At 70.7% G+C, this 57,077-nt stretch carries 47 protein-coding genes; 29 read left to right on the plus strand and 18 right to left on the minus strand.

Going from position 1 to position 57,077, the window contains the following annotated elements; translation table 11 throughout:
- Positions 1–213 precede the first annotated feature (213 nt).
- Positions 214–576, minus strand: a complete 363-nt coding sequence (locus tag OHA89_RS31490) for a hypothetical protein (RefSeq protein ID WP_215143591.1) — start codon at positions 574–576, stop codon at positions 214–216.
- A gap of 317 nt (positions 577–893) precedes the next feature.
- Between OHA89_RS31490 and OHA89_RS31495 the strand changes: the two genes are divergently transcribed.
- The gene (locus OHA89_RS31495) at positions 894–1,967 is read left to right on the plus strand and encodes a nitrous oxide reductase family maturation protein NosD (RefSeq protein WP_406367640.1); all 1,074 of its coding nucleotides are present in this window, start codon (positions 894–896) and stop codon (positions 1,965–1,967) included.
- 35 nt (positions 1,968–2,002) lie between these two features.
- Positions 2,003–3,097, plus strand: a complete 1,095-nt coding sequence (locus tag OHA89_RS31500) for a methyltransferase (protein ID WP_406367642.1) — start codon at positions 2,003–2,005, stop codon at positions 3,095–3,097.
- A 76-nt stretch (positions 3,098–3,173) separates the two neighbouring features.
- Here the strand turns inward: OHA89_RS31500 and OHA89_RS31505 are convergent, their stop codons facing one another.
- Both OHA89_RS31505 and OHA89_RS31510 read right to left on the minus strand, forming a co-directional pair.
- Positions 3,174–3,440: an acyl carrier protein gene (locus OHA89_RS31505; RefSeq protein WP_406367643.1), complete on the minus strand. Its 267-nt coding sequence runs from the start codon at positions 3,438–3,440 to the stop codon at positions 3,174–3,176.
- 13 nt (positions 3,441–3,453) lie between these two features.
- Positions 3,454–4,575 (minus strand): SchA/CurD-like domain-containing protein, encoded by a 1,122-nt coding sequence (locus tag OHA89_RS31510; protein WP_266611057.1) that lies wholly within the window; start codon positions 4,573–4,575, stop codon positions 3,454–3,456.
- A gap of 150 nt (positions 4,576–4,725) precedes the next feature.
- Here OHA89_RS31510 and OHA89_RS31515 point away from each other — a divergent pair, with 150 nt between their 5' ends.
- Positions 4,726–6,369, plus strand: a complete 1,644-nt coding sequence (locus OHA89_RS31515; RefSeq protein ID WP_406367645.1) for an FAD-dependent oxidoreductase — start codon at positions 4,726–4,728, stop codon at positions 6,367–6,369.
- 82 nt (positions 6,370–6,451) lie between these two features.
- On the opposite strand, the gene OHA89_RS31520 is transcribed toward OHA89_RS31515, so the two are convergent.
- On the minus strand, positions 6,452–7,009 hold the full coding sequence (locus tag OHA89_RS31520) for a type 1 glutamine amidotransferase domain-containing protein (RefSeq protein WP_257557504.1): 558 nt from the start codon (positions 7,007–7,009) through the stop codon (positions 6,452–6,454).
- A 262-nt stretch (positions 7,010–7,271) separates the two neighbouring features.
- On the opposite strand from OHA89_RS31520, the gene OHA89_RS31525 reads away from it, so the two are divergent.
- A complete protein-coding gene (locus tag OHA89_RS31525) occupies positions 7,272–9,701 on the plus strand; it encodes a SpoIIE family protein phosphatase (RefSeq protein WP_406367646.1) in 2,430 nt (809 codons plus the stop codon).
- On the opposite strand, the gene OHA89_RS31530 is transcribed toward OHA89_RS31525, so the two are convergent.
- Positions 9,698–10,309, minus strand: a complete 612-nt coding sequence (locus OHA89_RS31530; RefSeq protein ID WP_257557506.1) for a TetR/AcrR family transcriptional regulator — start codon at positions 10,307–10,309, stop codon at positions 9,698–9,700. The two genes, OHA89_RS31525 and OHA89_RS31530, sit on opposite strands and share 4 nt — an antisense overlap.
- Before the next feature lie 40 nt (positions 10,310–10,349).
- Complete coding sequence (locus OHA89_RS31535; protein WP_257557507.1) at positions 10,350–12,413, minus strand: discoidin domain-containing protein; 2,064 nt, start codon at positions 12,411–12,413, stop codon at positions 10,350–10,352.
- Between the two features lie 216 nt (positions 12,414–12,629).
- Between OHA89_RS31535 and OHA89_RS31540 the strand changes: the two genes are divergently transcribed.
- From OHA89_RS31540 to OHA89_RS31555, 4 genes are read left to right on the plus strand one after another with little or no spacing between them, the layout of a single operon-like run.
- Positions 12,630–13,871 carry an MFS transporter gene (locus tag OHA89_RS31540; protein ID WP_406367648.1) on the plus strand — a complete coding sequence of 414 codons (1,242 nt, stop codon included), beginning with the start codon at positions 12,630–12,632 and terminating at the stop codon, positions 13,869–13,871.
- The gene (locus OHA89_RS31545) at positions 13,868–14,107 is read left to right on the plus strand and encodes a hypothetical protein (RefSeq protein ID WP_215149611.1); all 240 of its coding nucleotides are present in this window, start codon (positions 13,868–13,870) and stop codon (positions 14,105–14,107) included. Before OHA89_RS31540 ends, OHA89_RS31545 begins: the two co-directional genes overlap by 4 nt.
- A gap of 12 nt (positions 14,108–14,119) precedes the next feature.
- Complete coding sequence (locus OHA89_RS31550) at positions 14,120–15,520, plus strand: NADP-dependent succinic semialdehyde dehydrogenase (RefSeq protein WP_266611063.1); 1,401 nt, start codon at positions 14,120–14,122, stop codon at positions 15,518–15,520.
- Between the two features lie 42 nt (positions 15,521–15,562).
- Positions 15,563–16,231 carry an HAD family hydrolase gene (locus OHA89_RS31555; RefSeq protein WP_406367650.1) on the plus strand — a complete coding sequence of 223 codons (669 nt, stop codon included), beginning with the start codon at positions 15,563–15,565 and terminating at the stop codon, positions 16,229–16,231.
- Between the two features lie 52 nt (positions 16,232–16,283).
- Here OHA89_RS31555 and OHA89_RS31560 read toward each other — a convergent pair whose 3' ends face one another.
- The 5 genes from OHA89_RS31560 to kdpF all read right to left on the minus strand — a co-directional run bounded on the left by OHA89_RS31560 (position 16,284) and on the right by kdpF (position 21,670).
- Positions 16,284–16,973, minus strand: coding sequence for a response regulator (locus tag OHA89_RS31560; RefSeq protein ID WP_266611067.1), 690 nt, complete (start codon positions 16,971–16,973; stop codon positions 16,284–16,286).
- Positions 16,974–17,049: 76 nt separating this feature from the next.
- A complete protein-coding gene (locus tag OHA89_RS31565) occupies positions 17,050–17,784 on the minus strand; it encodes a potassium-transporting ATPase subunit C (RefSeq protein ID WP_406367652.1) in 735 nt (244 codons plus the stop codon).
- A 21-nt stretch (positions 17,785–17,805) separates the two neighbouring features.
- Positions 17,806–19,911: a potassium-transporting ATPase subunit KdpB gene (kdpB, locus tag OHA89_RS31570; RefSeq protein WP_266611071.1), complete on the minus strand. Its 2,106-nt coding sequence runs from the start codon at positions 19,909–19,911 to the stop codon at positions 17,806–17,808.
- On the minus strand, positions 19,908–21,572 hold the full coding sequence (gene kdpA / locus OHA89_RS31575) for a potassium-transporting ATPase subunit KdpA (RefSeq protein ID WP_406367654.1): 1,665 nt from the start codon (positions 21,570–21,572) through the stop codon (positions 19,908–19,910). Before kdpA ends, kdpB begins: the two co-directional genes overlap by 4 nt.
- A gap of 8 nt (positions 21,573–21,580) precedes the next feature.
- Complete coding sequence (gene kdpF / locus OHA89_RS31580) at positions 21,581–21,670, minus strand: K(+)-transporting ATPase subunit F (RefSeq protein ID WP_215149616.1); 90 nt, start codon at positions 21,668–21,670, stop codon at positions 21,581–21,583.
- A gap of 258 nt (positions 21,671–21,928) precedes the next feature.
- Here kdpF and OHA89_RS31585 point away from each other — a divergent pair, with 258 nt between their 5' ends.
- Positions 21,929–22,288 (plus strand): zinc ribbon domain-containing protein YjdM, encoded by a 360-nt coding sequence (locus tag OHA89_RS31585; protein WP_406367656.1) that lies wholly within the window; start codon positions 21,929–21,931, stop codon positions 22,286–22,288.
- Positions 22,289–22,291: 3 nt separating this feature from the next.
- On the opposite strand, the gene OHA89_RS31590 is transcribed toward OHA89_RS31585, so the two are convergent.
- The gene (locus tag OHA89_RS31590; RefSeq protein WP_406367658.1) at positions 22,292–24,049 is read right to left on the minus strand and encodes a tetratricopeptide repeat protein; all 1,758 of its coding nucleotides are present in this window, start codon (positions 24,047–24,049) and stop codon (positions 22,292–22,294) included.
- A 148-nt stretch (positions 24,050–24,197) separates the two neighbouring features.
- Here OHA89_RS31590 and OHA89_RS31595 point away from each other — a divergent pair, with 148 nt between their 5' ends.
- On the plus strand, positions 24,198–25,139 hold the full coding sequence (locus OHA89_RS31595; protein ID WP_266611084.1) for a nucleoside hydrolase: 942 nt from the start codon (positions 24,198–24,200) through the stop codon (positions 25,137–25,139).
- Between the two features lies 1 nt (position 25,140).
- Here OHA89_RS31595 and OHA89_RS31600 read toward each other — a convergent pair whose 3' ends face one another.
- Both OHA89_RS31600 and OHA89_RS31605 read right to left on the minus strand, forming a co-directional pair.
- Complete coding sequence (locus tag OHA89_RS31600) at positions 25,141–26,844, minus strand: carbohydrate binding domain-containing protein (protein WP_406367660.1); 1,704 nt, start codon at positions 26,842–26,844, stop codon at positions 25,141–25,143.
- Between the two features lie 165 nt (positions 26,845–27,009).
- Entirely contained in the window at positions 27,010–27,978 is a 969-nt protein-coding gene (locus OHA89_RS31605; RefSeq protein ID WP_406367662.1) for a ScbA/BarX family gamma-butyrolactone biosynthesis protein, read from the minus strand.
- 104 nt (positions 27,979–28,082) lie between these two features.
- On the opposite strand from OHA89_RS31605, the gene OHA89_RS31610 reads away from it, so the two are divergent.
- From OHA89_RS31610 to OHA89_RS31620, 3 genes are all read left to right on the plus strand, one after another.
- Positions 28,083–28,748: a ScbR family autoregulator-binding transcription factor gene (locus OHA89_RS31610; protein WP_266611088.1), complete on the plus strand. Its 666-nt coding sequence runs from the start codon at positions 28,083–28,085 to the stop codon at positions 28,746–28,748.
- Positions 28,745–29,722: an NAD-dependent epimerase/dehydratase family protein gene (locus OHA89_RS31615; RefSeq protein ID WP_406367664.1), complete on the plus strand. Its 978-nt coding sequence runs from the start codon at positions 28,745–28,747 to the stop codon at positions 29,720–29,722. The genes OHA89_RS31610 and OHA89_RS31615 overlap by 4 nt, the downstream gene beginning before the upstream one ends.
- Positions 29,723–29,827: 105 nt before the next feature.
- On the plus strand, positions 29,828–31,195 hold the full coding sequence (locus OHA89_RS31620; protein ID WP_266611092.1) for a phosphomannomutase/phosphoglucomutase: 1,368 nt from the start codon (positions 29,828–29,830) through the stop codon (positions 31,193–31,195).
- A 71-nt stretch (positions 31,196–31,266) separates the two neighbouring features.
- Here the strand turns inward: OHA89_RS31620 and OHA89_RS31625 are convergent, their stop codons facing one another.
- Positions 31,267–32,550, minus strand: coding sequence for an IS701 family transposase (locus OHA89_RS31625; RefSeq protein ID WP_406367666.1), 1,284 nt, complete (start codon positions 32,548–32,550; stop codon positions 31,267–31,269).
- Between the two features lie 299 nt (positions 32,551–32,849).
- Between OHA89_RS31625 and OHA89_RS31630 the strand changes: the two genes are divergently transcribed.
- The 11 genes from OHA89_RS31630 (at position 32,850) to OHA89_RS31680 (ending at position 45,824) form a co-directional block, all read left to right on the plus strand.
- Entirely contained in the window at positions 32,850–33,437 is a 588-nt protein-coding gene (locus OHA89_RS31630; protein ID WP_266611096.1) for a TetR/AcrR family transcriptional regulator, read from the plus strand.
- A 57-nt stretch (positions 33,438–33,494) separates the two neighbouring features.
- The gene (gene galU, locus OHA89_RS31635) at positions 33,495–34,400 is read left to right on the plus strand and encodes a UTP--glucose-1-phosphate uridylyltransferase GalU (RefSeq protein ID WP_266611098.1); all 906 of its coding nucleotides are present in this window, start codon (positions 33,495–33,497) and stop codon (positions 34,398–34,400) included.
- Between the two features lie 198 nt (positions 34,401–34,598).
- Positions 34,599–35,600: a ParB N-terminal domain-containing protein gene (locus OHA89_RS31640; RefSeq protein WP_266611100.1), complete on the plus strand. Its 1,002-nt coding sequence runs from the start codon at positions 34,599–34,601 to the stop codon at positions 35,598–35,600.
- A 33-nt stretch (positions 35,601–35,633) separates the two neighbouring features.
- Positions 35,634–37,079 carry an MFS transporter gene (locus tag OHA89_RS31645; protein WP_406367667.1) on the plus strand — a complete coding sequence of 482 codons (1,446 nt, stop codon included), beginning with the start codon at positions 35,634–35,636 and terminating at the stop codon, positions 37,077–37,079.
- A 114-nt stretch (positions 37,080–37,193) separates the two neighbouring features.
- Complete coding sequence (locus OHA89_RS31650) at positions 37,194–37,979, plus strand: SDR family NAD(P)-dependent oxidoreductase (RefSeq protein ID WP_257557544.1); 786 nt, start codon at positions 37,194–37,196, stop codon at positions 37,977–37,979.
- 8 nt (positions 37,980–37,987) lie between these two features.
- A complete protein-coding gene (locus OHA89_RS31655; RefSeq protein ID WP_266611105.1) occupies positions 37,988–39,244 on the plus strand; it encodes an MFS transporter in 1,257 nt (418 codons plus the stop codon).
- A gap of 4 nt (positions 39,245–39,248) precedes the next feature.
- Entirely contained in the window at positions 39,249–40,928 is a 1,680-nt protein-coding gene (locus OHA89_RS31660) for an FAD-dependent oxidoreductase (protein WP_406367670.1), read from the plus strand.
- Between the two features lie 298 nt (positions 40,929–41,226).
- Entirely contained in the window at positions 41,227–42,423 is a 1,197-nt protein-coding gene (gene wecB / locus OHA89_RS31665; protein ID WP_257557547.1) for a non-hydrolyzing UDP-N-acetylglucosamine 2-epimerase, read from the plus strand.
- A gap of 23 nt (positions 42,424–42,446) precedes the next feature.
- Complete coding sequence (locus OHA89_RS31670; protein WP_266946834.1) at positions 42,447–43,217, plus strand: hypothetical protein; 771 nt, start codon at positions 42,447–42,449, stop codon at positions 43,215–43,217.
- On the plus strand, positions 43,217–44,479 hold the full coding sequence (locus OHA89_RS31675; protein WP_406367672.1) for an FG-GAP repeat domain-containing protein: 1,263 nt from the start codon (positions 43,217–43,219) through the stop codon (positions 44,477–44,479). The genes OHA89_RS31670 and OHA89_RS31675 overlap by 1 nt, the downstream gene beginning before the upstream one ends.
- A gap of 121 nt (positions 44,480–44,600) precedes the next feature.
- Positions 44,601–45,824 (plus strand): acyltransferase family protein, encoded by a 1,224-nt coding sequence (locus tag OHA89_RS31680; protein ID WP_406367674.1) that lies wholly within the window; start codon positions 44,601–44,603, stop codon positions 45,822–45,824.
- A 25-nt stretch (positions 45,825–45,849) separates the two neighbouring features.
- On the opposite strand, the gene OHA89_RS31685 is transcribed toward OHA89_RS31680, so the two are convergent.
- Complete coding sequence (locus tag OHA89_RS31685) at positions 45,850–46,773, minus strand: helix-turn-helix domain-containing protein (protein WP_257557552.1); 924 nt, start codon at positions 46,771–46,773, stop codon at positions 45,850–45,852.
- A 166-nt stretch (positions 46,774–46,939) separates the two neighbouring features.
- Here OHA89_RS31685 and OHA89_RS31690 point away from each other — a divergent pair, with 166 nt between their 5' ends.
- The 5 genes from OHA89_RS31690 to OHA89_RS31710 all read left to right on the plus strand — a co-directional run bounded on the left by OHA89_RS31690 (position 46,940) and on the right by OHA89_RS31710 (position 52,293).
- A complete protein-coding gene (locus OHA89_RS31690) occupies positions 46,940–48,361 on the plus strand; it encodes an MFS transporter (RefSeq protein WP_406367676.1) in 1,422 nt (473 codons plus the stop codon).
- Positions 48,362–48,433: 72 nt separating this feature from the next.
- Positions 48,434–49,309, plus strand: coding sequence for an alpha/beta hydrolase fold domain-containing protein (locus OHA89_RS31695; RefSeq protein WP_266611112.1), 876 nt, complete (start codon positions 48,434–48,436; stop codon positions 49,307–49,309).
- On the plus strand, positions 49,306–49,842 hold the full coding sequence (locus OHA89_RS31700; protein WP_257557556.1) for a hypothetical protein: 537 nt from the start codon (positions 49,306–49,308) through the stop codon (positions 49,840–49,842). The genes OHA89_RS31695 and OHA89_RS31700 overlap by 4 nt, the downstream gene beginning before the upstream one ends.
- Before the next feature lie 13 nt (positions 49,843–49,855).
- Positions 49,856–50,851 (plus strand): LLM class flavin-dependent oxidoreductase, encoded by a 996-nt coding sequence (locus OHA89_RS31705; protein ID WP_266611114.1) that lies wholly within the window; start codon positions 49,856–49,858, stop codon positions 50,849–50,851.
- Positions 50,848–52,293, plus strand: a complete 1,446-nt coding sequence (locus tag OHA89_RS31710) for a glyceraldehyde-3-phosphate dehydrogenase (RefSeq protein WP_406367678.1) — start codon at positions 50,848–50,850, stop codon at positions 52,291–52,293. The genes OHA89_RS31705 and OHA89_RS31710 overlap by 4 nt, the downstream gene beginning before the upstream one ends.
- A gap of 95 nt (positions 52,294–52,388) precedes the next feature.
- Here the strand turns inward: OHA89_RS31710 and OHA89_RS31715 are convergent, their stop codons facing one another.
- Both OHA89_RS31715 and OHA89_RS31720 read right to left on the minus strand, forming a co-directional pair.
- Positions 52,389–55,859 (minus strand): Ig-like domain-containing protein, encoded by a 3,471-nt coding sequence (locus tag OHA89_RS31715; RefSeq protein ID WP_406367679.1) that lies wholly within the window; start codon positions 55,857–55,859, stop codon positions 52,389–52,391.
- 219 nt (positions 55,860–56,078) lie between these two features.
- Positions 56,079–57,059 carry an endonuclease/exonuclease/phosphatase family protein gene (locus tag OHA89_RS31720; RefSeq protein ID WP_406367681.1) on the minus strand — a complete coding sequence of 327 codons (981 nt, stop codon included), beginning with the start codon at positions 57,057–57,059 and terminating at the stop codon, positions 56,079–56,081.
- Positions 57,060–57,077 lie beyond the last annotated feature (18 nt).

Here is a 57,077-nt window from a genome sequence, read left to right on the forward strand (position 1 = left end):
TGTCCTCGGATTCGTGCTGGTGATCGGTGTTCGGCCGGCGGTCCGGATCCCCCAAAACATCCCCCATGGCCATGCGCGCCCAGGTACCGAGATGGCGGTTCCCAGGCTACAGCGGGGGTCGGATGGACGGCCAAATCTTCGGTTTCGTATGACGAGAACAGGAACGTCCGGAGCCGACGGACGGCGGCTCCGGACGTTGTCCCCCCGAGGACGCTACGGGTTGAGGCGCACCGAGTTGACGGGCGTCAGATCGGCGTAGACACCGGTCTTGGCGGCGATGGGGTTGCCGCAGCCGGCCCCGTTGTATCCCGTGCACAGATTTGCGGTCGCACCGCCGTACTGGTTGTTCAGGACCCAGTGGTTGCCGTACTGGTTGCTGAGGTTGTGGGCCCCGTACTTGTAGAAGATGTGGGTCGGCTTGACGGCGGGGTTCTGGTTCTGGGGATAGATACAGACCGCCCCGTCCGGGCATCCGGCCCACGCGTCGGCCGGCTTGGCCTCGACCGTACCGCTGAGCGCGAGCACGGCGGCGACGGCGGTCGCGAACGCGGCGGCGCCGCGGATCATCTTGCGCATGATTTCCCCTCGTGGGTCTTGCCTGGTGCGGACGGTTCCAGCCTGTGGCCGCCGAGCCCCGGGGTCGACGGGTTTCCCGTTGCCCGTCGCGGCCGGACCGGGGAAACCCCCGGCGACCAGCCGGGTCGCGGACGGGAGGTCAACACGCCGGTCGGGACGGCCGCGAAGTCGGGCTCCCGGGCCCGGCCGGGGGCCGCCAAGGCGACGCGCGGGCGGCCACCCGTCCGGACCTGAAAATGAGGCCGTTTGCCAGCGGGAGGTATCCATCCGCTTACCCGGTGTGGCGAGCGGCCCTGATCGCCCATAACTTCGGCATCGTGACGAACCGACAGCTCACGGTCCTCGCATGCATCTCAGTCGTCATGGCCACAGGCCTCGGCGTGGCAGCGCCTTCGGCCGCCGCGGCCCGACGCACGGTGCATCCGGGAGAATCGATCCAGGAAGCGGTGGACGCCGCACGGCCGGGAGACACCATCATCGTGCTCCCCGGCACCTACCACGAGAGCGTGCACATCACGAAGTCCCTGACCCTGCGGGGTTCGGGGCCGACCACCGTGATCACGCCGCCGGCCGCGCCCGCGCCCGCGCCCGCGCGCGCCGAGAACCCCTGCGCACAGACCGGCAACGGCATCTGCGTCATAGGAGCCGCGGAGAAGACCGTCAACCGGGTGAGCATTCGCTCGCTGACGCTGACGGGCTTCAGGAAGAGCGGCATCTGGGCCTCCCGCACCGACCGGATGACCGTCGAGCAGGTGACCGCCGAGAAGAACGGCACCTGGGGCATCGCCCAGGAGAGGTCCACCCGGGGTGCGTTCCGGAACAACATCGCCCGCGACAACGCGGAGTCCGGCATCTTCGTCGCCAACACCATCGACCGCGAGGGCGGGGCCACCGACACCCTCGGCGCCGTCGTGCGCAACAACACGCTGACCGGGAACCGGATCGGAGTCACGGTCAGGCGGGTCCGGAACCTCTCCGTCAACGAGAACGTCCTCACCGGGAACTGCGGCGGGATCTTCGTCGTGGGCGACGAGGGCGAGCCGGGCGCCGGTGACATGACCATCCGCGGCAACCGGATCCACGAGAACAACAAGTTCTGCCGCGGCAACACCCGCCTCCCCGACATCCAGGGCGTCGGCATCGTCCTCACCGGCGCCGAAGAGACGCGCGTTCGTTCGAACTCGATCCGCGGCAACGTGGGCGCCTCGCCGCTGTCCGGCGGAATCCTGCTCTTCAAGAGCTTCGTGGGCGCCACGAACACCGACAACGTCATCAAGGACAACGAGGTGAGGGGCAACAAGCCGGCGGACCTGGCCAACCAGGGGACGGGAACCGGCAACAAGTTCCTCGGCAACCGGTGCGACAGCTCCCAGCCCGCGGGGATGTGCTGACCGGTGTTCCCCCTCATCAGGAGAATCGAGGCCGTATGACCACGGTAAGTCCCACCCCCACCGCCGTCACCGCTCCCACGCCCGGCCCCGCCGTCACCGTCGCCTCCGTCGACGCGGCCGCCCCCCAGTCGGCGATGCGGCTGCGCGAGCTCGTCTTCGGTGCGGCGATCGCCGCCGCCGTACGGGCGGCCGCCCGCCTCGGCGTCGCCGACGCCCTCGGGGAGTCACCCGCCACCGCGGAGGAACTCGCGGCCGAGGTGAACGCCGCGGAGCAGCCGCTGCACCGGCTGCTCCGCGCCCTCTCCTGCTACGGGATCTTCGCGGAGACCCCGGACGGAAGGTTCGTCCACACCGAGATGTCACGGCTGCTGCGCGAGGACGATCCGCACAGCCTGCGCTACATCTCCCTGTGGTGCACGGAGCCCTGGACCTGGCAGGCCTGGCCGCGGCTCGACGAGGCGGTGCGTTCCGGCGGCAGCGTGTTCCACGACCTGTACGGCAAGGGGTTCTTCGACTACCTGCACCAGGACGCGCACGAATCCGCCCACGTGTTCAACCAGGCCATGACCGCCTCCAGCACGCAGTCGGCCCTGGACGTCGCGGAACTCCTCGACCTCACCGGAGTCTCGGTGGTCGCGGACATCGGCGGCGGCCAGGGGCACGTGCTGGCGAGCCTGCTGGAGAAGCACCCGGCCCTGCGGGGCGTCCTGCTCGACCTGCCGGGTGTCGTGGCGAAGGCCGATCGCCGGCTGCGCGACGGCGGACCGCTCGCCGGGCGTACCGACATCGTTCCCGGCGACTGCCGCCACTCCATCCCGGTCGCCGCCGACCTGTACATCATCAAGAACATCCTGGAGTGGGACGACGACAGCACCCGCAGGACCCTGCGGAACGTGATGGAGGCGGCCCGCCCCGGCGCCAGGGTCGTCATCATCGAGAACCTGGTGGACGACACCCCGTCCATGAGGTTCACCACCGCCATGGACCTGATGCTGCTGCTCAACGTGGGCGGCGCGAAGCACACCAAGAGCAGCCTGGTCACCCGCATGACGGACGCCGGCCTGGTGGTCGGCGAGATCCGCCCGGTCAACGCGTACCTGCACGCATTCGAGTGCACCGTCCCCGGGTGAGAATGGCGGCCGGGCGCCACAAAGCCCCGAGACCGGCACGGAGCCGGTCTCGGGGGCCCGGGCGCTTCTGACCGCGTCAAGCGCCGGTCATGAGCGTGCTGTTGACGAGATCCAGGAACTCCCGCGGCGACTTGCACTTGTCCGCGTCGGGGGGCAGGGGCCGGCCGCTGCGGTTCTCCAGCTCCCCGACGATGCCGAGCAGCCCCAGCGAATCGAGCCCCCACTCCTCGAAGTCCGCGTCGGGCCGGGCGGCCATGGCCGCGGGGTCGGCGGTGACACCCGCGCCCTTGTGCATCAGCGCGGCCAGATCCTCCATCGTCAGTCGCATCAGTCCAGCGGTCATGACGGACCTCTCCTCAGTCGTGCGCCGGCGGGTACCGGTCGGTGATCAGACGCATTTCGGAGCGCTGCAGGAAGCGGGAGATCTCCTCGTCGGTGGTGGGGACGCCGTCCTTGGCGCTGTCGACCAGCCTGGCCAGCACGGCCGCCTTGTGGCTGCCCTCGACACCCAGGGCCAGAGCGGGCCGGGCGTCGAGCTTGCCGTGCAGGTCGAGGAGCCGGACGACGAAGTCGTCGCGCTGGAAGACGGTGCTGCTCACGATGGGGCTCGCCGAGTCGCCCACGGCGGCCTCGTCCTGCCCGGCCAGCAGCCGCGCGAGCGCCATGCCGCACCCGTCCTTGGCGGGATAGAACAGCGCGTGCCGCCGGACGCCGTCGGGATCGGGCCCGCCGGACGCCACGTGGTGCACCGCGGGGAGCGCCGCCCGGGTGAAGAACATCCGGGCGGAACCGGGGTCGCTGAGGTCCCGGTCCTGCTCGAGGTACGGATTGAGGGCTGCTTCCAGCGCCCTGACCTCGGGCTGCTCGGCCACATGGCGCAAGGCCACCAGGAGGTCGCCCTCCACCTCGACGGCCCGGACGACCCGGTTGCCGTGCATGAAGAGGGTGGTGCGGCGCAGCCTGGTCTTCTCGTCCACCCGGGCTTGCGGGGAGGCGTACCCGGCCAGCAGTTCCGCGACGACGGACTCGCTGCCCGGCTTCACCGTGAAGGTGAGGGCGTGGCGCACGACGCCGTCCCCGCGACGCGGAGCGGAGGAGACCGGTGCGGGCGCCGGGTTCCTGCCGGGTGCGGGGGCCTTGCCGGTCTCCCGCAGCACGTTGAACCGCAGCGAACGGGTGTCGCGTACGCAGCCGTGCAGCGGCTGGACCGTCGCGACGTGCTCCTCGCTGTTCAGCCAGGCCAGGAAGCGCGGGGCGCTCTCCCATTCGCTGGTGATGAGCCACTGCGAGGGGTTCTCGATCGACTGGCACAACTCGTCGCTGATGTGTCCGGGAACGGACGACACCTGCCGACGCATGTGCTCGTAAACCTCGAGGAACTGATCCTGAGCCCCGTCGTACAGGTCCAGCAGCAGTACGACCCGAAGCCTCGCGCCGTCGAAGGCGGACTGGGATATCCGTTCCGACAAGGTCGTCATCGTTCACACTCCTTCGACATATCGCGCGGTCGCCACGGGGCGGCGCCACCCGAATCGATCGTGGTCCGGTAGTGCCATCGGCGCGAGAGGGGAGAACCAAGCGGGTGAACGGGCGAGGGAACGCCCCTCGTACAGGGCATGGAAGAAGCCATGAAGGAAAACGTCGACCACCGCGTCCCTGTCCTCATCGTGGGCGGCTCGCTGGTGGGCCTGTGCACCTCACTTTTCCTGGGGCGTCACGGCATCAGGCACATGCTCGTCGAGAAGCATGCGGGTACCTCGATGCACCCGCGCGGACGCGGAATCAACGTACGGACCATGGAGTTGTTCCGTGTAGCCGGAGTGGAGGACCGGATCCGTGAGGCCGCCTCGGTCCTGGCGGACAATCACGGAATCATGCAGGGCGGCTCACTGACCGGCGACGACATGGAGTGGCTGTTCGAGGAGATCGACCCCGGGGGCGCGCTCGCCCGGTTCAGCCCGGCGGCGTGGTGCCTGTGCAGCCAGAACGACATCGAGCCGGTGCTGATGTCCGTGACCCCCGAGCTCGGCGCGGACCTGCGGTTCTCCACCGAACTCCTCTCCTTCGATCCCGACGACACCGGTGTGACCGCGATCGTGAAGAACCGGGACACCGGGGAGCACAGCACCGTGCGCGCCGACTACCTCGTCGCCGCGGACGGGCCGCGCAGCCCCGTCCGGGAGCAGCTCGGCATCGGCCAGACCGGCCACGGCGACCTGTTCCACAACGTGAGCATCACCTTCCGGTCCTGCGGGCTCGCGGAGGTGGTCGGCGACCGGCGCTTCATCGTTTGCTACCTGACCAAGCCCGGCGCGGACGGGGCCCTGCTCCCCGTCGACAACCGCGAGCGGTGGGTCTTCCACGCGCCGTGGCACCCCGACCGGGGCGAGACGATGGACGACTTCACCGACGAGCGCTGCGCGGAACACATCCGGCGGGCCGTCGGCGCGCCCGACCTGGACGTCGAGATCACCGGAAAGGCCCCGTGGCACGCCGCCGAGCGCGTCGCCGAACGGTACGGGACCGGACGGGTCTTCCTCGCCGGTGACTCCGCCCACGAGATGTCCCCCACCGGGGCGTTCGGCTCGAACACCGGCATCCAGGACGCGCACAACCTCGCCTGGAAGCTCGCCGCCGTGCTGAACGGCTCGGCGGGACCGCGACTGCTGCACACCTACGAGGTCGAGCGGCTGCCCGTCGCCAGGGCGACGAGCGAGCGTGCCTCGGCCCGCTCGGCGGAACACAGCCACCCGGGATACGAGCCCGAGGAGCCCGCCCGCGCCCCGGCCGGCGGCGGCCGGGCGGGCGGGGTCCTCTCCGTCGCCATGGGCTACCGCTACAACCTGGGCGCCGTCCTGGGCACCGATCCGGAACTGCCCGTCGTGCCCGAACGGATGCGGCTGAACGGCGAGCCGGGCACGCGCGCGCCGCACATGTGGCTGCGGGGGCCCGGCGGGCGGACGTCCACGGTGGACCTCTACGAGCGGTCCTTCGTGCTGCTGAGCTCCGAGGGCACCCCCTGGCGGGCGGCGGCACGGTCCGCCGCCGCGCAGTTGGGCCTGAGCCTGGACGCGTACGCGATCGGCACCAGTCCGGAGGCCGACCTGGCCACGGAGGAGGGCGCCGACTGGGCCGAGGTCCACGGCACGACGAAGACCGGGGCGGTCGTCGTCCGCCCGGACGGCTTCGTGGCCTGGCGTACGGCGGAAGCCGTGGCCGATCCTGAAGCCGTCCTCCACGAGGTCCTGGGCGCACTTCTGTACCTGACCTGACCTGTCCTGACCCGCACCCCCGGTCCGCTCCCAGGCCCCCCGCACCGCCCCCGGCGGAGCGGGGGGCCGACGTCCGGGCGGCTCACCCGGACGTTCGGGCCGGCCGGCGGGCGGCGAACTCGTCGACGAACGCGGTGCAGAACGCCTCCAGGTCGGCCGGTTTGCGGCTGGTGACCAGTGTGGCCGGGGCCTCGCGGCAGACGTGCACCGGCTCGTCCACCCAGGTGCCGCCCGCGTTGCGGATGTCGGTCGCCAAACTCGGCCACGAGGTCAGCGTGCGGCCCCGTACGACGTCGGCCTCCACCAGGGTCCAGGGGGCGTGGCAGATCGCGGCGACGGGCTTGCCGGCCTCGAAGAAGCTCCGGGTGAATCCGACGGCCCGCTCGTTCCTGCGCAGGGCGTCCGGGTTGGCGAGCCCGCCGGGGAGCACCAGGGCGTCGTACGCGTCCGCCGTGTCGCCGGCGAGGACGTGGTCGACGGGGAAGGTCCCCGCCTTCTCGAGATGATGGTAGGCACGTACTCGGCCGGGCTTCGTGGAGACCAGCTGGGGATTCCAGCCCGCTGCGAGCACGGCCTTCCACGGCTCGGTCAGTTCGATCTCCTCGACGCCTTCGGGCGCCATGAGAAAGGCGATGCGCACCGGGCTCACCTCCTTCAGTCGGGGGGTTCGGACGGTTCTCCGGGAGCCGGCTCGCTCGGAGCCGGGTCGGGTCCGCGGGGCTCCGGACCAGGGTCCCGACCGGGCTCGCGGGGCATCGGATCCGGCCCCTCGGGCGTGGGCCCGGGGCCCTCCGGTTCCGGTTCCGTCGTTCGTTCCATGAGGGTCACCTCTCCGTCGTACCTCCTGCCCCTGCCCGCCACGGAGCGGCCCATCCGTCCCCACCCCGTGACATGCTCTAAGGATGACGAGCGATTCCGCGCTACCCGGCGAAGCCGACGGCGACCGGGCCGGGCTCGCACCCGCACCGGAGGTGCTCGCACTGGCCAGGGTCGTGGCCAAGCTGCGCGCGGAGGTCTTGGCCCTGGAGGGGGCCGCTTCGACCACGGCCGTCGTCGAGCGGGCCACGGGCGTGCTGATGGCCCGCGGCGGCGTGTCCGCGGAGGAGGCGTACGAGACGCTGCTCCGGCGGGCCTCGCGGCGGGGGCGGACGCTCCTGGAGGAGTGCTGGATCACTCTGGGTCAGGTCCGCTCACGCGAGGTGTCACCCCCGCAGCCCCCCGCGCAGGCCGGTCCGCCCGCACAGGAGGCGCTGTCGGCCTTCAGCACCGGTCGCCACCTCGTCACCGGCCGGAGCGGCGGACTCCGTCCGATCCTGGCCCGGCTGGCCGACGGCCTGGCCGGAGCACGCAACCCGGACGAGGTCGCCGGCCTGCTGCGGACCGTACTGGGCGACGCCGCGGGCGTGGACGGCGTGATGATCTACGCGGTGGCGCCCGCCGGGAGCCTGAGGCTGGCCGGCCACTGCGGCATCGGGGACGACCTGGCCGAACAGTGGCGGCACGTTCCACCGCTGAGCGGCGTGGCCGCCCTGGAGGCCATCGGCGGCGGGCAGCCGCTGTGGCTCGAGGATCCCGCGCGGGACGCCATCCGCTACCACCTCATCGGGGACCCGCCCGAGCGGTGGCCGACGCGTGCCTGGCTCCCGGTCCCCGGCGACCGGCCGGTGACCGCCGCCGTCGGATTCTTCCGTACCCGGCAGGACCCCTTCGACGCCGGCACCCGGACCCTGCTGCGCCGCGCCGTCCGGCTGTGCGCGGACTCCCTGCGCTTCACCGGGCGCTCCGCCGGCTCCGGCACGCGGGGCGAGGTGGAGGCCGTCCAGCGGATCCTGGACGCGATGTCCGGAACCGCGATCCTGCTGACCCCGCTGCGCTCGGAGACGGGGGAGGTCCAGGACTACCGGATCGACGCGGCGGCGCCGGAATCGGTCGACGTGGCCGGGAGGCGGGGCAAGGAGCTCGTCGGACGGCACCTCCTGGAGACCTACCCCACCGTGGCGGCAACGGCCCTGTGGGAGGGATACCTGGACACGCTGACCACGGGAACGGCCTACGAGGGCCGGCCCTTCGTCTACGAGGAGGTCAGCGCCGGAGTTCCCCGGGAGTCCACCTACTCGGTCCGGGCCACGCGCCTGGGGGACCGGCTGATCGTGACCTGGCTCCGCCACGACTCCCATGAACGCGAGACCCGCCGACTGGAGGACATGCAGCGGCTGGGCAACCTCGGCTGGGCCGGCTGGAACCTGGTGACGAACAGCGTCACCTGGTCCGAGCAGGTCTACACGATCTTCGGCCGCGACCCCGCGCTGGGCCCCATGCCGCTGGAGGAAGTGCCCCGGCACCTCGTTCCCGAGGATCTGCCGGTGCTGGCCGCGGCCCTCGAGCGGCTGCTGGGCGAGGGGGCCGCCATCGACCAGCCCTTCCGCATCACCACCGCGGACGGCGTACGGCACCTGCGGATCGTCGCGGAGGCGCAGAAGGACGTGGACGGCGCCCCGGTCGAGGTGCACGGCTTCTTCCAGGACCTCACCGCGCAGCGGGACGCCGAACTCGCCCTGCGCGAGAGCGAGCGCGCCGTCCTCGTGGAGCGGGGCATGCTCCAGGCCGAACGCGCCCTCGCCGCCCGGCTCCAGGACGCGCTGCTGCCCATCCCCGAGCAGTCCCTGGAGCTGGCCGGGCTGTGCATCGACGTCGCCTACGTACCCTCCGAGAGCGGGGTCAACGTCGGAGGCGACTGGTACAGCGCCATCGAACTCCCCGACAAGAGCGCGCTCTTCGTCGTCGGGGACGTCGCCGGTCACGGCCTGGACGCCGTCGCGACCATGGCCCAGCTGCGGTTCACCACCAAGGGCATGACCGTCACGGGCTCGGCGCTGCCCGATGTGCTGAGCAGGCTCAACACCCTTCTCCTGCACACCGCTTCGGACAACCACGGGGCCACCGCCACCGCCACCGTGATCATGGGCATCTACCGGCCCTGGGACCGCCGGCTGACCTGGGTACGGGCCGGGCACCTGCCGCCCCTGCTGATCCGGGACGGTGCGGCGAGTTTCCTTCCGCTGCCCGCCGGCAGTCTGCTCGGGGCCACCTTCGACTCCGTCTACGAACAGGACAGTCTCGACCTGCAGCCCGGGGACCATCTGGTGCTCTACACCGACGGGCTGGTCGAGGAGCCGGGGGAGGACATCGACCTGGGGCTCGCCCGGCTCGCCGAGACCGCCCGGCGGCTGCTGGAGGACGGCCGGGACGAAACGCTCGCCCGAACGCTGGCCGCGCGGCGCCAGGGTCACCGGGACGACATCTGCGCTCTGGACATCCACGTCCCCGACTAGACGGTACGGGTCTCCGTTTCGCCGACGAGGCCGGCCACGTGGTCGGTGATCGTGTCGAGGACGTCCGCCGAGGCCGCGTCGTGGCCCAGGACGAGGAGGCTCAGGGTCAGCCCGTCGGTCATGGCCGCCAGGTAGCGGGCCAGCGCGGGGACGGGCACCCGCGGGTCGAAGCCCATGCTCGGGCGGAGCTGCTCGAGGAGTTCGGTGTAGGTGTCGGCGTACAGCTCGTACTGCCGCCGGGCCAGGTGCTCGAAGCCGGGCTGACGCAGGGCGTACTGGGTGAGCTCGTACGTGAGCATGTGCTCGCCGGGGTGGGCGGCGACGTGGTCCCAGTACGCCTGGAAGCCGGCCCGGACGGTCTCCCTGAGGGTGGACTTCGGCTGGATCGCCTCCTTCACCACCGCGATGTAGTGATCGGTGATCGTGGCGATGACCGACTCCAACAGGGCCTGCTTGGACTCGAAGCAGTAGTGGAAGACGCTCAGTGACACGCCCGCCTCCGCGGCGATGGACCGGGTCGTCGTCCTGGCGACGCCGTCCCGGGTCATCGCGCGGATCGCGGCCTCCGTCAGCTGCCGGCGCCGCTCGGCCGACGGCATACGCGCCATGGGGGTTCCCTTCGGTCGCGCCCAGGGAACCCCCTGGGCGTCAGCTGCTGTACACGCCCACCTCGTGCAGGGAGTAGCCCCACTGGGTGCCGCGCTGGACGCCGTGGACGCGGACGTAGCGGGCCGGGGTGCCGGCGAACTGCGCCGTGTCCAGGCCGCCGTCGCCGGTGGTCGTGGACCACACGGACTGCCAGTTCGTGCCGTCGGCCGACAGCTCGATGCGGTACGACTTCCCGTACGCGCGCTCCCAGTCGAGGGTGACGCGCTTGACCAGGCTCGGCGTCCCGAGGTCGATCCGCAGCCACTGGTCGTCGCTCCAGTCGCTGGCCCAGCGGGTGCCCGTACTGCCGTCCACCGCCCGGTCCGGCGCGTAGCTCGTGAACGGGTTCCACTCGGAGGAGGAGGCCGCGGCGGGGGCGCCCGAGGCGAGGTTCACGCCCGCCTTGTGCTTCTCGGAGCCGCCCCAGGTGGTCAGGTACGACTCGGCGCCCTTGAACAGGTCGTCCACCACGCCCTGGCCGCCGACGATCCGGATGTCCTCGATCCAGTCGGGGACCAGGCCGTAGTGCGCGGCGCCGTCGGTGTTGAGGTCCCACGTCCGCACGCCGGTGGTCTGCTTGTCGATGACGGAGCCGCCGTCGGTGCTGCGGAAGGGGTAGCGCACCGGGTTCGGGGTGTCGGCGCCGCGGGGGCCGGGCCAGCCGCCGACGCCGTTCATGTCGGTTCCGTAGCCGTAGCCGACGTTGTACTTGTCGCGCAGGGCGTCCGTGCGCTTGGCCTCCGCGCTGAACCCCTCGGCGCCGCCCATGTACTGGCCGATGAAGCCGCCCAGGCGGTACAGCCGCTCGGTCCAGTCCATGTCCATCCAGCTGTGCGAGGAGATCACGCCGGGGTAGGACTCGGACTCCAGGATGTCGAAGGCCTGGCCCGCGGCCTTCACGCCCATGTGGTCGATCTCCAGCATCATCTTGCGCTTCATCATGCCGCGCACCGCGTAGTCGCCGAGCTCGGTCAGACCGCGGGTGTTGCACTGCGCGTCCGCCGCGTACGCCGGGACCGCCACACCCTGCGGGAGCTGCTTCTCCGCCGAGGGCGCCGCCGCGAGGCCGATGGGGTTGTCGTGCTGCGGGCCCCGGCACTTCTCGGTCTGCCAGAAGGTGCCCGTCGACAGGAACTGGCCCACGTTGATCGCCGTGCCGAGGGCGCCCTGGTCGAAGCGGACCCCGCACAGGGCGTTGTCGAACTTGTGGCACAGGAACATGCTGCGCACGCCCAGCTGGTACAGCTCGTCCAGGCCGCGGTCGATGTCCTGCTTGCTGCACTGGGCGATGTCGAGGATCTGCTTGCAGCCGAACGGTTCGGAGGTCTCGACGCCGAGCACCACGGCGAGCTTGCCCTGCTTGATGACCTCGCGGGCCTGCGCGGAGTCGGTGACGATCCGGAACCAGCCCTTGCCCTGGCCGCCGTACATCTTGTCGATGTAGGCCTGCATGTCGTACGTCTTCTGCGCCTCGAGGCGGATGGCGGTCATCTCGTCGCAGCCGCGGTCCTTGAAGAAGTAGACCGAGCAGATCACGCCGTTGGTGACGAGGTCGTTGACGAGGACCCGCTGGCCGCCGCGCCAGGCCCGTTCGACCCAGGCGTAGTAGTTCTGCTGGTGGGTCAGCGAGTCGTGCGCGGGCCAGTCCTTGAAGGTCGGCCAGCCGTTGGGGTCGTGCTTGCCGTCGCCGCCCTTGGTGATGAAGTCGAAGATCGCGAGGGAGCCGTCGGGGTAGTGCTCGGGACAGTCCTTGAGCGCGTCGGCGATCCCCTGCTCGGAGAACGGCTTGCCGCAGATGAGCCGGCCGCCGAAGCCCTCGTTGGACATCAGGTGGTCGTGCGCGTCGACGAAGCCGCGGACCCGGCCCTGGGCGTCGGTCCCCTTGAAGGGCTCGCCCGTGACGTTGATCTCGGAGTCGGGCGCGGGCCGCGCGACCGGGTTCCACCAGCCGGGGTCGGCCGAGGAGCTCGCCGCGGGGCCGAGCACCATGGCCACCACGGCGAGGAGCAACGAGAGCACCGCGAGGGGCCGATGCCGGTGGTACGGGTGTCCAGTCATCGTCATCACTCACGTCTTCGGTCGGTGAACGGGGCCTTGAGTTGTCATGGCCCGCGCAAGGTGTGGACGAAACGATCGCTACTGCCGCTCACAGAGTCAAGAGTCCGGGACAGTTGACCTGATGATTCGTCAGAATGCGGCGCCCGGAGCGGAGTGGGGAACGGCGTCTCATCATTCAAAACGATTCGTCTCACATTCCGGCTGTGTGGTTAGGGTGACGGCATGAACGAGCAGCGGATACCCCGCAGTTGGCTGATGCTCGCCCTGGGCACGAGCGGCCAGGCCGCCAGCACCACGGCGCTCTACGGCCTGGCCTACCTGGTCCCCGCGTTCCAGCGGGAACTCGGGCTCTCGCTGGCCGGCGCCGGTCTCCTCGTCTCCTGCCCGATCTTCGGGATCCTGCTCGGACTGATCGGCTGGGGGGTGGTCGCCGACCGGTACGGGGAGCGGCTGGCGCTGTCCGCCGGACTGCTGATCGCCGCCGCGGTGACGGCCGTGGCGGCGACCGTGCACGGAACGTGGACGCTGGGGGCGCTGCTGATCCTGGTCGGCGCCGCGGGCTCCTCCGTCAACTCGGCCTCCGGGCGGCTGGTCATCGGCTGGTTCCCGCCCGACCGCCGGGGCATCGCGATGGGGGTCCGGCAGGCCTCCCAGCCGCTGGGCACCGCGGTGGCCGCGGCCGCCCTGCCACCGCTCGCCCACCACTTCGGCCTGTCCGCGGCCTTCGGATTCTGCGCCGCGCTGTGCGGGGCCGCGGGCGCCGCGATCGCCCTGTGCGCCGTCGATCCGCCGCGCCCCCGGCGAGCGGCGGGCGTACCGGCCACCCCGGCCCCGTACAAGGGCGGCTACCTGTGGCGGCTGCACGGCGCCGCCGCGGTGCTGTGCGTGCCGCAGTTCGTGGTGACCGGATTCGCCCTGATCTTCCTGACCGAGGTGCGCGGCTGGTCCGCCGCCACCGCCGGCGCCGTGCTGGCCGTCGCCAACCTGGCCGGCGCGGGAGTGCGGCTGCTCGCCGGCTGGTGGTCCGACACGGTGGCGAGCCGGATCCGCCCGATGCGGCTGCTCGCCCTGGCCACCACGGCCGATCTGGTCCTGCTGGCCGCCGGAGCCGCATGGGACTCCGCGGTCGGCACGGCGGCCCTGCTGCTGGCCTCGGGCCTGACGGTCAGCACCAACGGACTGCACAACACCGCGGTCGCCGAGTACGCCGGTCCCGACTGGGCGGGCCGCGCCCTGGGGGTGCACGGGATGGGCCAGCACGCCGCGGTGGTCCTCGTCCCGCCGCTGGCCGGTGCGCTGATCGCCGGACAGGGCTACCCCCTGGTGTTCGCCCTGGCGGCCGTCTTCCCGGTGCTGGCGGCCGTACTGCTGCCGGCGGGGGACAGGGCGGCGTACTGGCCGGCGCCGACGTCGGCGCCGGACGGCGGGCGCGTCGCCCCGGAGCCGCCTACCGTCGAGGTATGAGCGGGATCGTCGTGGTCTACGAGGTCGATCAGCCGGACCTGTCCGTCCGGCGCGTGCACGCCGCGCCTGCCGCCCCGGGAACGACCTCGGTCCCCGGGCCGAGGACCTTCTGCGGCAGGGACACGTTCGCCATGGAAACGGCCCCGTGGACGCCGTCGGCGGATCCCGGCGCCACGTGGTACCCCCCGCAGCACGCGGACCTGATGTGCGCCGCGTGCGACGACGCGGCCTCGTAGGAAGGTCCCACCATGCCCATCGCCACCGTGAACCCCACGACCGGACAGACCCTGCGTACCTTCGACCCGCTCGACGCACCGGGCATCGAACGGTTCCTCGTGGCCGCCGCCGCGGCGGCGGCCACGTACCGTCACACCTCCTTCGCGGAGCGCGGCGAGCTCCTGACCAGGGCGGCCGCGCTCCTGGAGGCGGAGACCGACGACATCGCGCGGACCATGACCACGGAGATGGGCAAGCCGCTGGCGGCGGCCCGCGCCGAGGCCGCCAAATGCGCGAAGGCCATGCGCTGGTACGCCGCCCGGGCCGAGTCCCTCCTCGCCGACGAGCACCCCGACGCCGCCGACGTGCGCGACGCCGGAGCGGCGGCCGTCCGGGTGGCCTACCGGCCGCTCGGGGTGATCCTCGCCGTCATGCCGTGGAACTTCCCCCTGTGGCAGGTCGTACGGTTCGCCGCGCCCGCCCTCATGGCCGGCAACGTGGGCCTGCTCAAGCACGCCTCGAACGTCCCCCAGACCGCGCTCTACCTCGGCGAGCTCTTCCACCGCGCCGGGTTCCCCCGCGGCTGCTTCCAGACCCTGCTCATCGGCGCGGCGGCCGTGGAGGGCGTGCTGCGCGACCCGCGGGTGGCCGCGGCCACCCTGACGGGCAGCGAGCCCGCCGGGCGCGCGGTCGCGTCCGTCGCCGGGGACGAGGTCAAGAAGACGGTCATGGAGCTCGGCGGCAGCGACCCGTTCGTCGTGATGCCCTCGGCCGACATCGACCGGGCCGCCCGCACCGCGGTGACCGCCCGCGTGCAGAACAACGGGCAGTCCTGCATCGCCGCCAAGCGCTTCATCGTCCACACCGACGTCCACGACGAGTTCGCCGAGCGCTTCACGGCCGGGATGCGGGCGCTCACGGTGGGTGATCCGATGGAGGCGTCCACCGACGTCGGCCCGCTGGCCACCGAGACCGGCCGGGGCGACCTGGAGCAGCTGGTGGACGACGCCGTGGGGCACGGCGCGACGGTCCTGTGCGGTGGCCGGCGCCCGCCCCGGTTCCCGAACGGCTGGTTCTACGAACCGACGGTGCTGACCGGCCTCACCCCCGCCATGCGCATCGACCAGGAGGAGGCGTTCGGGCCCGTCGCCACCCTCTACCGGGTGGGGAGCCTGGACGAGGCCGTCGAGCGGGCCAACAACACCCCCTTCGGGCTCAGCTCCAACCTCTGGACCCGCAGCGAGGAGGACGTCGAGCAGGCCGCGCGCGACCTGGAGGCGGGCGGCGTCTTCGTCAATGGCATGACCGCCTCGCATCCCGCCCTGCCCTTCGGCGGCGTCAAGCGGTCCGGGTACGGGCGCGAGCTGTCCGGCCACGGAATCCGGGAGTTCTGCAACATCACCACGGTCTGGCAGGCGGCGGACGAGGACTGAGCCCGCAGGAGTGCGGCGCCGTGGGGCGGGCAGGTGCCCGGCATGAACCGCGCCGCGCTGTTCGACGTCGACGGAACCCTCGCCGATACCAATCACCTGCACGTCACGTGCTGGTGGGAGGCGCTGCGGCAGGCCGGCCACGACGTCGCGATGCACGACATCCACCGGGCGATCGGTCTGCCGGGCGAGGACCTGCTCGCGCACCTGCTCGGCGAGGACCGTGACGTGAGCGCGGACGAGACGGTCAGTGCCGCGCACGACACCCTCTACGGCACCTACTTCGACCGGCTGCCCCGCCTGGACTCGGCGGACGAGCTCCTGCGCGCGCTGGACGGCCGCGGCTGGCGGGTGGTGCTGGTGACCTCCGCGAAGGACAGCGAGCTGGAGGCGCTCCGACGGGCCATCGGAGCCGACGACGCCATCGCCGCGACGGCGACCTCCGACGACGTGAGCGAGGGCAAGCCGGCACCCGACCCGGTGCGGCACGCCCTCCGCCTCGTGGACGCGCCCGCGCGGGGCGCCGTACTCGTCGGCGACACGGTGTGGGACATGAAGGCCGGCTCCCGGGCCGGGGTCTCCTGCGTGGGGCTGCTCTGCGGCGGCATCCCACGGCACGATCTCGAGGAGGCCGGGGCCCGGGCCGTCTACCGGCACCCGGCCGATCTCCTCGCCCATCTCGGAAGCAGCCCGTTCGCGCACGTCGGCGCCTGAGCGGCGGCTGCCGGGGCGCCGGTCGGCCCCGGCGGGTGGTCACGGCGGGTGATCACGGTTCGAAGCGGTATCCCATGCCGGGTTCGGTGATCAGGTACCGGGGGTGGGAGGGGTCCGCTTCGAGTTTGCGCCGCAGCTGGGCCATGTACACGCGCAGGTAGTTGGTGTTCTCGCCATACGTGGGGCCCCAGACCTCCAGCAGCAGCCGGCCCTGGGTGATCAGGCGGCCCGGATGGCTGATGAGGATCTCCAGCAGGTGCCACTCGGTCGGGGTGAGCCGTACGGTGCGCTCGCCCCGCCGCGCCTTCTTCGCCACCAGATCGATGGTGAACTCGTCGGTCGTCACCTGTGCCACCTTGTCGGCGGCGGATGCCCCCGGGGCCTCCTGGCGGCGGGTGGCCGCGCGCAGGCGGGCGAGGAGCTCGTCCATGCTGAACGGTTTCGTCACGTAGTCGTCCGCGCCCGCGTCCAGTGCGCGGATCTTCTCGGCCGAGGTGTGACGGGCGGAGAGCACCAGGATGGGGACGCGGCTCCAGCCCCGGACCCCATTGATCACCTCGATGCCGTCCATGTCGGGCAGCCCCAGATCCAGGACGATGACGTCCGGTTTACGGGCGGCCGCGAGCCGGAGGGCGGATCCGCCGTCGGACGCTTCCTCGACGTCGAACTTGCGCGCCTGGAGGTTGATCTTCAGGGCGCGGACGAGCTGAGGGTCGTCTTCCACGACCAGCACCCGGGTCATCGGTGGGCACCCTTCCTTCACTTGTGGGGCGGGGTGCGGAGCCGGCGCCGCGCCGGCTCCGCACCCGCCCGGAACATCAGCTCTCGGTCACTGCCTTGAGCGCGGTGTTGAGTTCGAGGACGTTGACGCGGGGTTCGCCCATGAAGCCGAGGGTGCGGCCGGTGGTGTGGTCGGCGACGAGCTTCTCGACCCGCTTGACGTCGAGCGCGTTCTGCTCGGCGACCCGGTGGATCTGCAGCTCGGCGTAGGCGGGGGAGATGTCCGGGTCCAGGCCCGAGCCGGAGGAGGTGACGGCGTCGGCCGGTACGTCCTCGGGCTTGACCTGGTAGGAGGCGGTGGAGTTGTCCGCGATGACCGCTTCCTTGGCGGCGGCGACCTGGGCGCAGAGGGTGCCTTCCCCGGCGTCCTCGGTGCACTGGCCGCCCACGGCGCCGTTGTCGGCGGAGCGGTTGGTGGCGCCGGAGAGGAGCAGCGAGTACTGGGTGTTGACGCTGTTGGAGCCGAGGCCGTTGGAGGGGCGCGGCTGGAACCACTTGAGGTCCGGCTTCGCGGCTTCTTCCGGGTCGTCGCCCGCAGTCGAATCAGAAGGGGCCTGCTCGGGCAGGTTGTAGGTCTGCCCGATGAGGGAGGAGCCGACGACCCGGCCGCTCTTGTCCTTGATCTCGGAGCCGTTGGCCTTGTCGTTGAACAGGGCCTGGGCGATGCCGGTGACGGCAAGGGGGTAGAGGACCCCGCAGATCACGGTCAGGACGAGCAGGGCTCGCAGGCCGGCCCCGATCAACCGCGCTGTGTTTCCTACAGAGTTGTTCATTGGAGTCAGCACGTTCCTAATTCAGGCGAGCCCGGGGATGAGGGAGATGAGCATGTCGATGAGCTTGATGCCGATGAAGGGGGCGATGAGGCCGCCCAGGCCGTAGAGGCCGAGGTTGCGGCGGAGCATCTTGTCGGCGCTGGTCGGCCGGTACCGGACGCCCTTGAGGGCGAGCGGGACCAGCGCGATGATGATGAGCGCGTTGAAGACGACGGCGGAGAGGATCGCCGACTCGGGGGAGGCCAGGCCCATGATGTTGAGCTTGTCCAAGCCGGGGTAGACCACGGCGAACATGGCGGGGATGATCGCGAAGTACTTCGCGACGTCGTTGGCGATGGAGAAGGTGGTCAGGGCGCCTCGGGTGATGAGGAGCTGCTTGCCGATCTCGACGATCTCGATGAGCTTGGTGGGGTTGGAGTCCAGGTCCACCATGTTCCCGGCCTCCTTGGCGGCCGAGGTACCGGTGTTCATCGCGACGCCGACGTCCGCCTGCGCGAGGGCGGGGGCGTCGTTGGTGCCGTCGCCGGTCATGGCGACGAGCTTGCCGCCCGCCTGTTCCCGCTTGATGAGGGCCATCTTGTCCTCGGGGGTGGCTTCCGCGAGGAAGTCGTCGACCCCCGCTTCCTCAGCGATGGCCCTGGCGGTGAGCGGGTTGTCACCCGTGATCATGACGGTCTTGATGCCCATGCGGCGCAGCTCGTCGAACCGCTCGCGCATGCCCTCCTTGACGACGTCCTTGAGGTGGATGACACCGAGGACACGGGCGCCCTTCTCGTCCTGGACGGCGACCAGCAGCGGGGTGCCGCCGGCCTCGGAGATGCGGTTGGCGAGGAGATCCGCGTCTTCGGAGACCTGACCGCCCTGCTCGCCGACCCAGGTGATGACCGAACCGGCAGCGCCCTTACGGGTCTTCGTGCCGTCCACGTCCACGCCCGACATACGGGTCTGCGCGGTGAAGGGGACCCAAGTGGCGTGGCCGAGCTCCCCCTGGTGGCGTTCGCGCAGCCCGTACTTCTCCTTCGCCAGGACGACGATGGAACGGCCCTCGGGGGTCTCGTCCGCCAGGGACGACAGCTGCGCGGCGTCCGCGAGCTCGGCCTCGGTCGTGCCCTCGACCGGGACGAACTCCGAGGCCTGACGGTTTCCGAGGGTGATGGTGCCGGTCTTGTCGAGGAGCAGGGTCGAGACGTCACCCGCTGCTTCGACGGCGCGGCCCGACATGGCCAGGACGTTGCGCTGGACCAGGCGGTCCATGCCCGCGATGCCGATGGCGGAGAGCAGCGCGCCGATCGTGGTCGGGATCAGGCAGACCAGCAGGGCCGTGAGCACGATCATCGACTGCTCGGCCCCCGCGTAGATCGCGAACGGCTGCAGGGTGACCACGGCCAGCAGGAAGACGATCGTGAGGGACGCCAGCAGAATGTTGAGCGCGATCTCGTTGGGCGTCTTCTGCCGGGCGGCGCCCTCGACGAGGGCGATCATGCGGTCGATGAAGGTCTCGCCCGGCTTCGTCGTGATCTTGACGACGATCCGGTCGGAGAGCACCTTCGTACCGCCGGTGACCGCGGACCGGTCGCCGCCGGACTCGCGGATGACCGGGGCGGACTCCCCGGTGATGGCGGATTCGTCGACGGAGGCGACGCCGTCGACGACGTCACCGTCGCCGGGGATGACGTCCCCGGCCTCGCACACGACGAGGTCGCCGATCCGCAGATCCGTGCCGGGCACTTGCTCCTCGCCGGTGCCGGCCTTGGTCAGCCGGCGGGCGACGGAGTCGGTCTTGGCCTTGCGCAGGGTGTCGGCCTGGGCCTTGCCGCGGCCCTCCGCGACGGCTTCCGCGAGGTTGGCGAAGATCGTGGTCAGCCACAGCCAGGCGGTGATGGCCCAGCCGAACCAGTCCGTCGGGTCCTTCAGCGCCAGTACGGTCGTCACGACCGAGCCGATCAGGACCACGAACATGACCGGCGACTTGATCATGGTCCGGGGGTCGAGCTTGCGGACCGCGTCCGGGAAGGACTTCAGCAGCTGCTTCGGGTCGAAGAGGCCGCCGCCCACGCGTCCGGAGGCCGGCTCGTGGCCGGTGGGCACGTCCTGGTGCGGAGCCCTGGTGGGCGTGGCGGTGCTCATGATGCGAGCCCTTCGGCGAGCGGACCCAGCGCCAGGGCCGGGAAGTAGGTCAGACCGGTGATGATGAGGATCGTGCCGACGAGCAGGCCCGCGTAGAGCGGCTTGTCGGTGCGCAGGGTGCCTGCCGTGGCGGGGACCGGCTTCTGCTCGGCGAGCGAGCCCGCCAGCGCCAGCACGAACACCATGGGCAGGAAGCGGCCCAGCAGCATCGCGATGCCGATGGTGCTGTTGAACCACTGGGTGTCGGCGTTCAGGCCCGCGAAGGCGGAGCCGTTGTTGTTGGCGCCGGAGGTGTAGGCGTAGAGGATCTCCGAGAAGCCGTGCGCGCCGGTGTTGGCCATGGAGTTGGCCGGGGTGGGCAGGGCCATCGCGGCGGCAGTGAAGCAGAGCACCAGGGCCGGGGTGATGAGGATGTAGCAGGCGGCCAGCTTGATCTCGCGGGTGCCGATCTTCTTGCCGAGGTACTCGGGGGTGCGGCCGACCATCAGACCGGCGATGAACACCGCGATGATCGCCATGATCAGCATGCCGTAGAGGCCCGAGCCGACACCGCCGGGCGCGATCTCACCGAGCTGCATGCCCAGCAGCTGGATGCCGCCGCCCAGTCCCGTGTAGGAGGAGTGGAAGGAGTTGACCGCACCGGTCGAGGTGAGCGTGGTCGCGACCGAGAAGATCGCCGAGGCACCGATGCCGAAGCGGTTCTCCTTGCCCTCCATCGCCCCGCCGGCCAGCTCGAGTGCCGGGCCGTGGTGGGCGAACTCGGTCCACATCATCAGGCCGGTGAAGGCGATCCAGATGATGCCCATCGTGGCGAGGATCGCGTAGCCCTGGCGCAGGTTTCCGACCATGCGGCCGAAGGTGCGGGTCAGCGCGAGCGGGATGACCAGGATCAGGAAGATCTCGAACAGGTTCGAGAAGGGCGTCGGGTTCTCGAAGGGGTGGGCGGAGTTGGCGTTGAAGTAGCCGCCGCCGTTCGTACCGAGCTCCTTGATGACCTCCTGCGAGGCGACGGCCCCGCCGTTCCACTGCTGGCTGCCGCCCATGAACTGGCCGACCTCGTGGATCCCGGAGAAGTTCTGGATCGCGCCGCAAGCGACCAGGACGATCGCGCCGATGACGGAGATGGGCAGCAGGATCCGGACCACTCCGCGGACCATGTCGGCCCAGAAGTTGCCGAGCTCACCGGTGCGGGAGCGGGCGAAGCCTCGTACGAGCGCGACGGCGACGGCCATGCCGACCGCGGCGGAGACGAAGTTCTGCACCGCGAGACCGCCGGTCTGCACGACGTGGCCCATGGCCTGCTCGCCGGCGTAGGACTGCCAGTTGGTGTTGGCGACGAAGGAGGCGGCGGTGTTGAAGGCCTGGTCGGGGTCGATCGACACGAAGCCGAGGGAGCCGGGCAGGCTGCCCTGGAGGCGCTGCAGGACGTAGAGGAACAGGACGCTCACGGCGGAGAAGGCGAGGACGGCGCGCAGGTAGGCGGGCCAGCGCATCTCGGCCGACGGGTTGGCGCCGATGGCCTTGTAGATCCACTTCTCCGGCTTGTAGTGCTTCTCGGAGGAGTAGACGCGGGCCATGTAGTCGCCCAGCGGACGGTAGGCCAGTGCGAGCGCGGCGATCAGCGCGAGCAGCTGGAGCACGCCAGCGGTTACGGGGCTCATAACAGTGCTCAGAACCTCTCCGGGTACACAAGGGCGAGGACGAGGTATCCGAGCAGGGAGACGGCCACGACGAGGCCGACGACGTTTTCGGCGGTCACAGCTTGGTCACCCCCCGGGCGATGAGAGCCACCAGCGCGAACACCGCGACCGTGGTGACGACGAAGGCCAGATCGGCCATCGCGAGCTCCTGAGTGAAGAGGGAAGAATCGAATCGGCCAGGTGGCTGGCCGATATCGAGATAACCGTGTCTTCACCCCGGCGTTAAGCCACTTTGACGGGCTCCATACGGGGGCACGGGCGCTCTTGACGCCCCCCTGACGCCGGTGCCGCCCGACGGCCTGAAATAGACTGTTTCGGTGACCGAGACTCCTTTGCCTCCCTGCCCCGAATGCGCCGGCGCCTACGCGTACGAAATGGGTGTGCTCCTCGTCTGCCCCGAGTGCGGACACGAGTGGTCCCCCGCCTCCGCCGAGGCCGGCGGCGGCGCCTCCGAGGAGCGGGTCGTCAAGGACGCGGTCGGCAACGTACTGACTGATGGCGACACCGTGACGGTCGTCAAGGGTCTGAAGGTCAAGGGCAGCACGTCCGGCATCAAGGCGGGCACCAAGGTGCGCAACATCCGCCTCGTCGACGGTGTCGACGGTCACGACATCGACTGCAAGATCGAGGGGTTCGGCCCCATGCAGCTGAAGTCCAGCGTGGTCCGGAAGGTCTGATCGTCACCGCCGGACGGCCGACCTGCGCCGCAGGTCCTCGGCGGCCCGGGTGGCGGCGCGTCCTTCCCGGCGGTGGCCGTTCCCGCTGAGGCGGTGGCCGAGCCACGCCAGGCTCTCCGCGAGGGCGGCGACGTCGTTGCCGGGGTGGATCAAGGCCAGGTCCCCCAGTAGGTCCACGGCTTCCATGGTGGGCGCGAGCACCTCGTCGTCGTACCCGGCCCGGGCCAGCCGGAGGCCGAGGTTGGACAGACCGTGGATCAGCCCGGACAGGTGGTCGCCCTCCGGCTCGGCCGACCGTAGCCGGCGGTACAGGTCCACCACCTCCCGCGCGGCGGCGAGCGATTCCTCGTGACGGTCGGCGTCGGTGAGCCGGACGCCGAGGTTGTTCAGCGCCCGGGCCAGCTCCGGCAGACGGTTGGTGGGGTCTTCCCGGGCGAGTTCCCGGTGGAGGCGGACGGACTCCTCGGCCGGGACGAGCGCGTCGTGGTGGCGGCCGAGCACCGAAAGCCGGCTGCCGAGGCTGTCGAGCGCGTCCGCCATGAGCGGGCGCACCAGGTGGGGCGCTGCCTCGACGGTGCGCCGGCACAGGTGCACCGCCTCGTCCGTGGCGGCCAGGGCCTCGGCGCGGTGACCGCTCCACGCCTCGGCCAGACCCAGGTTGTGCAAGGAGCGCGCCAGCGCGATCGACATGCCCGGCGTGACTTCGGCGGCCCGGCGGCACAGGTCGACGGCGTCGCGGAGCATGCCGACGGCCAGGTCGAGACTGCCGGCCGAGGCCAGGCGCAGGCCCTGCTCGTTCAGCTTCCGGATGCGGGCCAGGACGGCCGGGTCGGGGGCACCGGAGGAACGCCGGCCGGCCGTGGACCGCGGGTGCTCGAACCGGCCGTCCTCGCCGAGGGTGATGCCGTTGCGCCGTGCCACGGCGGTCACGAAGGCGAGCAAGTGCGGGCCGGTGCGGGCGAGTCGGCGGTAGACGGCCGCGGCCTCCTCGCGGTACGGGCCGGTCTCGTCCCCGCGGCCGAGCTCGGACAGTTCATGGGTGAGGGTGACGAGGGCCACCCAGTGGTCGGCCACATCTTTGGCGAGCGGGGGCTCGGCGAGCAGGGGCTGGGCGAGCGGGGAGCCGGTGTGGCGGCGGTACCGGCCGATCGCGTCGCGCAGGACATCCGCCGCTTCCGCGTGGTGGCCCATCTCGCCGAGTTTGACGCCCAGTTCCACCAGCGACGAGGCGAGTTCGAGATCGGCTGAGCCCGGCTGCCGCGCGGCCAGGCCACGGCGCACCTCGACGCCTTCGCGCATCCGGTCGAGTGCATCGTGGTGCTGTCCCAGTTCGGCCAGCTGGTTGCCGAGGTTGGTCAACGCCGAGGCCAGGTCGGGGAGATACCTGCCGGGATCCCGGCGCGCGAGCTCGCGGTACAGGTCGGTGGCCTCCGCGGCCAGGGCGCGGGCCTCGCCGCGGCGGCGCAGGAGGCCCAGGATCAGGGCGCGTTGGCCGAGGGCCATGGCCAGGCTCGGCAGCCAGTCCCGCCGGTCCCCGTCGGCGAGGCGCCGGGTGACCTCGACGGCCTCTGCCAGGACTTCGGCCAACTCCTCGTGCTGTTCGGGCCGTTCCATCAGCAGAGCGCCGAGCCGGTACAGGCAGAGTGCGAACCCGGAGAGGTACTCGGCGGGATCGGCGCGGGCCAGTAAGCGGGACGCGTCGGCGTCCCGCCGCGCGTCGCTCAGCTCCCGCTCGGCGCCCGGTCCGCCCTGATCGGTCATCTGCCCCTGCCCCTCGTCGCACGGAACGTCCCCGCTTCATCACGTCCTGGCGCCGGGGGACGGTTCCACCGGACCGGACGGCGGCCCGGGAAGAGGCAGACTTGGTGCGGGGGATGCCCCTGATGCCCCGGATGCCCGAGGAGTGAGTGTGCCTGTTCCGATCATCATCGACTGCGATCCCGGCCACGACGATGCCCTGGCGATCATGCTGGCGGCGGGTGACCCCGCGGTCGACCTGCTCGCCATCACCACGGTCGCAGGCAACCAGACGCTCGCCAAGACCACCTTGAACGCGCGCCGCGTCTGCACGGTCGCGGGCATCACCGGCGTGCCCATCGCGGCCGGCTGCGACCGCCCGCTGGTGCAGCCGCTGGTGGTGGCGGACGACGTCCACGGGGAATCGGGCATGGACGGGCCGCGGTTCCCCGAACCCACCGTGGACGTGGTCCCCGAGCACGCCGTGGACCTCATCCACCGGATCCTGACCACGCACCCGGAGCCCGTCACCCTCGTGCCGACGGCGCCCCTGACCAACATCGCCCTGCTGCTGACCCGCTACCCCGACGCCGCCGCGCACATCCGCGAGATCGTCCTCATGGGCGGTTCCACCGAGCGCGGCAACCGCACTCCGGCCGCCGAGTTCAACATCCAGGCCGATCCGGAGGCCGCGGACATCGTCTTCCGCAGCGGTGTGCCGATCACCATGTGCGGCCTCAACGTGACCCACCAGGCGCTCGCCACCCCCGAGGTGCTGGCCCGGTTCGAGGGGCTCGGCACCGAACTCGGCCGTACCTGCGCCGGACTGATGTCGTTCTTCGCCGCCACCTACCGCCGTCTGTGGGGCTTCGAGAGTCCGCCGCTGCACGACCCCGTCGCGGTCGCCCGGGTCATCGAGCCCGGACTCGTGCACTGCGTACCGGCGAGCGTGGTCGTGGAGCTGCGCGGCCAGTACACGCGGGGAGCCACGGTCGTCGACCTCCACCGTTCCCTGGACCTCCCGGTCAACGCGCAGGTGGCGGTGACCCTGGAGACCGAGCTGTTCTGGGACCGGCTGGTCGACGCCGTGGCGGCGCTGGGCTCCCGTACGTGAATCAGCCGGTGAAGCCGGCCGTGATGGAGGTGAACTGCCAGTCGTTCTGGGCGATGCCGGAGCAGCTCTCCTGCAGTCCGCCGCCGGGGCAGCCGCGGTCGCGGTTGACGGACCAGAAGGCGAGCCGCGCGATGTGGTGGGAGTTGGCCCAGTTGCGGATGTCGGTCCAGTTCTGAAGGGTGGTGGTCTCCTGGGTGTCGCTGATGCCGTTCATGCCGGAGATGCCGATGTGGGAGTAGGCGGTGGCGTCGTCCCAGCCGAAGGTGGCCTTGAGCTTGGTCTTGAGGCCTTCGGTGGCGCTGACCGTGCTGGCGTACATGTCGGTCGAGGCGTTGCCGAAGTCGAACGGCATGATGGTGAAGACATCGATGTCGGCGCCCAGTGCCCTGGCCTGCTCGATCAGCCGGTTGCCCCAGAAGGTCGGGCCCGTGGTGCTGGTGCCGAAGGTGAGGATGGTCTTCAGGCCGGGGTTGTTCTGCTTGACGATCTTGAGGGCGCCCAGGATGCGGTCCTGGACCACGGCGTTCTCGAACTCGTCCGTGTTCTCGATGTCGACGTCGATGGCCTTGAGGCCGTACGCGTCGATCACCTTCTGGTACGCGCCCGCCAGGGCCTCGGGGGTGGCGCAGTTGGGGCCGAGCTTATTGCCCTGCCAGCCGCCGATGGACGGGACGATGTCGCCGCCCGCGGCCCGGATCGAGCTGATGGTGCTCTGGTCGATCCCGCCGGTGAGGGCGCGCTGGCCGTCCCAGGCCGGGTTGCAGCCGCCCGAGGAGAGGATGAACGCCATGGTGAACCACTTCGCGCCGGTCGCGTTCATCACCGTGGTCGCGCTCGGCGGATTGCCCCATCCGAGGTAGAGGTACGGAGCGGCCTGCTTGAAGCCGGCCGGGGTGGTCGTGTTGTCGGTGGTGACGCTGACGCTGTTCGAGGCGGGTGAGGTGTTGCCCGCCAGGTCGCGGGCGCGGACGGTGAAGCCGTACGCGGTGTTCGCGGCGAGTCCGGTGACGGTCGCACCGGTGGTGGTGGACGTGGCCACCTTGGTGGCGCCCTGGTAGACGTCGTAGCCGGTGACGCCGACGTTGTCGGTGGAGGCCGCCCAGGCCAGTGAGACGCTGGAGGAGGTCTTGCCGGTGGAGGTGAGACTGCCCGGCGTGGTCGGGGCAACGGTGTCGGCGCCGCCGCCGGGGCCGTCCAGGCTGATGTCGTCGGCGTAGTAAGTGCCTTGTCCGTACCAGCCGTTGACGTAGATCTCGGCGCTGGTCTGGGAGGCGCCGGTGGTGAAGGAGACGGTGAGCTTCGTGTAGGCGGTGGCGGAGGGCGTCCAGGTGGAGGATCCGCCCGTGACCCCGAGGTACACGTAATTGCCGCGGACCCACGCGGAGAGCGTGTACGTGGTGTTGGGCTGGACGGCGACGGTCTGGGCGCACTTCGCGTTGTCGCTGCTGCCGGCCGCGCCGGCCAGCGCCTTGGTGCCGCCGTGGACGGGCGAGGCCACGACCGAGCCCAGGCCGCCGGTACAGGACCAGCCGGTCGGCGTACCGGCCGCCTCGAAGCCGCCGTTCGTGAGGAGGTTGGCGCCGAACGCCGATCCGGGCGCGCTCAGTACCGCGGCCGCGCCGAGCAGGGTGGCGCCCAGACCGCAGGCCAGGCGAGTGCGAGTACGACTATGGGAACGGTTGCGTGTGCTGCTGCGGGTGCGCAAGGGAGTGCCTCCGGGAGGTGAGGGGTGCGGCACGGGGGAGCGTGGCCGGGAACCTATTCCTCCGGATGGACCGCCGTCAATAGGTCTGGACCAATTGGGCGGTGGGCCGGTCGCCCGGTGTTCCGGCGGGTGCGCACGACTCGTGCCGGAACACCGGACGCCGCGTCAGAGGGCGGGGCAGAGGGAGCGGGCGGGCGCCGCGGTGATCGTCGCGGTGGCGGTGAAGACGTCCTCGCCGTTCTGCCGGGCCGAGACGCGAACGGGGAGGCGGCCCGCCGCGGCCGTCCCGTCGGGGATGGGGGTCGTCTCGATCCAGCAGGGCGAATTGAGCTCCGCGTAGCGGAAGAACCGTATCTCCAGGTCGGTCAGGACTCCTCGCCGCGGGAAGGTGCAGCCGTACGCGGCCTGGCGGACTGCCTCCAGGAGCAGCATGCCCGGGGCGTGGTCGACGGGGTGGTCGAAGAGGATCGGGTGGTTGATGTCGGCCCGGAGCTGGGTGCGGTGGGTGGAGCTCGTCGCGGAGAGGACCACGTCGTGGAAGCGGTCGCGGCCCACGCGGCGGGGCGTCAGCGGCGGCGGGAGCGGGATGATGCGGGCGGCCACCTGGTCGAGGTCCGCGTTGCTGCCGCGCAGGCGCTGGTAGACGGCCGGCGGCTGGTTGGTGAAGCGTGCCTCGGCGGTGCCCAGGAACGCCCCGTCGCGCGTGGCCGTGACGTGCATCGTGAGCCCGGCCAGTCTTCGGCCCCGGCGCGTGACGCCCGAGCAGCTGATCCGCAGCACGATGTCGGCCGGCGTCGAACCGACCGCCAGGGCCTCGGCGTTCATCGAGTAGGAGAACGTGTCCCAGATCTGCCGGTGCCCGAAGGGGACGTCGTACGCGACGTGGCTCAGGAGCGGGATGGCCTGGCGGACCGACTCGGCGAGGAGGAGGGGGTCGTGATGGCCGCTCGCGTCCGGCGAGTAGAAGCTGTGGGCGCGCGGCCACTGGGCGGTGATGACGTACTCGTCGGGCGCGACGGCACGCCACCCCGTCAGCAGGACTTCGGAGTGAGCGCTCTTGTGTACGTACTCCCTCGGTAACGCGCTGCTGAGTGCGGTGACGGGCGAGGCGGAGTGGTCAGCTGACACAGTCATGGTTGAGCCCCCCTTGAAACGTCGGACATGAGCTGGTGCTGTGCGGCGGTGGGTTCTAAAATAAAGGATGTTCGTTTTTTTTGTCGAGGAAGTTAGGTACCCCAATGTCGGACCGTAAGCGGCAACGCGCGCCTCAGCTAAGGGCAGTTCAGACCAGAGCGGCCATCCTGCGCGCGGCGGCGGAGGTCTTCGACGAGTTCGGTTTCAGCGGAGCCAGCATCAGCAAGATCATGAAGCGGGCGGACGTCACGCAGGGCGGGATGTACTTCCACTTCGGCTCGAAGGAGGAGCTCGCCTACGCCGTGATGGTCGGGCAGGGCGACGGCCTGGAGTTTCCCGAGGGGGAGGACGGGCTGCAGCACCTGGTGGACATCACGCTCTACCTGGCCGAGCAGCTCCAGCACAATCCGGTGCTCCGGGCCGGCGTACGGCTGGCGGTGGAGCAGGGGGAGTTCGGCCTGCGCGATGACGTCGCGTACCAGGCCTGGGTCCTCGAGTTCCGCCAGCAGCTGCGCTTCGCGCGGGCCAAGGGGGAGCTCCAGCCGGACATCGACGACCACGAGCTGGCGTGGGTCCTGGTCAGCTCCTTCACCGGGGCGCAGCTCTTCTCCCAGGCGTCCACCGGACGGGCCGACCTGCCGCAGCGGATCGCCTCGCTGTGGCGCTACCTGCTGCCCGCCGTCGCCACGGACGACACCCGCGCGAACGTGCGCCTGACCTTGCGGCCGGCGCAGCCGTCGCAGCCGTCGGAACCGGAGCAACTGGTGTGAGCGCGCCTCACGTCGTCGTCACCGGGGCGACGGGCTTCGCGGGGTCGGCGGTGCTGCGCCGACTGGCCGCGCAGGCGCCGCAGGCGGTGGTGCGCGCGGTGTCCCGTACGCCTCCGGCCACGGCGCACGGGGTGCGCTGGGTCGACGCGGATCTGGCCGCCGCGGAATCCCTGCGCGGGGTGTGCGACGGCGCGGACGTCCTGCTGTCGCTGGCCTCCTACATCGGACCGGACGCCGAACGGTGCGCCGCGGTCAACTCCGCGGGGACCGAAGCCCTGGTGGCCGAGGCGAGGCGGGCGGGCGTGGGGCGCATCGTCCAGCTGTCGACCTGCGCGGTCTACGGGCCGGGGCCGCATCGCGGACAGGACATCGGCGAGCTGACACCCGCCCCGGTATCGCCGGCCAGCCGCAGCCGGCTGGCGGGCGAGGAACCGGTGCTCGAGGCGGGGGGACTGGTCCTGCGCGCGGGGCTGGTGCTGGGGACGGGCGACCGGTGGGTCGTACCGGCTCTCGTCGACGCCTTCCGGCGGGTACCGGCCGGGTGGGGCGGAGGCGAGGGGCTGGCCTCGTTCGTCGACGTCGACGACCTGGCGCGGCTCATCGTGGCATTCGCGCTCGGCGGCGGCAGTGGCGGCGGCAGTGGCAGTGGCGACGCGGCCGGGGCCTCGGGCGTCCTGCACGCCCACCATCCGGAGCCGGTGCGCAACCGGGACCTCATGACCGCCCTCGCCGGCCACCGGGTGCTGCCGCAGCGCCCCGCCGGCGACTGGCCGTGGCCCACGTGCCTGGACGCCCTGGCCGGGACCCCGGGTTGGGTGAGCGAGCGCCAGTTCACGCTGCTGGCCCGGGACCACTGGTACCGCGCCGACGAGGCGTGGCGGCTCGCGGGGATCGCACCGGGGCCCGGACCGCTGGCCCGGCTCGGCCGGGCGGCGCAGTGGTACAGGGAAAGGGGCGGGCTCGTCCCGGGGTGACGGCGATCTGCCAAAGCCTCAGCGGGATGGGGACGGGCGGGCCCTGGCGGGGAGGGCGGCGGGTAGCGTCCGGAACACCGACGGTCACCCCCTGAAGGAGTGGAAATGCCCGACCTTTCGAACATCGTCAAGGCGTATGACGTGCGTGGTGTCGTGCCGGACGAGTGGGACGAGTCGTTGGCGGAGCTGTTCGGTGCCGCGTTCGTCGAGGTGGCGGGTGCTTCGGCGATCGTGATCGGTCATGACATGCGGCCGTCGTCGCCGGGTCTGTCGGCTGCTTTCGCGCGTGGTGCGGCTGCCCGTGGTGTGGACGTGACGCTGATCGGTCTGTGCTCGACGGACCAGCTGTACTACGCGTCGGGGTCGATGGATCTGCCGGGTGCGATGTTCACGGCCTCGCACAATCCGGCCAAGTACAACGGCATCAAGCTGTGCCGGGCGGGTGCGGCTCCGGTGGGTCAGGACACGGGTCTGTCGCAGATCCGTGAGCTGGTGGAGAAGTGGTCGGATGAGGGTGCTCCGGAGATCGCGGCGGGCACGGTCGCGGGCACGGTCACCGAGCGGGACTCGCTGGCCGGTTACGCGGCGCATCTGCGCGCTCTGGTGGACCTGACGGTGATCCGTCCGCTGAAGGTGGTCGTGGACGCGGGCAACGGCATGGGCGGCCACACCGTCCCCACGGTGTTCGAGGGCCTGCCGCTGGATCTGGTCCCGATGTACTTCGAGCTGGACGGCACGTTCCCCAACCACGAGGCGAACCCGCTGGATCCGAAGAACATCGTGGATCTGCAGGCCCGTGTGCTGGCGGAGGGCGCGGATCTGGGGATCGCGTTCGACGGGGACGCGGACCGCTGTTTCATCGTGGACGAGCGCGGCCAGGGTGTCTCCCCGTCGGCGATCACCGCGCTGGTGGCGGCGCGTGAGCTGGCCCGCAACGGCGGCACGGGCACGGTGATCCACAACCTGATCACCTCCTGGTCGGTGCCGGAGGTGGTCCGGGAGAACGGCGGCACCCCGGTCCGCACCCGGGTGGGGCATTCCTTCATCAAGGAGGAGATGGCGAAGACGGGTGCGATCTTCGGTGGTGAGCACTCGGCGCACTACTACTTCAAGGATTTCTGGAACGCGGACACCGGGATGCTGGCCGCGCTGCACGTGCTGGCGGCGCTGGGCGGCCAGGACGGTCCGCTGTCGGCTCTGGTGGCCTCCTACGACCGTTACGCGGGCTCGGGGGAGATCAACTCGACGGTCGCGGACCAGGCGGGCCGGCTGGCGGCGGTCAAGGCCGTCTACGGCGGCCGTGAGGACGTCAGCGTGGACGAGCTGGACGGCCTGACCGCCACCGGTGCGGACTGGTGGTTCAACGTCCGTGCTTCCAACACCGAACCGCTGCTGCGGTTGAACGTGGAGGCCCGCGACGAGGCCACCCTGGCCAAGGTCCGCGACGAAATCCTCGCGCTGATCCGCGCCTGACGATCCGCGCCTGACTCCGCACGCGGCGGGGCTGCGAGCAGCCCCGCCGCACCCGGACACGTCCGGCTCGTTCAGGCGGACCGGCGTACATCGAGCGGCGGTGCGTACTCCTGCCGCTCTCGCAGGGCCACCGGAACGGCCTTGTACGCGAACGCGGCGGACATCAGCGTCATGTGGTGGTGCCAGCCAGGGAAGGACCGGCCTTCGAAGTCGAGGAGGCCGAACTCGTCCGCCAGCGTGCCGAGGGCCGCGGCGGACCGGGCCGACTCCCGGGCCAGGAACAGCAGGTCGTCCATCCGGTGGCGGCTCATGTTGGTGAGCCAGACCGGACCGCCCCGCAGACCGGGTCCCGGGCGCCTTTCGCCGAACAGACGGTAGGTCTGCTGCGCCCCCGGGACCCCCGTTTCCCCGCCCGGTACCCGGACCAGACCCGAGTGGATGCGCAGCCGCTGCGGTGGCGCGCCGGGGCCGGTGTGCAGCGCGGCGTACGGATGGCTGGTGTTCCCCAGACGAGCGAAGTCGCCCGCGGTGGTCGCGTGCACAGCCGTCCGTACCGGCATCCGTACCGGCGTCCGGGCCTGCGTCCGCACCGGAGCCCGGGAAGGACTCCGGGCCGGCTCGGCCCCGTGCGTCAGCCCGGCGGCGCTGACCGGAAGGGTCGGCGGGACGGACACCAGGAAGTCGTGGCCTCGTCGGCCGAGCATCCCGATCAGCGCGGCGGCGCCGTTCAGGCGGCTGAAGTCGGCGATCACGGGGGCGCGCACCGACGAGGTGCGGGCTGCGATCGAGTCGATGAGCTCGAGGACGAGGGATTCCGGGGTCTGGTGAGCGACCTCCGGTGAGATGCGTGCCCGGCGGCGCATCGCGGGATCCGCCGACCAGGTCTCGGGAAGCAGCAGCCGCCAGTCGACGGGCGCGCTCATGCCGCCCAGGGACAGGAAGAGGCCGAAGCCGTACTGGCAGTTGACGATGCGTCCGGCGGCGGGGTCGAAGCGGCGGTGCACGCCGACCGAGTGCTCGCCGCGCTTGGGGAAGGCCACCTGCCCGATCGTCCAGGCGTGCACCGTGTGTCTTTCCTCCACCCAGCGGAGCAGTTCGGTGCGCGCCGGATCCCAGTCCCAGGGGCTCGCGTTGATGAACTGCTGCAAGGACTGGGAGGCGGTGGGGGACTCCGTCACGGACGCGGCGAGCCTGCGTACGGACTTCTTGCCCGGGGTGGTCAGCAGTCCCTGCAGGTAGACCCGGGCCCAGCGGCGCTGGTCGGCTCTCGGTAAGTGGCCGAAGAGGCGTTCGGTGAACTCGTCCAGGGCGCTGTCCCCGGCATCAAGAGCTCTGCTCCTCGTGTGTGCCGTCATCTGTCTCCCCCTTCGCTGCGGACGCCGGCGTGCGTCGTAGGTACCATCAGAATACAGAACGTTCGTTTTTTTTCTAGCGTAGGAGTGGCGCCCTTCCCGCGACTTGGGCACGTTGGTAGCCGGGGTCCGTCGTGAGGACGGCGGTGGCGGGGGTGCGGGTGCTTCTTCGTCAAGTCGGCGTTGTGTGCGGTCGGCACCCGGGGCGACGCTGGAGGTCGCCATCCCGACCTAGGACGTATTGGCGAGTCAGGAACGACCTGGATGGCAGTGATTGCGCAGTGGTAAAGCAAGAGCGCGGCGTGCGCACCCGAAATCATCTGATCTCGGTGGCCGCCGCTGAATTCGACCGCAACGGATATGACGGGACGTCATTATCCCGGCTGAGCCGCTCCGCCGGCATATCCATAGGAGCCCTCACCTTTCACTTTTCCGCGAAGGGGGAACTGGCCTCGGCCGTCGAGGATTCGGGGCGGGAGGCCACCCGCAGAGTGGTCGAGGACGTGACGGCCCGTGGCGGACTGGCGTTGGACACCGTCTCCGCGCTCGTCCTCGAACTGGGCTGCCTGATCGAGGAGGACGCGGTCGTGCGCGCCGCCGCCCGGCTCACCCAGGAGCGTGTCGGTGCAGGTCCGGCATGGTGCAGCTGCTGGTTCCCGGAGGTCAGGGAGCTGCTCGAGCAGGCTGCCGAACAAGGGCAGCTCAGCCCCGACGTCGACCCGCGCCCGGCCGCCCTGCTGACGGCCCATCTGGTGGGAGGTGTCGTCGTACGGGCGCGCCGCGGCCGGGTCGGCGGCACCGGTGCGATCGTCGCCGAGGTCAGAGAGCTGTGGCGGCTCATCCGGCGGGGCATCGCGGCGCCGGAGCCGAAACCGGAAATGCCCAAGTAGGCGGAAAATGCGGAGAATTCAAGCCGATGGCGTGCGGCGCCCTCTAGCGTCAGCGGCATGAATTCCACACCTCATCGCATAACCAAGGCAGTCATCCCCGCTGCGGGACTCGGTACGCGCTTCCTCCCGCTGACCAAGGCCACCCCGAAGGAAATGCTGCCGGTGGTCGACAAGCCGGCCATCCAGTACGTGGTGGAAGAGGCGGTCGCGGCGGGGATGTCCGACATCCTCATGGTCACCGGCCGCAACAAGCGGCCGCTCGAGGACCACTTCGACCGCAACTACGAGCTGGAGGAGGCCCTCCAGCGCCGGGGCGATCAGGACAAGCTCGACAGCGTCTGCGCCTCCACCGAGCTCGCCGACATCCACTACGTGCGCCAGCGGGACCCCAAGGGGCTCGGCCACGCCGTCCTCTGCGCCGCCCCCCACGTCGGCCAGGAGCCGTTCGCCGTACTCCTGGCCGACGACCTGATCGACCCCCGGGATCCGCTGCTGGCCCGCATGGCCGAGGTGCGCGCCCAGCACGGCGGCAGCGTCGTCGCCCTCATGGAGGTGGATCCGGACGCGATCCACCAGTACGGCTGCGCCGCGGTGGAGGAGCGGGCGGGCGGTGCGGGCGTACGCATCACCGAACTGGTCGAGAAGCCGGAGCCCGGCACCGCGCCCAGCAACCTCGCCATCATCGGCCGCTACCTCCTCGACCCCGAGATCTTCGAGGTCCTGCGGGGTACGAGCCCCGGACGCGGCGGCGAGATCCAGCTGACGGACGCGCTGCGCGCCCTGGTTCAGGCGGGCCGTCCCGTGCACGGAGTCGTCTTCTCGGGCCGGCGCTACGACACCGGGGACCGTGCCGAGTACCTGCGCGCGACGGTCAGGCTCGCCTGTGAACGGGCGGACCTGGGGCCCGAATTCCTTGCCTGGCTGAAGGAGTTCGTGCGCTCGGAGCAGCTCGTCGGGGTGTGATCCGCGCGGCCCGGTGGGCGACCGGGGATCTTCCGCGGTCGCCCACCCCACGGAACGGCTACTTCGCCAAGTTGCCCAGATCTCAACGGAGTTCGGCCACAGGTTGGGTTACCGAACGGTAGTTACGTAATTTTTTCCCCGGGGCCGGCGAGCGGATCGGCGGCCGAAGCATCGAGTGCACGAAGGGAGGTGAACTTCATGGGCAAGCCGAACGCGACCAGCGCGGCCGACACCCCCGACAGCGCCGTCGAGGTACCGGTCGGCGCGCTGCTCGCCGCGGACTCCCCGCGTGTCGTCCGCGTGGACGAGAGCCATGCACACGGCCTCGCCCAATCCGGCCGGGCACTGCCGCCGCTGCTCGTGCACCGCGACACCATGCGGATCATCGACGGAACGCACCGGCTGCGGGCCGCCGTACTGCGCGGGCAGGACACGGTGGCGGTCACGTACTTCGACGGCAGCGCGGAGGACGCGTTCGTCCTCTCGGTCGAGGCCAACATCAGTCACGGGCTCCCGCTGACGCACGCGGAGCGGACGGCCGCGGCGTTACGGATCCTGCGGTCCCATCCGGACTGGTCCGATCGCGGCATCGCGCAGCGGACCGGCCTGGCGGCCAAGACCGTCGGGGCACTGCGACGCCGCGCCGGTCCCGCGCCCGATCCGCCGGGCCGCGTCGGCCAGGACGGCCGCATCCGGCCGGCCGATCCCGTACGCGGGAGGGAGGCCGCGGCCCGGCTGCTGGCAGGCAGTCCCACGGCCTCCCTGCGGCAGATCGCACGGGAGGCGGGCATCGCGCCCTCGACCGTACGGGACGTCCGGCGCCGGATCGGCGAGGGAGCGGATCCCGTGCCCGCAGTCCAGCGGCGCTCCGGCAACGCCCCCGCCCCGCCCCCGGTGCCCGCCCGGGGCCGCGGGCAGCCACTGCCCGTACTGGTCACCAGCCTGTGCAAGGACCCCCTGCTCAGGCTGAGCGAGGCGGGCAGGCTCCTGCTGCGCATGCTCGACCTCCAGGTGAGCGGATTGCGCCAGTGGGAGCGGATCGTCGCCGCGATACCCCCGTACCGCGCCGAGACGGCGGCCGCCGCGGCCGCCCAGTGCGCGCGGGACTGGCAGGAACTGTCCGAAGAACTACGGCGCCGTGCCTCGGCGCAAACCCCTGCCCCCGCCGGCTTCCCCGGCAAGTACCGGCCTTCGAGCTGAAGGCCTCCGTTGTGATGGAAAGGATGTATGGCGATGTCGGTTGTCGAGGGTGCGCGTGTTGACGCGGGTGCAGGGGAGGGGGGAGGAGCCGGGGGCCCCGCCCGCCTGGACGGGCGCCTCAAGCTGGTCCTCGTGGTGCTGCTGGTGGCGCAGTTCATGCTGGCGGTTGATTTCTCGATTCTGAACGTGGCGTTGCCGGTGATCGGTGACGGGCTCGGTTTCTCGTTGTCGAATCTGCAGTGGATCGCGACGTCGTTCGCGCTGTGTGCGGCGGGTTTCACGCTGTTGTTCGGGCGGGTCGCGGACCTGTTCGGCCGGCGCCGGCTGTTCCTGGTGGGTCTGGCCGTCCTGGGCCTGTCCTCACTGGCGGGAGGGCTCGCGACCAGCCCTGAAATGCTGATCGTGGCCCGGGTGTTCCAGGGTCTGGCGACCGCGGCGGTGACTCCGGCCGGCCTGTCCCTGCTGACGACCTCGTTCCCCGAAGGCCCCCTGCGCCAGAAGGCGCTGGGTCTCAACGGGGCCCTGATGTCGGCGGGATTCACCACCGGAGCCATCCTGGGCGGTGTCCTGACGGACCTGCTCTCCTGGCGGTGGGCGTTCTTCATCAACGTCCCGGTTGCGCTCGCGGTGCTGCTGATCGCTCCTGCGGTGATCAAGGAGTCTCGCCCGTCGGTGCGTCCGAAGCTGGATCTGCCGGGTGCCACGGCGGTGACGCTGGGTCTGCTCGCCCTGATCTACGGTCTGACGCAGGCGGGCGAGCACGGCTGGGGTTCGGGTTCGGCGCTGGCGTGGCTGGCAGCGGGTGTGGTCCTGCTGATCGTGTTCTATGCGATCGAGTCGAAGACGACGAGTCCGCTGGTGCCGGTGTCGGTGCTGAAGAAGCGAACCGTCGCCTGGGGCAATATCGCGGGTCTGATCGCGTTCCTGACGGAGACCAGTCTCGTCTTCCTGATGACGCTCTACCTTCAGGAAGTGCTGGACTTCTCGCCGCTGGCGGCGGGTCTGTCGTTCGGTGTGCTGGGTATCGGCACGGTGATCGGTGGTTCGATCGCGCCTCGGGTGATCGCGGCGACGAACACCTGGACCACGCTGGTGGCGGGTGGTGTGCTGCAGGCGGTCGCGACGCTGAGTCTGATCGCACTCGGTGAGACCTCGTCGAGCATGTGGCTCCTGCTCATCGCCACCTTTGCCGGTGGTGTGGGGAACATGCTGGTGATCGTCGGGTTCATGGTGACGGCGACGACGGGTCTGCCGGATCACGAGCAGGGCATGGCGACCGGTCTGGCGACGATGACGCAGCAGATCGGTATCACGATGGGCACGCCGGTCATGTCGGCGATCGTCGCGGCGAACACCGACATCCACGAGGGGATCACGACCGCGGTCATCGTGAACACCGCGATCGTCCTGGTCGGCATCCTCACCACCGTCCTCTTCCTCCGCACCAAGGCCGCCAAGGACCTCGCGGCCGCCGGCTGAGAACCCGGCCGAAGCATCCCCCGAGAGGCGCCCCGGCACGGTCCGCACGACCGGACCCGCCGACCGTGCCGGGGCCGCCTCTCCCCCCAAGGTCTCCTCTTCCCAAGGAACGTGATGGACCTCCATATCGAAGACTGCGTGTACCTCGTCACCGGCGCGTCCTCCGGGATCGGCGAGGCAACCACCCGTCTGCTGGCCGCAGAAGGCGCCACCGTCGTCGGTGTCGCCCGCAAGCCCTGGAACACCGAAGCCCTAGGCGACCGGGTCAGCACGATCACCGCCGACCTCACCGACCCGGCCGCTGCCCGGCAGGTCGCCGACACGGTGATCGAGCGCCACGGCCGGCTCGACGGCCTCGTCAACAACGTGGGCGCGCTGGAATCCCGCACCGGCTTCCTCGACGTCACCGACGAGCAGTGGAACAGCACCTTCGAGGTCAACTTCCACTCCGCGGTCCGCATGACCCGCGCGGCCCTGCCCGCGCTGCTGGAGACCGGGGCGGGCGCCATCGTGCACATCGCGAGCGAGGCCGCCCGCTTCCCGGACCCGGGCATCGTCGACTACGCCGCCACCAAGACGGCGCTGCTCTCCGTCTCCAAGTCCCTCGCCGCCGAGTTCGGCGTACGCGGGGTGCGCTCCAACGTCGTCTCGCCCGGGCCCACCCGGACGGCGCTCTTCGACGCGCCCGGCGGCTTCGCCGAACAGCTCGGCGAGCGGTTCGGCCTCCTGCCCGACGAGGCCGTCGACCACTTCATCCGCGAGGTACGCCGGCTGCCGAGCGGCCGCATCGGTACTCCCGACGACGTCGCCGGTGTCGTCACGTACCTGCTCTCCCCCCTCGCGGACCAGGTCACCGGCGCCGAGTGGAGCGTCGACGGCGGCGCCCTGCGGCAGATCTGACCGGGCCGATGCGTCCTTCCCTCCTCGCCCTCGCCATCGGTGCCTTCGGCATCGGGACCACCGAGTTCGTCATCGTCGGTCTGCTCCCGGACGTCGCCGACGACCTGTCCGTGTCCATCCCCTCCGCCGGCATGCTGGTCACCGGGTACGCCCTCGGCGTGGTCGTCGGCGCACCCCTGATGACCGCGGCCGGCGCCCGGCTGCCGCGCAAGACCATGCTCGTCGCGCTCATGGCCATCTTCATCGCGGGCAACCTGCTCTGCGCCCTCGCCGGCGACTACACCGCCCTCATGGGCGGCCGGCTGATCGCCGCCCTCACGCACGGCGCCTTCTTCGGGATCGGGTCCGTCGTCGCCGCCGACCTGGTGGCACCCGACCGGCGGGCCAGCGCCATCGCCCTGATGTTCACCGGCCTCACCCTGGCCAACGTGCTCGGCGTACCACTCGGCACCTTCCTGGGCCAGCAGTTCGGCTGGCGCTCGACCTTCTGGGCCGTCACCGGCATCGGGGTGGTCGGACTGCTCGGCCTCATCACCCTGGTCCCGGCGCAGCCGCGGCCGGAGAGCGGAGCGCTGCGCGCCGAACTCGCCGTCTTCCGCAAGCCCCAGGTGTGGCTGGCCCTGACGACGACGGTCCTCGGATTCGGCGGCGTCTTCGCCTCCTTTACCTATCTCGCACCGATGATGACGGAACTGGCCGGCTTCTCCGACGGAGCGGTCGCCTGGCTCCTCGTCCTCTTCGGCGTCGGGCTGTGCGTGGGCAACGTGCTCGGCGGCCGGGCCGCCGACCGGGCCCTGATGCCCAGCCTCTACGTCATCCTGGGCGGCCTCTGCGTCGTACTGGTGATCTTCACCTTCACCTCGCAGGCCGCTCTGCCCGCCGCGATCACCCTGGCCGCCTTCGGGGCCATCGGGTTCGCGACGGTGCCTCCGCTGCAGGCACGTGTGATGCAGCAGGCCGCCGGGGCTCCGGCCCTCGCCTCCGCGGCGAACATCGCGGCCTTCAACCTAGGCAACGCCCTCGGGGCCTGGCTCGGCGGCCTCGCCGTCGCCCACGGCCTGGGCTGGACCTCGCCGACCTGGATCGGCGCCGGACTCGCAGCCGCCGGTCTGGGCACCGCGGCGCTCTCCGGCCTGCTCGACCGCCGGCGCGGCGGGCCGCCCCCGCTGCCCACGGCAACGCTGCCCACGGCAACGCGCCCCACGGCAACGATCCCCGCCGAAGCACTCCCCGCCGAACCACTCATCGAACAGAAGTCGAGGTAGACCCATGAACGGTGTCGATCGCAGGACCATGCTCACCCGCGGCGCGGCCGTCGTCGGAGGCGCGGCGGTGGCCGGCGCGCTGGCCGGTCCCGCGGCGGCCGCCGCGTCCCCCGCCCCGTCCGGCGGCGCGGCCGCCGGTACCGGATCGGTCGTCAAGCCGGGTGATCCGCGCTACGAGATGCTGACCACCGGAAACAACCAGCGCTTCGTCGCACGCCCGGACTACATCAAGATGGTCCGCTCGACCGCGGACGCCGAACGGGCCCTGAGAGACGCCGTCCGTGCGGGCAAGCGCGTCTCGGTGCGCAGCGGCGGCCACTGCTTCGCCGATTTCGCCGCGCACCCCGAGACGGAGGTCATCATCGACTTCTCGGAGATGACGCACGTGGGGTACGACCCGGCGTTCCGGGCGTTCGTCGTCGAGGCCGGCGCCCGTCTGATCAACGTGTACGAGGCCCTGTACAAGGGCTGGGGCGTCACGATCCCCGGCGGGATCTGCTACAGCGTCGGAGCCGGCGGACACATAGCGGGCGGCGGCTACGGCCTGCTCTCCCGGGCCCACGGCCTGGTCGTCGACCACCTCTACGCCGTGGAGGTCGTGGTGACGGACGGGAAGGGCGGCGTCCGTACGGTCGTCGCCACCCGGGAGAAGAACGACCCGAACCGGGAACTGTGGTGGGCGCACACCGGCGGCGGCGGAGGCAACTTCGGCCTGGTGACCCGCTACTGGTTCCGTTCCCCGGGGGCCAAGGGCTCCGTCCCCTCCGAGCAGCTGATATCCCCGCCGTCGACGGTCCTGGTGAGCGCCGTCGACTTCCCCTGGGAGCAGCTGACGGAGGCGAAGTTCACCCGGCTGCTGAAGAACTTCGGTGCCTGGCACGCCGCGAACAGCGCCCCCGACTCCCCGTACCGCAACCTCTCCAGCCTGTTCAACGTCAGCTCCAAGGTGCACGGCAGCGTGGGGATGTTCACCCAGGTCGACGCCACGGTGCCAAACGCGCGGAAGCTGCTGGACGACTACCTGGCCGCCATCACGGCCGGTACGGGCGTCACCCCGAAGGCGTTGACCCGCGCCACCGGCGAGCTGCCCGCGATGCCGCAGTTCGCGGAGCCCAGGACGCTGCCCTGGCTCCAGGCGACCCGGCTGGTCGGCACCAACAACCCGGTCATCACCAACCCCACCTCGCGCGGGGCGCACAAGTCGGCGTACATGCGGAAGAACTTCACGGACCATCAGATCACGGCGCTCTACCAGTACATGAGCCGGCCGGACTTCAAGAACCCGGACACCATGCTGGTGCTGTTCTCCTTCGGCGGCCAGGTCAACGCCGCGGCGCCCGACGCGACGGCCAACGCGCAGCGGTCCTCCATCTTCAAGATGTGCTTCCAGACCTTCTGGCAGGAGGAGAGCGAGGACGAGTTCTACCTGGGCTGGCTGCGCGGCCTGTACGAGGACTTCTTCTCGGCGACCGGTGGCGTGCCCCTGATCGACGACAGCACCGACGGCTGCTACATCAACTACCCCGACCGCGACGTCACCGATCCGCGGCGCAACCGCTCCGGCGTGCCGTGGCAGACCCTCTACTACAAGGACAACTACCCGCGCCTCCAGCAGGTGAAGCGGCGGTACGACCCGTCCGACTTCTTCCGGCACTCCATGTCCATCAAGCCCGCCCGCGGCTAGCGAGCACCGCTTCTCCTACGTTTCCCCTGTTCAGAAGCCCCGTACTCCGGTCTCCGGAGTGCGGGGCTTCTGTCGTTTCCGTCCAACTGTTCGAGTGGCCAGGGGTGTTCGTTGACTCCCCGGCCGGCTCCGGGAAAGCTGTGTCTTGGCCGGAAGAGGGCGCTGGAAAGCCCCTCGCAGCGAGATCCGATCCCCTGGCCACCACCCGAAAAACAGCCCTTCCGCGGCACCGCCATGCCGCGCGCTTCCCCGTCATGCCCTGGCTCGAATTGCCCTCGTGAAGGAAGTAGAGGAAACCATGCGTTCCGTCGCCGTAGTCCTCGGCACCCGGCCCGAAGCCATCAAGTTCGCGCCGGTCATCCGCGCCCTCCAGGACGACCCGCGTTTCGAGCCGGTCGTGATCTCCACCGGCCAGCACCGCCAGATGCTCGACGAGACCCTCGACGCCTTCGGCCTCACCGCCGACGTCGACCTGAAGGTGATGGCGCCCAAGCAGACCCTCTCCCAGGTCACCTACCGGTCGCTGCGCGGCCTGGAGGACTACTTCGCCACCGCGCCCGCCGACGCGGTCCTGGTCCACGGTGACACCGCCACCACCCTCACCGGGGCCCTGGCCGGGTTCCACCAGCGGATCCCCGTCGTCCACGTCGAGGCCGGACTGCGCAGCGGCCGGCTCGGCTCTCCCTTCCCCGAGGAGGGCAACAGACGGCTCGTCGCGCAGATCGCGGCCCTGCACCTGGCCCCCACCCCCGGCAACCTGGCGAACCTGCTGCGCGAGGGCATCGACGCCGACACCGTCACCGTCACCGGCAACACCGTCATCGACGCCCTGCGCTGGGCCAGCGGCCGCGCGCAGAGCTACGGCGTCCCCGCCCTCGCCGACCTCGACCAGGACCCCTGCCGGGTCGTCCTGGCCTCCGCGCACCGCCGCGAGGCATGGCCGTACCTGCCGCAGATCGGGCAGGCCCTGGCCCGCATCGCCGACGAGCCCGGCGTCCGCGTCGTCGTCCCGCTGCACCGCAACCCCGTGGTCCGCGAGGCGCTCCTGCCGTACATCGGAGGCCACCCGGCCATCACCGTCGTCGACCCGCTGCCCTACCTCAGCTTCTGCAAGCTCATGGGCCGCGCCGACGTCATCGTCTCCGACAGCAGCGGCAGCCAGGAGGAGGGTCCCGCGCTCGGCAAGCCCACCCTGGTCCTCGGCGACGTCACCGAACGCTCCGAGGCCATCGTCGCCGGCACCGCCTGCCTCGTCGGAACGGGCACCGACGGCATCGTCGCCCACACCCTGGAGCTGCTGCGCGACCGGGCCGCCTACGACCGGATGGCCAACGCCGCCAACCCGTACGGAGACGGCCGGGCCACCGCGCGCACCGTCGACGCGCTCGCCCACTTCTTCGGCATGGGGCCCGCCCCCGAGCCCTTCGTCCCCGAGACCGCCGTCGACGAGCTCAGCGTGGAACTCGCCCGTACCGCCGACTTCGCCCGCACCTGACCGAGACCGAGAGGAAGCACCGTATGAGCGCCACCCCGTCCGCCATCGAACGCCCGCTGAACTTCAGCACCCCGTACCTGAGGGCCGACCTCGTGCGCGACGCCGTGGACTACACCGTCGAAGGCCGCACGATCGTGATCAACCCCGGCACCACCCCCGTGACCGTCGCCGAGGTGCCGCGCAAGACCATCCCCCCGCTCTCCTCGACGGTGCTCGCCGGCACCCGCATAGAGAAGGCCGACGCGCTGCTCCTGCTGCGCCCCGCGGCGGAGGACGCCGAGATGGCCCGCATCACGGGGGAGCCGGGCTGGTACCACCTCGCCGACCTGCTCGGCCCCGGGGAGTTCTCCCGGGAGACCCCGCTCTACCGGAGCCCCCAGGACGAGATCAACACCGTCCTGTTCGACCCCGCCCACATCCTTGGCGAACGTGAAACCGCCCTGGACCAGCGCGAGTTCAACGTCAGGGCCAACCTGTGGTTCGCGCCGGCCGGCACCGACTGCTTCATCCACAACACGCACGACTTCATCGAGGTCCACACCCAGGTGCACGGCCTCGGGCGCATGCAGCGGTTCCGCGACCACGACCAGGCCTCCCTCTACCAGGACGTCCTGATGAGCCCGGGCTACACCACCCCGGACCCGTTCTGCGCGACCGGCCCCCAGTGCAGCTACCACTACCCGATGCACCAGTACCGGGCCGACACCGACTGCGTCTGGCTCGCCATCGAGTACCACCCCGTACCCCGCGCCCTGCGCACCCTGCCCGTCCCGACCGTCTTGGAGAACCACTGATGACCGCCACCAGCAAGGCCGCCACCAACAAGAATGGCGAGAGCGTCCTGCGCGCCCCGAAGTTCACGGCTGAGGTCGTCGCCGACCAGCTCCGCGACGGCTACTGGCTGGAGGCTCCCGACATCGACGGGGACGGCAAGCCCGACCTGTTCGGCTACGGGCTGCGGCTCGGCGAGATCTACTGGTACGCCAACGACGGCGACTGGACCCGCCGGCTGATCGCCGACCGGATCAAGATGCCCGTGGGCGCCGACTTCGCCGACGTCAGCGGCAACGGCCACCCCGACGTCATCGTCTGCTACGACCTGTACGGCCCGATCGGCACGATCCACGACGCCAACACCGAAGGCGGCAAGATCGACTGGCTGGAGAACCCGGGCACCCCGGACAAGGACGAGTCCCGCTGGAAGCGGCACTACGTCGGACGCGCCACCGGCATGCACCGCCTGCGCGCCGGCCACTTCACCCGCACCGACCGCCTCCAGATCATCGGCCTGCCGATCGTCGCCAAGGAAGACGTCCACGCCGTACTGCCGGTCGTGCTGTTCACACAGCCCGACGACGTGCACACGGCGGAGGAGTGGCCGATGACCGTCATCGACGACAGCCACTTCCGGATGATCCACGGCGCAGAGAAGAAGCAGGGCCTGGTCCCCGGCTCCGACCTCGAGTCCCTGCTCCTGGCCTCCGACGAGGGCGTCACCTGGCTCTACTACGACGAGGCCCGCCAGGAGTGGATCCGGGAGCTGATCGGCACGGGCGAGCTCACGCAGTTCGAGCAGACCGGCTTCCGCGGCAGCGGCGACCTCAACGCGGGCCGGCTCGGCGACGACCCGATGGCGTACGTCGCCGCCATCGAGCCCTTCCACGGCAACACCGTGGCCGTCTACACGAAGGGAGCTGAGGGCGAGGGCTGGAACCGCGTGCTGCTGGACGTGTACGGCGACCCCAACGAGAACGGCGAGGGCCCAGGCCACCAGATCGTCTGCGCCGACTTCGACGGCGACGGGGACGAGGAGTTCCTCGTGGCACTGCGCGGCCCGTGGCCCTGGCAGGGCGTCATGTACTACAAGGCGATCGACGCGGCCAACGGGGTCTGGGCCAAGTGGCGGGTCTCCGAGGAGTCCGTCGCCCGCATCGCCACGGCCGACTTCAACGGGGACGGCCGCCTGGACTTCGCCACCATCGCGTACTCCGTCCAGAACTACTACGTGGCCAAGGACGCCAAGCTCATGGTCTACCGCAACGAGATCGAGCAGTAGGCCCGGGCCCCGACCGGCCGGTCCCGCGACGCCCTTCGCGCCACCGGGACCGTGCACCGCACCGCGGAGCACGGTCCCGGCGGCTGTCCCCTGACGAACCCTCTTCCGAAAGAGCGACCCTGTGGCCTCCTCGACGCCCTCCGAAGCCGCCAAGCGGGCGAAGCTGCCCTCACTGACCGGCCTGCGGTTCTTCGCCGCCCTCCTCGTCTTCTTCTTCCACTCCTCCCTGTCGGACTCCCCGATACCGCCGAACGCCCCGATCAACCCCTTCGCCGACGCCTCGATCGCCGACGGCTACGCGACGGCCTTCGGCAAGGCCGGCTATCTCGGGGTCTCGTTCTTCTTCGTCCTGTCCGGCTTCGTACTGGCCTGGGCCTCGCGGCCCGGCGAGCGCGTCACCGCCTTCCTCCGCCGCCGACTGCTGAAGATCTACCCCAACCACATCGTCGTCTTCGCCGCCGCGATGATCCTGTTCGCCGGCGCCGCGGTCACCAGCGTCGCCGACTGGCTGCCGAACCTGCTCCTGATCCACACCTGGTTCCCGCAGGCGACCGTCAACCTGAGCGTGAACCCGCCGAGTTGGTCCCTCGGCAGCGAGCTGCTCTTCTACGTGCTCTTCCCGCTGCTGATCGTCCCGATCCGCAGGATCCGGGGCGCGGCCCTGTGGGTGTGGAGCGGCCTGATGGTCGCCGGCATGGTCGCCGTCCAGCTGGTCTCGACCTACGTCGTCCCCGACACCCCGAAGTCGGCCATCACCCCCGTCTCCGACCTGCAGTTCTGGTTCGGCTACCTGCTGCCGCTCGGCCGGGTCTTCGAGTTCGCCCTCGGCATCCTGCTCGCCCGCGTCGTCCTGGCCGGACTCTGGCCTCGGCGCGTCGGCTTCGGCGCCGCCGTGGCCCTGACCGTGCTCGGCTACGCCGCCGCTCTCGTCGCCCCGTTCCAGTACGGATTCGTCGTCGCGACGATCGTTCCCGTCGCCGCGCTCATCGGGGCCACCGCCAACGCCGACGTACAGGGCCGCACCACGTTCCTGCGCAGCCGGCCCATGGTCTGGCTCGGCGAGGTGTCCTTCGGGTTCTACCTCGTCCAGGGCGTCACGATCTTCTACCTGCGCTCGCTGCTGGGCGAGGCCACCTACAGCGTCCCCGTCGCCCTGCTGGTGATCGCCGGCTTCTTCTGTGCCTCGCTGCTGGGCGGCTGGCTCCTCTTCCGCTTCGTGGAGATGCCCGCCATGCGCCGCTTCGGCCGCAGCCGCCCCCGTCCGCAGCAGGTCCCGGACGTGGTCGCCGAACCGTACGAGAGCCAGGCCCCGGTCCCCGCCACGACCGGCGGCCGCGCCCGCTGACCCGTACGCCCCGCCACCGCCGCCCCTACCGCTCTGTGCCCCCGCCCGCGTCCGCATCCGCCGACGCGGGCTTCGGGCTGTCGTGCCCCGCACTGCCGGAACCGGCGGTCAGACTCGACAGCATGCGCAGCGCCGCGTCGGAGGGAGAGGACTCGGGGGCGCTGTAGAGCAGCATCCGGTGGTTGGTGCCGTCGGTGAGGTGCAGGTTCTCGAAGTCGAGGGTCAGCGGGCCCACGACCGGGTGGTGCAGGGTCTTCGTACCCACGGTGCAGTCCCGCACCGGGTGCTTGGACCACAGCGTCGCGAAGTCGGGGCTCTGCAGCATCAGGGACCCGATGAGCTCGGCCAGCGCGCGGTCCTCGGGATTGCGTCCGGCGACCAGGCGCAGCGCCGCCAGGGCGACACGGGCCTCGCTCTTCCAGTCCGTGTACAGCTCCCGGGTGTGCGGGTCGAGGAACAGCATCCGCGTGAGGTTGGGGCGTACGGCGGGGTCGTCGGGGCTCGCGAAGCCGAGGTGCCCGGCGAGCAGGGCGTGGCCCAGCGGGTTCCAGGCGAGCACGTTGTTGCGGCCGTCCAGAACGACGGCGGGGACCTGTGGCATCGCGCCGATCAGCCGGCGCGTGGCGTCCCGGGCGTACTCGGGACGGGGCGACGGGGACCGCTTGGCACGCGGCGGCCGGGCGAGGTTGAGCAGATGGGCGTGCTCGTCCGGGGTCAGACGCAGGGCGCGGGCCAGGGCGTCGAGGACGCTGTCCGAGGCGTTCGTGCTCTGTCCCTGCTCCAGATGCGTGTAGTACGTGATGCTCACGCCGGCCAGCAGGGCGAGCTCCTCGCGCCGCAGCCCGGGCACGCGCCGGCGGGTGCCGTGGGAGGGGAGCCCGACGTCCTCGGGCTGGAGCTGGGCTCGACGGGTGCGAAGGAATTCGCCCAGGGCAGTGGGTGTGTCCATGCGTTCCAGTGTGCCGGGGGAGGGCCCGGAACGCTGCCCGTGAAGGTGGCCCTGGCAGTGCTAGCCTGCCCGGCGCCAGCACAACCAGGGGGCTGGGTAACCCCTTCCGACCGGTCCAGAGTCGATCCCGCAACACCTTGTTGCGTGATCGAGAGGATGTGTCGCGATGTCGGTTGTCGAGGGTGCGCGTGCTGATGCGGGTACGGGGGTGGCGGAGGGGCCCGTCCGTCTGGACGGGCGTCTGAAGCTCGTGCTGGTGGTGCTGCTGGTGGCGCAGTTCATGCTGGCGGTTGATTTCTCGATTCTGAACGTGGCGTTGCCGGTGATCGGTGACGGGCTCGGTTTCTCGTTGTCGAATCTGCAGTGGATCGCGACGTCGTTCGCGCTGTGTGCGGCGGGTTTCACGCTGTTGTTCGGGCGGGTCGCGGACCTGTTCGGCCGGCGCCGGCTGTTCCTGGTGGGTCTGGCCGTCCTGGGCCTGTCCTCACTGGCGGGAGGGCTCGCGACCAGCCCTGAAATGCTGATCGTGGCCCGGGTGTTCCAGGGTCTGGCGACCGCGGCGGTGACTCCGGCCGGCCTGTCCCTGCTGACGACCTCGTTCCCCGAGGGGCCGTTGCGTCAGAAGGCGCTGGGTCTCAACGGGGCGCTGATGTCGGCGGGATTCACCACCGGGGCCATCCTGGGCGGTGTCCTGACGGATCTGCTCTCCTGGCGGTGGGCGTTCTTCATCAACGTCCCCGTTGCCCTCGCCGTCCTGCTCATCGCCCCCGCCGTCATCAAGGAGTCGCGTCCCACCACCCGCCCCAAGCTCGATCTGCCCGGCGCCACCGCCGTCACCCTCGGGCTCCTGGCCCTGATCTACGGTCTGACGCAGGCGGGTGAGCACGGTTGGGGTTCGGGTTCGGCCCTGGGCTGGCTCGGTGCCGGTGTGGTCCTGCTGATCGCCTTCTACGCCGTCGAATCGAAGACCGCCGAGCCCCTCGTACCCGTCAGCGTGCTGAAGAAGAAGACGGTGGCCTGGGGCAATATCGCGGGTCTGATCGCGTTCCTGACGGAGACCAGTCTCGTCTTCCTGATGACGCTCTACCTTCAGGAAGTGCTGGACTTCTCGCCGCTGGCGGCGGGTCTGTCGTTCGGTGTGCTGGGTATCGGCACGGTGATCGGTGGTTCGATCGCGCCTCGGGTGATCGCGGCGACGAACACCTGGACCACGCTGGTGGCGGGTGGTGTGCTGCAGGCGGTCGCGACGCTGAGTCTGATCGCACTCGGTGAGACCTCGTCGAGCATGTGGCTCCTGCTCATCGCCACCTTTGCCGGTGGTGTGGGGAACATGCTGGTGATCGTCGGGTTCATGGTGACGGCGACGACGGGTCTGCCGGATCACGAGCAGGGCATGGCGACCGGTCTGGCGACGATGACGCAGCAGATCGGTATCACGATGGGCACGCCGGTCATGTCGGCGATCGTCGCGGCGAACACCGACATCCACGAGGGGATCACGACCGCGGTCATCGTGAACACCGCGATCGTCCTGGTCGGCATCCTCACCACCGTCCTCTTCCTCCGCACCAAGCAGCCCGGCAACTAAGGCAACTCCGCCTTGTGACAGCCCTGCCGCGGCGGCGAACGTTGGCCCCAGGCACGGAGGGAAGGAACCCCGATGGCAACACCCACCCACTCGGCCGCCGGAAAGAACCGTGTCGCGGTCCGCTGGGAGCAGGTCCGCATCCCCTCCCCGTCCGGCCCGGTCCCCGCCAGGGTGTACCGGCCGGGGGCATCGGCACCGCACGGCTGGCTGGTGTGGGCCCACGGCGGCAGCTGGCGCGCCGGATCCGCCCAGGACTGGCACGGCGCGACCGCCGAACTCGCCCGGTTCTCCGGCTTCGGCGTCGTGAGCGTGGACTACCGGCTCGCCCCCGACGTACGGCATCCGGCCATGGTCGAGGACATCCTGTCCGCCCTCGACTGGGCCCGGGAACAGGCCGGGGGAGCGGTTCCCGTCGCCGCCGGCGGAGACAGTGCGGGAGCCACCCTGGCCGCCTGCGCCGCACTCGCCTGCCGCGACCGCGCCCTTCCCCTGGCGGCCCAGGTGCTCGCGTATCCGCCGCTGGACCCCGGCTGCACCGCGGCCTCGTACCACCGCTTCCCCGACATGTTCCCCACCGCGTCCTACCTGACCTCGGCCTGGCGGGCCTACCGGGCGCCCGGCCGGCCGTGCGCCGCCGACGGCACCCGCCTCTACAGCACCCCCTTCGAGGCGGCCGACCTACGAGGCCTCGCCCCGGCCGTCCTGGCCACGGGCGATCTCGACCCCGTCGGCGACGACGTGCACCGCTACGCCCGCCTCCTGCGCGCGGCCGGGGTGGAGGTCGCTCTGCGCGAGTTCCGCCAGACCGGTCACGGAGCCTTCCTGCAACCCGCCCGAGGCCCGGCCGGGCCGGGCGTGCACAGCCCCGTGACCCTGCGCGGCTGGCTCGGACTGGCCCTGCGCCTGCTCACCACCGAACGCCCCGACGAACCCACGGAGTCAGCATGACCGCCACCGGCCACCACACCTCCCAGGTCCCCAACCTCGACGCCCTGCTGAGGCACTTCGCCGATCTGCGCGACGGCCGCCACGGCGACGCCGTCTCCCGACCGGGAAAGGAGGAGCACTTCCGAACCGCCGCGCGCCTCCTGGACCCGTACGCCCGCCAGGCCCTGAGCGAGCTGAACGACGAACTCCTCCTCGGCCAGGGCGTGGTGGACGCCACCGGAGTCGAGCGCGCCGAAGACGGGAGCCTCTTCCACGCCTGGACCCTGTGGTGGGACGAGCAGTCGGCCGCCGACATCCCGCCGGTCACCCTGTACGCGCACTACGGCGCCTCCTTCCACCACCCGCACCTGCGCGGAGCGACCGTCTCCGAGTGGCCGCTGAACGTCTTCGACGACGCCCAGGCCGCCGCCGAACTGCCCACGCTGCGCGCCATCGCCGCCGCCGACCTGCACAACCTGGTCTTCGAACGGGACTTCAGGATCGTTCCCGCGACCATGGCCGGCGCCTCCGGCATCCCGGCCCACCAGCACTGAAAGGCCACGCACCATGACCAACCCCCGACTGTCCGTACTGGACCAGACCCCGGTCGGCGAGGACCACACGCCGGACCAGGCAGTGCGCGCTTCCGTGGACCTCGCCGTCGCCGCGGAAGACCTCGGATACACCCGCTACTGGGTCGCCGAACACCACGGTTCCCCGGGCTTCGGGGGCAGCGCGCCGGAGATCCTCGCCGGGGCCGTGCTCGCCCACACCTCGCGGATGCGGGTCGGTACGGGCGGCGTGCTGCTGCCCCGCTACGACCCGGCGAAGGTCGCCGAGGTCTTCGGCGTGCTGGCCTCCCTCCATCCGGGGCGGGTGGACCTCGGGATCGGCCGGGCCGGCGGCCCCGCGCGCGACTTCCCCCAGCGGCTGGCGGACCTGCGCGCCCTGCTGGGCGAGGGCGGCGTCGTCCCGCGCGCACCGGTCCCGCCGCAGATGTGGCTGCTGGGCGCGGGACGCGAGTCGGCCCGCCTGGCCGGACGGCTGGGCACCGAGTTCGCGTTCGGGCACTTCTTCTCCCCGACCGGCGGCCCGGCGGCGTTCGAGGACTACCGTGCCGCGTTCTCGGCCGCCACCGGTCACCGCGCCGGCGGGGCCCTCGCCGTGCGCGTGGTGACCGCGGACAGTGCCGGCCGCGCCGAGGAGCTGGCACAGAGCCTGCTCCTGTGGCGCGCCCGCAAGGACCTCGGCCAGGACCGTCCGCTGCCGTCGTACGAGACCACCCGCCGCCACCGCTGGACGGGCGCGGAGCTGGAGCGGGCCAAGGTGCACCGGACGGCCCTGGTCTCCGGGGCGCCCGAGCAGGTGCACGCCGCGCTGACCGCACTGGCCGGGACCCACGGGGTGGACGAGCTGATCATCAACACCCTGACACCCGACCCGGCCGACCGGCAGCGCTCGTACGAACTGCTGGCGGAGGCCTTCGGCCTCCCCCGCTTGAAGGGTCAAACCATCGACGGGTTAGCATATGAGCGCCGCCTAGCTCGAAAGATAAACCTGTGACTGTCAATGACGACTCGTTCACCAACTGGAAGAACCGCGAGGAGATCGCGGAGTCGATGATCCCGATCATCGGGAAGCTGCACCGGGAGCGGGACGTCACCGTCCTGCTTCACAGCCGCTCCTTGGTGAACAAATCGGTGGTGAGCATCCTCAAGACCCACCGCTTCGCCCGGCAGATCGACGGCGAGGAGCTGTCCGTCACCGAGACGATGCCGTTCCTCGAGGCCCTCGCCGCCCTCGATCTCGGTCCCTCCCAGATCGACATCGGCATGCTGGCCGCGACGCACAAGACCGACGACCGCGGACTCTCGGTCGCCGAGTTCACCGCCGATGCGGTCATCGGAGCCACGGGTGAGAACAAGCTCGAGCGCGGCGACGGCCGCGACGTCGTCCTCTACGGCTTCGGCCGCATCGGCCGCCTCGTCGCCCGCCTGCTGATCGAGAAGGCCGGCTCCGGCAACGGCCTGCGGCTGCGCGCCATCGTCGTCCGCCAGGGCGGCGACCAGGACATCGTCAAGCGCGCCTCGCTGCTGCGCCGCGACTCCATCCACGGCCAGTTCCAGGGCACGATCACCGTTGACGAGGCGAACAGCACGATCATCGCCAACGGCAACGCGATCCGGGTGATCTACGCCAACGACCCGTCCGAGGTCGACTACACGGCGTACGGCATCCAGGACGCCATCCTCATCGACAACACGGGCAAGTGGCGCGACCGCGAGGGCCTCTCCAAGCACCTGCGCCCCGGCATCGACAAGGTCGTCCTGACCGCCCCCGGCAAGGGCGACGTCCCGAACATCGTGCACGGCGTCAACCACGACACGATCAAGCCGGACGAGCAGATCCTGTCCTGCGCCTCCTGCACCACCAACGCGATCGTCCCGCCGCTGAAGGCCATGGACGACGAGTACGGCGTGCTGCGCGGCCACGTGGAGACCGTCCACTCGTTCACCAACGACCAGAACCTTCTGGACAACTACCACAAGGCCGACCGTCGCGGCCGCTCCGCGCCGCTCAACATGGTCATCACCGAGACCGGTGCCGCCTCCGCCGTCGCCAAGGCGCTCCCCGACCTCAAGGCGCCGATCACCGGCAGCTCGATCCGCGTCCCCGTCCCGGACGTCTCGATCGCCATCCTGAGCCTGCGCCTGGGCCGCGAGACCACCCGCGAGGAGGTCCTGGACTACCTCCGCGACGTCTCGCTGCACTCGCCGCTCAAGCGCCAGATCGACTTCACCACCGCTCCCGACGCCGTCTCCATGGACTTCGTCGGCTCGCGCCACGCCTCGATCGTCGACGCGGGCGCCACCAAGGTCGACGGGGACAACGCGATCCTCTACCTCTGGTACGACAACGAGTTCGGCTACTCCTGCCAGGTCATCCGTGTCGTCCAGCACGTCTCCGGCGTCGAGTACCCGACGTACCCGGCCCCGGCGGTCTGATCCCCGGCGCTCCGACACGCACCGCGCCCCGCCCGGGTCATCCGGGGCGGGGCGCGGCTGCTTGCGGCGGCGAGGGTTCGCGGCCCTCCCGGCCGCTACTTCTTCCGGTCCTTGCCGTTGCCCTTCGCGCCGTTCTTGAGGGTGATGCCCTCGATCTCGGTGAAATCGATGCGCGTCCCGGCACCGGTCGTCTTCGGGTACCTGACGAAGACCGACCCGTTGCCCACCTGCTGGCCGTACTCCGTGTTCAGCACGGCCGACGGCGAGCCGCCGCGCACGATCAGCTCGTCACCCTTGGGCGGCCTGACCGTGGACGGGGACCCTCCGTCCACGGACAGCTGGGCGCTGACCGTGTCCTTCACGGTGAGGTCCACCGTGTCCTGGCCGCCGCGCGAGAGGATGCCGATCCGTTCGGTCTCGCCGGTGGTGATCCTCAGGCCGAGCAGCGGCGCCAGGGCCGGGGACCGGAGCGCCGGCAAGGCGTCGACCCGCAGGGTGGTGAACACGTCCACGACGCCGTGGACCGTGTCCTGCCGGTTGGTGCCCACGATGGTGACCTCGTCGTCGCCGCCGTCGGGGCTGACCAGTACGTCGCCCACCACGCGGGAGAAGCTGATCACCTGGGCGGAGTTCGAGCGGCTCAGCCGTCCGCTGTTGCCGCTGGTCGGGGTGAAGGTCAGCTGCTCGTCGCCCGCGCCGCCCTGCACGCTCACGCCGTGACCGTTCGCGTCGAGGTTCACCACGGAGATCCCGCGGATGCCGACGAAACCGCCCGGGATGCCGGGGTAGCCCCGGACGGTCTCCCGGCCGACATCGACGAGCAGGCTCTCGGTCGCGCCCGAGAGCGTCAGTGAGTGTCTGGCGATGGTCACCGGGAGGGACGGGGAGGCCGGGCTGACATTGCCGGCGAGGTCCTCGAGCAGCACGGCGAAGTCGTACGTCCCGTCGCCGAGCGTGGAGCTGACCACCTCGTACGCGCCGCCGGAGGTGACGGTGTCCTTGCCGACCACGATCGGGCCGTCGGCGGCCGCCGACCGGGCGGCGCCCGTCCGGTCGGCGGTCAGCCGGACCAGCGCGTTGGGCTCGGCCTCCGAGCCCTGGAAGGCGGGCGTGGCGATCGTCGTGATGTTGTCGATGTCGTTGCCGCCGGTGTCGCTCGAGGACAGCAGGTCCGGGGCGGCCGGGCGGGCCGGCGCGGTCGTGTCGAGCGTGATCAACAGCCGGTGTGAGCTCTCCGCACCCGAACCGAAGACGTGGGAGATGCCGGCGAGGCCCGGGTCGTCGGACGGGTCGACGATCACCACCTCGGCGGTGATCTGGTTCTCCCCCTCCACCAGCACGGGGTCCAGGTGGATCCGGTACAGCCCCGGCTTGGCGGCCGGGTCCACCGGCTGCGCGAAGCCGACGCGCTCTCCGTCGCGTTCCACGGCCACCTTGAAACCGGGGGCGTCGTCCGCGAGCGTGGCCGTGGCGTTCTGCGGCGACAGCGCGATTCCCGCCGCCCGCAGCTCCGCGTCGTCGACCCGGAGGTACAGGTCCGGCCCGGCGATCCTGGTGACGTCGTCGTTGTCGAAGCGGCCCGAGTCGGACTCGCGCCTGAGGTCGAGGCCGGAGGGTTCGGGGGCCGCGCGGTTGACCACGCCCAGGTCGTAGGCGGCCTGCGGCGGGTCGGTCGGCGACGCGTCACCCGGCCTGGTCGGATCGACGATGCCGGCGTCGCTGACCACCACGAAGTACGGCTGGTCCTTGACGACCGGGATCGCGAGCCTGCTCGTCGAGCTGCCCGGCCGGGTCGTGGCGACGGTCCCGGTGGAGACCAGGTTGCCGAACTTGTCGTACGCGCGGACCTGGAGCCCGGAGATCACCTCGTTGAAGGCGATCTCGGCCTGCAGGTGCCCGGTGTGGCGGGGCTCGATCCTGAAGAAGTCCACGTCGGTGGCACTGTGCAGGGTGAGCCGGGGCTTGGTGACCCTGTTGTTCGAGCCGATCGCGGCGGCGACGGCGGTGTCGATCGACTCGTTCGGTTCGAAGCCGTCGGGGAAGGCCCCGAGCAGCGAGAACGTGTCGTAGTAGGTGGTCTGCGCTCCCTGGGCCGGGTTGGTGCCGGTCGGCGGGGTGGCGTTGCCGGTCCAGGTCGCGTAGCCGATCCCGTCGACCGTCCACACGCCGTTGTACTCGCCGATGCGCAGGGTCTGCTCGGTGGAGGCGGTCACGGTGCCGCAGCCCGGGTTGTTCCCGAACCGGCAGCGGGCGCCCAGGTCGGGGTCGAAGGGGGCGTCGCTGATCCTGAAATCGTGCGACCAGGTCGCTCCGCCGTCCCGGCTCGCCGTCCCGTAGAGGTCGAGCAGGAAGTTGTTGTTCCCGTTCGGCCCGGTGCCGCCGTTCCGCCTGCCGCTGCGGTTGTCGTACCAGTGGGCGACGATGTTCCCGTCCTGGTCGATGTGGGCGGTGGGCATCACCGCGAGGGTCTGCCCCGGCCCGTGGTCGACCCTGGAGGGTGCGGCGAAGGAGACGCCGTTGTCCGTGGAGCGGGCGATGCGGACGTCTCCGTCGTCACCGCTCCCGAAGGCGTTGTCGGGGTCGTCGTTGGCGACCACGTAGACGTTGCCGGGACGGCCCGGGTCGGGCAGCACCCACGACTGCATGGAGCCCTGGAGCCAGAAGTCGGTCCCCGGGATGTCGCCCGCGCCGTTCTGCACGTTGCAGGTGACGCTCGCCTCCCCGGCCCCGAACGGTGTGCTCCGCTGCGGGACGGCACCGCCGGCGAAGTCGGCCCCGCCGGAGCCGTCGCGCAGGAGCCGTACGGTGCCCTGGCCGGGCGCCCCGTCGGTCCCCTCGTCGCACGTGCCGGCGTGGTAGGCGACGTAGAGGTCGCCGTTCGGGCCGACGGCCGCGTGCGAGGGCCAGACGTTCCCGTCCGCGGCGACGGACAGGACGCTCGGCACGGACCAGTTCGCGCCGCCGTTCACGGAGCGGGAGAACTGGATCTCCCACGGCGCGCCGAGGTGGGTCCAGACGATGTAGAGGTTGTCCCGGTAGGGGCTGGTGGGGTTGGCGTCGGCCACCAGCCACTGCTTGTCGTGGTTGTCGGGGCTGTTCCCGCTCACCTGGACGGGAGTGAACGTCTGGTTCCCCGGCGTCGTCAGGTCGTTGATCCGGGCGACCCCCACCCCGAAGCGGCCGGGGGTGGAGTTGAAGCTCGGCGAGAGATGGGTGACGAACAGGCGCCCTTGCGAGTCGAAGGCGAGGGAGGGGTCGCCGAAGCACTGGTTCCCGGTGAGGGTCGACGTCCGCGTGATCGGGAAGCCGTCCTTGCCGAAGTTGTTGTCGATGCGGACCGTGCATCCCCGCATGACGGCGACCTGTGACGGCCTGCGGGGATTGGCCGTGGCGTTGTGCGGCTCGAAGCCGGTCTCGAGCGCCCGGTCTTCGCCCGCCCAGGCGGGTGTCGCGGTCTCGGCGAACAACAGCGTCTGCAGTACGAGGAGAACACTGCTGAAAACGATGACGGCACGGCGTCGGATGTGGTTGCCCAACACGCGTCCCCCCTGGCTGGTTCCGCTCATCCCTCTCCTTCTGGCCCGGCCGCCGAGCGTGGTGCCCCGACGGCCTGCGCATCTCGCGAGAGGACTGTGGCAGCGCGCCGCCGGTCGCCCGGAGAGGCCGCGACCGAGTCACGGGAATTCACCAAGATCCCCGCCGGAACCACCCGTGCGGACCACACGCGGAAGGCGCCTGACGGGCATGAGCCCGTTCAGGCGCCTTCTTCCGGCGAGGGGGAGGGGTCAGAACTCGAGGACCACCCAGGCAGGGTCGTGATCCGATCCGTCACCGGCGTGCTTGGTGCGCCGGTCGATGTGTGAACTCTTGTGCCGCGACGTGAGGCTGTGGCTGAGCCAGATCTGGTCGAACAGCTCGTACTGCGCGTCCTTGCCCGATTCCTTGAACCGGTGGGTCCACGACCCCGACGGGGGCGGAGGCGGAACGTCGGCCTTGGGCGGGCGGGTCTCGATGGGGTGCTCAAGGGCCTGTTCGAGCTTCAGCTGCGGGGTCGGTTCGGCCAGCGCGGCGAGCGTGGGGGAGTCCGGGGTGTCGTTCATGTCGCCCAGCAGGACGAAGCGTCCGTCGGGGCGGGTGCGGGCGGCGAGGATCCGGGCGACGGTCTCCGCCTGCTTGGTCCGGCGGAAGTCGCCCTGGATCCGGCCTTCCACCGGATCCATCGTGTGCTCGACGAACTGGCTCTTGAGGTGGTTGTTGAAGACCGTCAGCAGATGCCGGTCCGGGTCACGTGGATCCAGGATTTCCACTTCCAGCAGGTCCCGGCTGAACACCCGCTCGCCGGGTACCTCGGGATGGACCGCGTGCTGCCAGGAGGTGACCGCCCCGATCGGGAACTTGGAGAGCACGGCGAGGTCGATCAGCCGGGGATCGTTGCCTTCGATCAGCGACAGGAACGGGTAGGTCCCTCCGAGACTCCCGGAGGCGAAGAAGCGCAGCGTGTCGATGTCCTCGACTTCCTGAACGGCCAGGATGTCCAGGTCCATCCCGCTGATCCGCCGGGCGAGTATCTCCTGCTCCTCGGGGCTGATGCCCTTGACGAGCTTGCCCTTGTACTTACGGATCCGGAACTGCTTGGGATCCTTGAACTCGTAGCTGGAGGTCAACTGGCCGTCGGACCCGGTCGGCAGGACCTCCTGTATCTCAGCTGAGAAATTGAACCGCGAGAACAGGTTGTTGAGGTTGAACGTTCCCACCGTGACATCCATGACGCCTCCAGACGGAAT

Source organism: Streptomyces sp. NBC_01546, assembly GCF_045208355.1.
Classification (GTDB): Bacteria; Actinomycetota; Actinomycetes; order Streptomycetales; family Streptomycetaceae; genus Streptomyces.

Coding starts and splice junctions, on each gene's coding strand:
- OHA89_RS31550 (WP_266611063.1), top strand. CDS start 14,120: ATGCCCATCGCCACCGTGAACCCCACGACCGGACAGACCCTGCGTACC.
- OHA89_RS31650 (WP_257557544.1), top strand. CDS start 37,194: ATGGACCTCCATATCGAAGACTGCGTGTACCTCGTCACCGGCGCGTCC.
- OHA89_RS31690 (WP_406367676.1), top strand. CDS start 46,940: ATGTCGGTTGTCGAGGGTGCGCGTGCTGATGCGGGTACGGGGGTGGCG.
- OHA89_RS31620 (WP_266611092.1), top strand. CDS start 29,828: ATGCCCGACCTTTCGAACATCGTCAAGGCGTATGACGTGCGTGGTGTC.
- OHA89_RS31565 (WP_406367652.1), bottom strand. CDS start 17,784: ATGAACAACTCTGTAGGAAACACAGCGCGGTTGATCGGGGCCGGCCTG.
- OHA89_RS31610 (WP_266611088.1), top strand. CDS start 28,083: ATGTCGGACCGTAAGCGGCAACGCGCGCCTCAGCTAAGGGCAGTTCAG.
- OHA89_RS31555 (WP_406367650.1), top strand. CDS start 15,563: ATGAACCGCGCCGCGCTGTTCGACGTCGACGGAACCCTCGCCGATACC.
- OHA89_RS31505 (WP_406367643.1), bottom strand. CDS start 3,440: ATGACCGCTGGACTGATGCGACTGACGATGGAGGATCTGGCCGCGCTG.
- OHA89_RS31695 (WP_266611112.1), top strand. CDS start 48,434: ATGGCAACACCCACCCACTCGGCCGCCGGAAAGAACCGTGTCGCGGTC.
- OHA89_RS31720 (WP_406367681.1), bottom strand. CDS start 57,059: ATGGATGTCACGGTGGGAACGTTCAACCTCAACAACCTGTTCTCGCGG.
- wecB (WP_257557547.1), top strand. CDS start 41,227: ATGCGTTCCGTCGCCGTAGTCCTCGGCACCCGGCCCGAAGCCATCAAG.
- OHA89_RS31655 (WP_266611105.1), top strand. CDS start 37,988: ATGCGTCCTTCCCTCCTCGCCCTCGCCATCGGTGCCTTCGGCATCGGG.
- OHA89_RS31530 (WP_257557506.1), bottom strand. CDS start 10,309: ATGGCGCGTATGCCGTCGGCCGAGCGGCGCCGGCAGCTGACGGAGGCC.
- OHA89_RS31515 (WP_406367645.1), top strand. CDS start 4,726: ATGAAGGAAAACGTCGACCACCGCGTCCCTGTCCTCATCGTGGGCGGC.
- OHA89_RS31670 (WP_266946834.1), top strand. CDS start 42,447: ATGAGCGCCACCCCGTCCGCCATCGAACGCCCGCTGAACTTCAGCACC.
- OHA89_RS31510 (WP_266611057.1), bottom strand. CDS start 4,575: ATGACGACCTTGTCGGAACGGATATCCCAGTCCGCCTTCGACGGCGCG.
- OHA89_RS31700 (WP_257557556.1), top strand. CDS start 49,306: ATGACCGCCACCGGCCACCACACCTCCCAGGTCCCCAACCTCGACGCC.
- OHA89_RS31660 (WP_406367670.1), top strand. CDS start 39,249: ATGAACGGTGTCGATCGCAGGACCATGCTCACCCGCGGCGCGGCCGTC.
- OHA89_RS31500 (WP_406367642.1), top strand. CDS start 2,003: ATGACCACGGTAAGTCCCACCCCCACCGCCGTCACCGCTCCCACGCCC.
- OHA89_RS31675 (WP_406367672.1), top strand. CDS start 43,217: ATGACCGCCACCAGCAAGGCCGCCACCAACAAGAATGGCGAGAGCGTC.
- OHA89_RS31545 (WP_215149611.1), top strand. CDS start 13,868: ATGAGCGGGATCGTCGTGGTCTACGAGGTCGATCAGCCGGACCTGTCC.
- OHA89_RS31715 (WP_406367679.1), bottom strand. CDS start 55,859: ATGAGCGGAACCAGCCAGGGGGGACGCGTGTTGGGCAACCACATCCGA.
- OHA89_RS31490 (WP_215143591.1), bottom strand. CDS start 576: ATGCGCAAGATGATCCGCGGCGCCGCCGCGTTCGCGACCGCCGTCGCC.
- galU (WP_266611098.1), top strand. CDS start 33,495: ATGAATTCCACACCTCATCGCATAACCAAGGCAGTCATCCCCGCTGCG.
- OHA89_RS31705 (WP_266611114.1), top strand. CDS start 49,856: ATGACCAACCCCCGACTGTCCGTACTGGACCAGACCCCGGTCGGCGAG.
- kdpB (WP_266611071.1), bottom strand. CDS start 19,911: ATGAGCACCGCCACGCCCACCAGGGCTCCGCACCAGGACGTGCCCACC.
- OHA89_RS31645 (WP_406367667.1), top strand. CDS start 35,634: ATGTCGGTTGTCGAGGGTGCGCGTGTTGACGCGGGTGCAGGGGAGGGG.
- OHA89_RS31540 (WP_406367648.1), top strand. CDS start 12,630: ATGAACGAGCAGCGGATACCCCGCAGTTGGCTGATGCTCGCCCTGGGC.
- OHA89_RS31590 (WP_406367658.1), bottom strand. CDS start 24,049: ATGACCGATCAGGGCGGACCGGGCGCCGAGCGGGAGCTGAGCGACGCG.
- OHA89_RS31525 (WP_406367646.1), top strand. CDS start 7,272: ATGACGAGCGATTCCGCGCTACCCGGCGAAGCCGACGGCGACCGGGCC.
- kdpA (WP_406367654.1), bottom strand. CDS start 21,572: ATGAGCCCCGTAACCGCTGGCGTGCTCCAGCTGCTCGCGCTGATCGCC.
- OHA89_RS31605 (WP_406367662.1), bottom strand. CDS start 27,978: ATGACTGTGTCAGCTGACCACTCCGCCTCGCCCGTCACCGCACTCAGC.
- OHA89_RS31625 (WP_406367666.1), bottom strand. CDS start 32,550: ATGACGGCACACACGAGGAGCAGAGCTCTTGATGCCGGGGACAGCGCC.
- OHA89_RS31685 (WP_257557552.1), bottom strand. CDS start 46,773: ATGGACACACCCACTGCCCTGGGCGAATTCCTTCGCACCCGTCGAGCC.
- OHA89_RS31560 (WP_266611067.1), bottom strand. CDS start 16,973: ATGACCCGGGTGCTGGTCGTGGAAGACGACCCTCAGCTCGTCCGCGCC.
- OHA89_RS31640 (WP_266611100.1), top strand. CDS start 34,599: ATGGGCAAGCCGAACGCGACCAGCGCGGCCGACACCCCCGACAGCGCC.
- OHA89_RS31535 (WP_257557507.1), bottom strand. CDS start 12,413: ATGACGATGACTGGACACCCGTACCACCGGCATCGGCCCCTCGCGGTG.